This window comes from Streptomyces sp. NRRL F-5135 (genome assembly GCF_000719775.1).
Lineage (GTDB): Bacteria > Actinomycetota > Actinomycetes > Streptomycetales > Streptomycetaceae > Streptomyces > Streptomyces hebeiensis.
Genome location: NZ_JOHR01000001.1, coordinates 340,310 through 397,980, shown reverse-complemented (window position 1 = coordinate 397,980; position 57,671 = coordinate 340,310). Strand labels below are relative to the sequence as shown.

Below are 57,671 nucleotides of genomic sequence, written 5' to 3'. Positions count from 1 at the left end.
GCGCCGCCGGCCCCGCCGCCTCGGGCCCCGGGCCCGGGACCGCGTCCGGCGAACTCAGCACCACCGACCAGTCGGACACCTCCGGCCGGGCCGCGGCGATCTCCGCGAAGGCCGTGCGGACCCGGCGCGCCGTGGGGCTGTCGTCACGGGCGGCCAGCACGATACGGCGGTGGCCGAGCGCGATCAGATGGTCGACCGCGAGGTGGATGCCGTACCAGTGGTCGGAGGAGACCGAGTCCAGCGCGTGCAGCCCGCTCCCGGCCGGCGGCCGGCGCTCCATCAGCACGGTCGGCACGCCGACCTCGGCCAGCCAGCCGTAGTCCGCCTCCTCGGTGAGCGCGCTGCGCCAGCGCGGCGCGATCAGCAGCCCCCGCGCCCCGGCCGTCAGCGCGGCCTCCACCAGGGGCCGTTCGGCCCCGGCGGTCTGCGGCGCGATGTGCAGGGCGATCCGCGTCCCGGACTCCTCCAGCACGGTCCGGGCGCCGTGCAGCGTCTCGTACAGGTACGAGTGCCGTTCCGGCACCACCACCGCGACCGTGGCGCCCTCCGGCGACCGCTGTCCGGACCCCGCCGCGGACCGGGCCCCCGACCGGTCCGCGGCGGGGTCCGGGACCTCGACGGGCCGCACCGGCCGGGCCACGCCGTGCCCGCGCCGCAGTCTCCCGGCCCGGGCCAGCTCCTCGACGTCCCGCCTGATGGTGACCACCGAGACCTCCAGCTCGGCGGCCAGCGCGCTCACCTTGACCGCGCCGCGCGACTCCACCACCGCGAGGATCCGCTGACGCCTCAGTTCGACCGGCTCCCGCATGCCCAGCCCCCTTGCCCGCCCGGTCGCCGTGCCGGGACCGGACCGCTCCGTCACCGCACCCGCGGTGTGTTGTTTCGTTTGACTGTTTGATTGAGCGTTTCGGTCGGCAGCATAGCGATCGTTCGCCGGACGGCGGCCCTCCCAGGTCTCGCTCCACGAGACCGCGTTGACTCCGAGTGATGTTCCTCGGGATGGTTGGCTGCATGATCCATGTATCTCCACCGCGGCCGGGGGCCGTTCCGTCGAGTGATCCGAGCGACCGGGACGTGCGGTGCGGGGAGTTCTGACCGGGTTCGCGGTCATCGCGGTCGTCATCGGCGTCGGCTATGTGATCGGCCGGCGCAAGTACCTCGGCGACAACGGGCGCGAGGTCCTCACCAAACTCGCCTTCCACGTCGCCTCGCCCGCCCTGCTGTTCACCACTCTGGCGCGGGCCGATCTGTCGGTGATCCTCTCCAGCCGGCTGCTGATCACGGCGATCACCACGGTCCTCGCCGCCGGGGCCTTCGTGGCCGTCGCCGCGATCCGCCGCTGGGGGGTGGGCGCCGGCACCATCGGCGCGCTGTGCTCCAGCTACGTCAACTCGGGCAACCTGGGCATTCCGATCGCCGTGTACGTGCTCGGCGACGCCTCGCTGGTGGCACCGGTCCTGCTGTTCCAGCAGATCGTGGTCACGCCGATCGCGCTGACGGTGCTCGACCTCACCGGCCCGGACGAGCGGAAACGACCGATGTGGCAGATGCTCCTCACACCGCTGCGCAACCCGGTGGCGGTCGGATCCCTGAGCGGGGTCGCCGTGGCGGCGACGGGCTGGACGGTACCGGGGCCGGTCATGGACCCGCTCATCCTCATCGGCAACATGTCCGTGCCCGCCGTACTGCTGGCCTTCGGCATATCCCTGCGCGGCAGCGCCCTGCCGGGCCGGGGCGCCGACCGGTATCCGGTCCTGCTGTCCGCGGGGATCAAGGCGGCGGGCCAGCCCGCGGCGGCGTGGCTGCTGGGCGCCTGGGTCTTCGGCCTGCACGGCGCGGCGCTGCTGGACGTCGTGGTGACCTCCGCCCTGCCCGCCGCGCAGAACCTCTACACCTACGCCTCGCGCTACCGCGTCGCCGAACGGCTGGCCCGGGAGTCGATCCTGCTGTCCACCCTGCTGTCGGTGCCCGCCCTCGTGGTGATCGCGGTGCTGCTCGGCTGAGGGTCCTCGCCCTGTGCCCGTCCGGGCGCGTCCTGGCACCGCGCCTCGCCGGCGGGGCTCAGAGGGGTGCGCCCGGCGGGATCCGGGGCCCGGGGCCGGTCCGTGGCGCGTCGTCTCCCGCGAGGAAGCCGTCGATCGCCCGCGCCGCCGCGCGCTCCGCCTCGCCGCCGCCGCGCAGGTCCTCGGCCAGCCTGCCGAGCCGATCACCGACCCGGGCCCGTACCGTCGCGTGCGGGCCGTCCCCGCGCAGCAGGCCGAACATGGCGCGCAGCACCACCCAGCCCGCCGTCTCCTGCACCGCGGCGCCGGCCGGCAGGTGCGCGGGTACGGGATCGGGCCTGCGCCAGGTGGCGGTCAGCAGCGCCTCCACCACGTCCGCCGGGCCCGGCACGGCGGGGTCGGTGGCGTGCTGCCAGGCCAGCCGGTTGAGCAGGGCCGGCTCCAGCAGCTCCTCGGTGACCAGGGCGGCCGTCGCCTCCACCGCGGCGAACGGGTCGAAGACCCGCCCCGCCCGCGTGTCGAAGTACTCGGTGCTCCGGCCGTACCGGATACCCGGCGGAGTGAGCACGGCCAGGACGTTCTCCGGCAGCGCGAGGTGTTCCGCGCGCAGCAGCCCGGCCAGCCGCGCCAGCGCCCGGGCCTGCGTCCGGGCCGCGACGGGAACGGTCCCCGTGCCCTCCTCGCCCGCGAGGCCGTACCCGTACCGGACACCGCCGACCAGCCGGGCGACGGCCGAGAGCTGGGAGCGGTGGTAGAGCTGGAGCAGTGCCGCGCGCTCCTCCAGCTCCCCGGTCTGCCGGTCCGGCGGGAGCACGGCGCGCGAGAAACCCGCCAGCGCCACCCGCCGTACGGCCAGCGCCTCGTCCAGCGCGGCGAAGGCGTCGGGGCCGGGGGCGGTCCAGACGACCGCGTCGGCGTGGGCCGCGCCGGGGCCGCGCGCGTCCTCGTCGCTCACGTAGATCAGTCCCCGCACGGCGGCCCGGTCGCGCAGCCGGGCCAGGGCGGTCTCCTCGTCCTCGCCGGGGAAACGGCCGTACGCGTGCGCGACCAGGAAGTGGTCCCACGGGCCGAGGCCGTGCGCGTACGCCCGGGAGGAGTCGAGCGTGCCGTCGGGAGCGACCGTCACGCGGGGATGCGGGTAGTCCATCACCGAGGGGTGCGGGTGGTGGCTGCCCGCGAAGTTGTGCATGAAGCCGAGCGCGTGGCCGATCTCGTGCGCCGCGAGCTGGCGCATCCGGCTCAGCACCAGCGCCTCGACGGCGGCCAGGCGCTCGCGCTCGTCCTCCTGTCCGTACGGCGCGTACAGCGCCTCGGCGAGCGCGGTCACCTGCTCGACCCGCTGGGAGCCGAGCCGGACGCGGCCGCAGACGATCTCCCCGGTGCGCGGGTCCGTCAGTCCCTGCCCGTGCGACCAGCCACGGCCGTCCCGGTGCACCCAGCGCACGGAATTGACGCCGAGGTCGTTGTCGTCGAGCCCTTCCGGGGCCACCTCGACCCGGTAGGCGTCGTGGAACCCGGCCCGCTCGAAGGCGTCCGCCCACCAGTTGCCGCCCTCCACGACGGCGGTCCGTATCGGCTCCGGGATCGCGGGGTCGACATGGAAGACGACCGGCCGGCGGACGGGCCCGGCCGGGGCGGCCGGATCGACGGGCTCCAGCCGGAAGCGCGGCTGGAGCCCGACCCGGCGGCCGGACCGCGCGTCGTTGCCGTGGTCGTCGTGGCCGATGCCGTATCCACCGGACGCGGGGTGGTAGCGGCGGGCCGGCAGGGGCGGGTCCGGCAGCGGGACGAGGTGCAGCTGCTGGACCACGGTGAGGGAGTGCGGCGCGGGCGTCACGGTCTCGACCGCGGCGCCCGGCGAGCCCTCGCGCGGGAGCCGGAAGGTGAGCAGGGCGGGCAGCCGGGTCCCGCCGGGGCCGGTCCGCGCCTCGTCGGCGAGCGGGAAGGAGGCGCCGGGGTCGAGCGCGTACGCCCCCTGCCGGTGCTCGCGGAGCTGGTCGGCGACCCCGTGGAAGTCGGTGAGCGCGAGGCCGGACGCGTCGACGACCACGCCGCCGTCCCGTTCCCCGAGCACCGGCGCGCTCCAGACGACGGACCGGGCGAAGGACTCCTCACCGGCCCGTACGGCGGCGGTGTCCCCGCTCGCCAGGTGGTGCTTGTTGCGCAGGACGAGGACGACGCGCCCGGCGATCCGCCGGAACTCCGCGACCTTCACCTTGCCCGCCTTGCCCCGGTCCAGGCCGAGCGTGCTGGAGCCGGCTCCGTGCGAGAGGGAAGCCATCAGCAGGAACGGTTCTCCGAAGCGCCGGACACCGAGGAGGAGCCGTCCGTCGTCGGTGCCGGGGCCGCCCGGGAGGTCGAGGAATCCGGTGGCCGTCGTCCCGGGAGTCGGGTCCACGGGCAGGTCGTTGACGTCGCTCACACGGGGCTCGTTTCTCTCTCGACGGGCGCGGTCCTCGAAACGGAGAAGCAGATGCTACGTCCGGGGTCATGACGGCGAACAGGCGGGGGGCGCGGGCCCGGGGCACGCGCCGGACCCGGGGCGGGGAGCCGGAGCTCCGGGCCCCGGAGCGGCGGCCCGACCGGACCGTCCGACACCGTCGGACCGGGACCGGGACCGGACCGGCCGAGCACAGCGGCCGTTCCGGGGCCGGGACGCGTCAGGTGGACCCGGGGGAGGCCGGGGCCGCTCCGCCCCGGCCCCGCGGCCTCGCCACCGGGGGCCTGGGCCGGCGCGGGGCCCCGCGGCCTGCGGGCCTGTTTCGCGGTCCGGGCGTCCCCCGCCGCGCAGCCCGCCGCTCGAGGCGCCCGCCGTCTCAGGCGTGGGCGTCCGCCGGCTCCGCCGGGATCTCGTACGCCAGGCGGAACCGCTCGCCCGGCACGACCAGGTCCGCCGTCTCCAGCGGTCGCGTCCCCGCGTAGTACGTGCGCTCGATGGCCGCCACGGGCGCGCCCGGTGCCAGGTCGAGGACGTCCGCCTCCGCCCGGGTGGCGGTGCGCGCGGTCACGGTCTCCGTCGAGCGGGTGATCCGGAATCCGATGTACGACATCCGTGCCACGACGCTGCTGCCGGCCATGGGACCCGCGCCGGGCAGCGAGACCGGGGTGCCGCCGGTGATGCCGAGCGGCTCCCAGCTGACACAGAACATCGCGGGCCTGCCGTCCCGGGTGATCAGGTACTCGCTGCGGATCACCGGCTCCGCGGCGGCCAGCCCCAGTCGCCGGGCGATCTCCTCCGGGGCCTCGCCGGTGGTGGAGCGGGGCGTGCCGCGCACCGTACGGCCGTCGTCCACCGGGCCGTCGTCGTCCCCGGGGACGACGCTGCCGGTACCCGCGTCGGTGCCCGCGTCGATGTCCGCTCCGCCGCCCGTGACCGCGAGCCGGCCCTGGAGCCGCTCCTGGGTCCACGAGCGGGCCATCGTCCGCGACGAGGACCGTTCCCGTACGAACACCCCGCGCCCCATCCGGCCCTTGACCAGGCCTTCCGCGGCCAGCGCACGGATCGCGGCGGCGGCGACATTGCCGCCGACGCCGTAGGAGCGGGCCAGTTCGGCGCGCGAGGGGAGCGGATCGCCCGGCGTGAACTCGCCGTCCCCGATCCGGCGACGGAGGTCCTCCGCCACCGTCCGATAGGCCGCGACCGCCATAAATGTCTCACTTTCTGGACAGCGTCTTGCTATGTGAGAAATTTTTCGGTGCCCCGGTCATGGGATAAGGGCCCGAAACGGATCTTCCGAGTGGCTCGCCGGGTCACTTGATGCAACAGGCCCGGCCGATTCTCCGCTTTCCCGCGCAGTCTGCCACGTCCGCGGTCGCGCCTGTTGCATCAGGTGGTGGTCCGCGCCAGCGCCTCACGGCCCCACGGAAAGGCCGTGAGCAGCGTTTATTCCCACTCCGGAGCCTTTGCGCCAAGCCCTTCGCCGCAGTTAGCTTTCACCTCCGGACAGCACGGCACGCCGCCGGGGAACAAGCCGTCTTACCAGGCGGACACCGGATGGACACACGTGGCGGCACGGAGCCGCAGGGGAGGAGGACCGGGCATGGCGGACAGCACTGGGCGGCGCGCCGGATTGAGCGAGCACACGGCCGAGGCGCGCCGGGTCCTGCTCACGCCCGAGGACCCCGGCACGCTCCCGGCCGAGCTCCGGATCGCGGCCGCCGCGCGCGCCGCCGAGCGGACCGGCCAGCCCCGCCTCGCCGCACGGTACCGGGCCCTGATACCCGGGGCCGTCGCGCCCGAGGCCGTCTCGGGGCCGCACCTGACGGCCGCGGTGCTCCACTTCACCGACAGCGTCACGGTCGCGCCCGCCGATGTGCGTCCCGACGCTCTGCGCGATCTGACCGCGCGCGGTCTGGACGTTCCCGCCGTCGTCGCCCTCGCGCAGATCTGCGCGTTCGTCTCCTACGAGGCCCGGGTCGTCTCCGGGCTCTCCCTGCTGGCGGGCGGCCCCGCGGTCGAGCCCACCGCCATCCCCGGCCCCGCGCCCACCGCCCCGAAGGCGCCGGACGGCGACCGGTTCACCCTGGCGCGGCTGACCTGGCGGCCCCGCGTCCCGGCGGTCGCCGCCGACGCGCTGACGCCCGGTCAGCAGGCCGTCGTCGACGCGCACGCCACGCTGTCCACGACGTCCCCGTACTACCGGACGCTGCTGCACGACCCGGCCGCACTCGACCACCGCACCCACGTCTACAACGCGATCATGTACGGGCGCGGCGGCCTGCCCCGCGCCGAGCGCGAACTGGCGACGCTGCTCGTCTCCCGTGCGAACGGTTGCGTCTACTGCGCCTCCGTGCACGGCCGGAAATACGGTCAGCTCTCCCGCGACGAGGCCGCCGCCCGGCGGGTCCTGCGGGCGGGCGGCGACGCGCTCGCCCCGGACGCCCGCGGCCTGGCCATCGCCCGGTTCACGGCGGCCCAGACTCACACCCCGCCCCGGGGCGGCGCTGCGGACGTGGCCGCCCTGCGCGCGGCCGGACTGTCCGACGCCGAGCTCACCGACCTGGTGCACGCCGTCGCCCTCTTCGGCTGGGCCAACCGCCTGATGCTGGTCCTCGGCGACGCGCACCCCGCCGAAGCCGCGCGGGCCGACGCGGCGGCGCGTCCCGCCGTCGTGCCGGCCGCCACGGGCACGGCCTCGTCCGCCGGTGCGGCGGAACCCGCCGCCCCGTCGGCTCCCGGGACCCCGCGCGACGGCGCACGGGAGTCCTGTAGCAGGACGTCGGACCGGTCCCGCCCGGCCGACGGGCGGTAACCCTCCCGTCCCGCCGGGGCCCGCGGTCCGACGTCGCCCCGCGCCCTTCCCTCCCCGCCCTTCCCCGTCATCCCGCCCGACCGGAGACCGCGATGCCTTCCCTCCGTCCTGCCCTCACCTCCGCCGCCGTACTGTCGGCCACCGCGCTGCTGGCGACCGCCTGCTCCTCCACCGCCACCTCGCCGTCCGGCTCATCCGGCGGCGGAGGGAAGCAGACCGTCACCTTCATGGGCTTCTACGGCACCTTCCAGGACACCTTCACCAAGACGGTGATCGAGCCGTTCGAGAAGGCCAACCCCGACATCGAGGTCACGTACGTACCGATCCAGAACTCCTCCGAGGTGCTGGCCAAGCTGCGCGCGAGCAAGAGCCGACCGGTCGCCGACGTCGCCCTGATGGACAGCTCCGTGGCGCCCACGGCCAACAAGGAGAAGCTGTTCGCCCAACTCGACGCGGAGAAGGTGCCCAACCTCGACCGCCTCGTCGACACCGCCAGGAGCAAGACCGGCCACGGGCCCGCGCTCACCTTCGACAGCCTGTCGATCCTCTACAACTCCGAGAAGGTCAAGAAGGCGCCCACCAGCTGGAACGACCTCTGGGACGCGCGGTACAAGGGCAAGCTCGCGATGCCCATCGCGGACACGCGCGGCGTCGCGCTCATCGTCGCCCTGGAGAAGATCCTGGGTGCCGACTACAAGCAGGACATCGACCCGGCGATCGACAAGCTCAAGCAGCTCTCGCCCGCCGTCCAGACCTGGCAGCCCTCGCCCGACGTCTACACCGCGATCCAGTCCGGTGACGCCGACATCGCCGTCGGATGGAACGCCCGGGGGCAGTACTACAAGAACACCTCCGACGGTGTCGTGCAGCCGGTCCTCCCCAAGGAGGGCACGGTCACCCAGGTCAACACCATCAACCTGGTCAACAACTCGCGGCACACGGCCGCCGCGGAGAAGTTCATCGACTACGCCATCGGCGCGAAGGCGCAGAAGGCGTTCGACGACGAGGCGTACTACGCGCCCGTCAACAAGGACGTCACGCTCAGCGCGGACGCGAAGGAGCGCACCACGGCCTCCGCCGAGCAGCAGAAGAACCAGATCCCGGTGGACTGGAACTGGCTGACCACCCGCTACACCGCCTGGGTCGACCGCATCAAGCAGGAGGTCATCGGTGGCTGACGCCCCGGCCCGCACCCCGTCGGCGCCCGCCGCGCCGGCGGGGGACACCCCGTCCCCCGAGGGCTCCGCCGCGCACCTGGTGCTGGACGGACTGGTCAAGACCTACCCGGGCAAGGACGGCGCCGCGGTGCGCGGGGTCGACCTCGCCGTGGAGCGCGGCCGGATGCTCGCCGTCCTCGGCCCCTCCGGCTGCGGCAAGTCCACCACGCTGCGCATGATCGCCGGCCTGGTGGAGCCCACGGCGGGCCGCGTCCGGGTCGGCGGCCGCGACATCACCGACGCACCCGTGCACCGCCGTGACATGGGCGTGGTCTTCCAGTCGTACGCGCTCTTCCCGCACCTGGACGTGGCGCGCAACGTGGCCTTCGGGCTCGAGATGCGCAAGACCCCCAAGGCGGACCTCAAGCGCAAGGTGGCCGAGGCGCTGGAGCTCGTCCGGCTCGGCCACCTCGCCGGCCGCCGGATCGCCCAGCTCTCCGGCGGCCAGCAGCAGCGTGTCGCGCTGGCCCGCGCGCTGGTCGTGGAGCCCGCCGTGCTCCTGCTCGACGAACCACTGTCCAACCTGGACGCACAGCTGCGCGCCGCGATGCGCGACGAGATCTGCCGGATCCAGCGCGAGACCGGTGTGACCACCGTGTTCGTCACGCACGACCAGCAGGAGGCGCTGTCCATGGCCGACCGCGTCGCCGTGATGAACCACGGCCGGATCGAGCAGACCGGCTCGCCCGAGGACATCTACGAGCGGCCCGCCCGCTCCTTCGTCGCCCGCTTCGTGGGCCGGGCCAACCTGCTCCCCGGCACGGCCGAGGGCCAGGACGGCGACCACACCCTGGTCGCGCTGGACGGCCTCGGCCGGGTCCCGGCGGCCGGTGAGCCGGTGGCGCGCGGCGGCACGGCCACGGTCATGCTGCGCCCGCACCGGATCGCGCTGTCCCCCGCGGCCGGCGGCACGGGAGCGGTGCGCGGCACGGTGCTCTCCGCGGGGTACGCGGGCGAGACCGTGGCGTACCGGGTGCGCGTCGGTGACGACGGTCCGCTCCTGGACGTCGAGCGGCCCACCGGCACCCAGGAGCCCTTCGGCCCGGGCGCCGAGGTGGAGCTGACCTGGGACCACGCGGCGCCCCGGCTGGTGTCGGACGAGGACGGCGACTCGGAGGGAAGCCGCTGATGACGGCAGACTCCCCGGACCCGGCCCACGCGCGGACCCCACCGGACCCTCCCGCGTCCGCCGGCACGCCGGAATCCCCCGGGCCCGCGGCGACACCCGGAAGCGGTGGCGCCCCGCACCCCTCCGCGGCCGGGCCCGCCCCGGCCGCCACCCGGCGCCGCTCGCCCGGCCGCGTCGCGTTCGCGCTGCTCCTGCCCGGGCTGCTCGCCCTGCTGCTGACCTACGCGCTGCCCCTGGTCTGGGTCCTGCGCATGTCGCTCAACGAGGCCGAGGACGGCGGTGTCATCCGGCAGACACTCTCCGTCGCCACCTTCACCCACGTCCTCGGCAGTTCCCACTACTGGAACGTCATCGGACAGACCCTCGAGCTCGGGGTCCTCGTCACCCTCTGCACGCTCGTCGTCTCCTACCCCGTGGCCCTGTTCCTGGCCCGTACGACCAGCCGGTGGCGCAGCCTGCTCGTCGCGCTCGCCGTCGCGCCGCTGCTGATCTCCTCCGTCGCCCGCACCTTCGGCTGGATGGCGATCCTCGGCACCCAGGGCGTGGTCAACAAGACCCTGGACGGCCTGGGGCTGACAGACACCCCGCTGCACCTCGCCAACAACCTCACCGGTGTCGTCATCGCCTCGACGGAGATCTACATGCCGTTCGCCATCCTCGCGATGATCAGCGGGTTCGGCCGGCTCGACCCGGCGCTGGAACACGCCGCCGCCGCCCTGGGCGCACCCCGGCGCACGGTGTTCCGGCGGATCGTGCTGCCGCTCACCCTGCCGGGTGTCCTCACCGCCGCGCTGCTGGTGTTCGTACTCAGCCTCAGCGGCTACGTCACCCCCCGGCTCATCGGCGGCGGACGGGTCTTCGTGCTCGCCACCGAGATCTACGACGAGGCCATCACCGCACTCAACTGGCCGGTGGCCGCCGTCCTCTCCGTCCTGCTGCTCGCCGTCTTCGGCGTGGTCATCTCGCTCTACCTGTGGGCCCAGAAAGCCCTCGAAGCGCGTTTCACCGGACCGGGGGAGGCACGGTCATGAACGTCAGCCGCCTGTCCCGGGCCGCCCGGTCCGTCGTCCTGACGGTCCTGTACCTGTTCCTTCTCGCGCCGATCATCATCGTGCTCGTGGAGTCCTTCGACAACGCGACGTACCTGCGCTTCCCGCCCGAGGGATTCACCCTCGACGCCTACCGGCAGGTCTTCGCGAACGAGGCCTTCCGCGAGGGCTTCCAGGTCAGCGGCGTCACCGCCGCGGCGACCGCGCTGCTGGCGGTCCTCACGGGCGTACCGGCCGCGCTCGCGCTGACCCGGCTGCGCTTCCGCGGCCGGAGCGCCGTCGAGGCGGCCTTCCTCTCGCCGCTGCTCGTGCCGCACATCGTGCTCGGCCTGGCGCTGCTGCTGATCCTCGCCCCGATCCCGCTCACCGACACCTACTGGGGGCTGATCCTGGCCCACCTGGGCGTGACCGTGCCGTACGTCGTACGGACCGTCTCCGCGTCCCTGGTGTCCGCCGACCCGCGCGCCGAGGAGGCGGCACGCACCCTCGGCGCGGGCGGCTTCACCACCTTCTGGCGGATCACCCTGCCGGCCATCAGACCCGGACTCTTCTCGGGCGGCGTCATCGCCTTCCTGCTGTCCTTCGACGAGACCGTCATCTCCCTGTTCGTCTCCGGCCAGAACACCGTGCCGCTGCCGGTGGCGGTCCTGCAGTACGTCGAGTACCGCAGCGACCCGTCCGTGGCCTCCCTCTCCGTCCTGCTCGTGCTCCTGTCCGTCGTGGTCGTCGTCCTCGTCGAACGCGGCCTCGGCCTGCGCCGCACCCTGCGGTCCGGCTGAGCGACCCCGCCCGCGCCCCGGCCGGTCCCGGGCCGCTCGGCCGCTCGGCCGGATCGAGGCGCTGTCCGGCCGCCCCCGCTTTCCCGCCCCACCCGTTCCAAGGAGATCCACCGTGTCCGTCACCTCGGCACAGCCCCTCGACGCCGCCCGGCTGCACCGCGACAACATCGTCTTCAACGCGCTCGACTGCACCCCGCTGGCCTGGTCGGACGAGACGTACCTGGGCAAGCTCGCCGCCTCCGGGGTCACGGCGATCAACCACGCGGTGTCCATCTCGCAGGACTTCGACGCCGCCGCGGCGGGCATCGTCGGCTGGCAGCGCCGGCTGCGGGAGACCGGCGGCCGGATCTTCCAGGCGTACGGTCTGGACGACGTCGACCGCGCCAAGGCCGAGGGCCGGGTCGCCTGGTTCGCCGGGTTCGAGGACAGCAAGCCGGTGGGCGAGGACCTGTGGCGGCTGGAGGCCCTGCACCGGATGGGCCTGCGCTTCATGGGGCTCACGTACCAGAACCGCAACTACGCCGGTGACGGCAGTGGCGAGGTCGCCAACGGCGGACTCAGCCGCTTCGGCCGCGCCCTGATCAAGGAGAGCAACCGGCTCGGGGTCGCCCTCGACCTGTCGCACACCGGCGAGCGCTCCACCCTGGAGACGATCGAGGTCTCCGAGAAGCCCGTGCTCGTCACCCACGCCGGCCTGACCCACTTCGTGGACAGTCCGCGCAACAAGAGCGATGTCGTCGTCCGCGAACTCGCCGCGCGAGGCGGGGTGTTCGGGCTCGCCGCCAAGTCCGGCTTCCTCAGCCCCGAGGGCCTGACCCGGCGCCCGGGCGCCGAGGTGTTCGCCGACAACATCGACCACCTGGTCGAGCTCGTCGGCATCGACCACGTCATCGTGGGCACGGACGTCGGCGACGAGCGCAAGTACACCCGCGAGGGCATGGCCCGGGTCCGCCGCCTCTACCCCGAGATCCCCATGGCGGGCGAGGACCTGGACCTGGAGCGGATGCACCCGGTCGGCATGGGCACCCCCGCGGACCTCCCGCGCATCACCGAACTGCTGGTCGGCCGCGGTTACACCGCCGACGACATCGCCAAGGTCCTCAGCGGCAACCTCCGGCGCGTCCTGGCGGAGATCTGGGACACCGAGCGTTGAGGCCGGGACCGGTGAGCGTCGCGGTCGTCGGGGCGGGGCCGCGCGGCAGCGCCGTACTGGAACGCCTCACGGCGAACCTCGGCCCCGGCGGCCCCTGGGCCGCCCTCCCCGCCGACCTGCACGTGGTGGACGAGCACCCGCCCGGCGCCGGCCGGGTCTGGTCCCCGGGGCAGCCGGAACACCTGCTGATGAACACGCTCGCCGGGCACGCCACCGCCTTCCCCGACGACACCGTGACCATGGCCGGTCCCGCGACCACCGGGCCCACTTTCCTCCAGTGGGTCCGCGCGCACGAGCCCGGTGTTCCCGGCGCCCCGGCGTTGGAGGAATGGCAGCACGCGAGCCGTGCGCTGATGGGCCGTTACCTGACGTGGGCCCATCAGGAGGTCGTACGCTCCGCGCCGCCGTCCGTCCGCGTCGTCCACCACGCGACACGGGCCGTCGCCCTGGAGGAGGTGCCCGGGCGGCGACTGCGGCTGCGTCTGGCGGACGGCCGCTCACTGGTCGTCGACGCGGTCGTGCTCGCCACCGGACACACCGACCGGGAACCCGGGCCCGAGCAACGCGACCTCACCGCGGCGGCGGAGCGCCACGGGCTCGTCCACGTCCCGCCCGGCCACCCGCACGAAGCCGCGCTCGACCTGCTGCCGCCCGGGGAACCCGTACTCGTCCGCGGCCTGGCGCTCAACTTCTTCGACCAGCTGGCGCTGCTCACCGCCGGGCGCGGCGGTCGCTTCGAACCGCTGGGACCCGCGGGAGCCTCCGGCGCCCTGCGCTACCTGCCCTCGGGCCGCGAGCCCAGGATCCTCGCCGGATCGGGCCGGGGCGTGCCGTACCTGGCCAAGCCCGAGGAGCCGGGACGGCTGCCGGCCGGCCACACTCCGCGCTTCTTCGACGCCACGGCGACCGCGAAACTGATGGCCCGTGAGCCGGGCTCGGTCGGCTTCCTGACCGACGTCTGGCCACTGATCGCCAAGGAGGCGGGCGCCGCCTGGTACCGGCTCCTGCTCCAGCTGCGTCCCGAGGTCTGCCGGCTGCCGGCCGGTGACTTCCTGGACCGGTACGCGGCCGTGGACCACGGCTCCGAGGCATGGGCGGAGCTGCTGGCCGAGGCGTTCGAGGACCCCGCCGACCGCTTCGACCTCATCGACCTGGACCGGCCGCTGGCAGGCCGGACGTTCCCCGGCCGCGAGGCCTTCGGCGACTGGCTGCGCGAGCGGCTGCGCGCGGACCTGCGCGAGGCCCGCGCGCCCGGGACCAGCCCGCTCAAGGCCGCCGCGGCGGCGGTCGCCGCGGTGAAGGGGCAGGTGCGGCGGGTCGTCGCCGCGGGCGTGCTGACCGGCGGCTCCGTCCCCGAACTGGCCTGGTTCCGGGCCTTCGGCGCCCATGTCTCCAGTGGGCCGCCCGCGAGCCGCGTCGCCGAGCTGATCGCCCTGTACGACGCGGGCGTGGTCGAGTTCACCGGCGCGCGCCCCGCCCTCACCGTCGACGCCCGGTCCCGCCGGTTCTCCGTCACCTCCCCGACGGTGGACGGCCCCCCGGCCACGGCCCGCGCCCTGCTGGACGCCTGGCTGCCGGGTGCCGACCTGGCCCGCACCGCCGATCCGCTGCTGCGCGGCCTGCTCGCCTCGGGCCTGGCCCGTCCGCACCTGGCGGGCACGGGGGACGGGAGGCGGGCGTCGGGCGCGCTGGACGTGGACCCGGCGGAGCTGACCGTGCGGGACGCCACGGGCCGGCCGCATCCGCACCTCTTCGCGGTCGGCATCCCGATCGAGGGCGTGCAGTGGAACACGGCGATCGGAGCGCGGGCCCGTGCGAACGCCGAGCTGTTCCGCCAGGCGGACACGGTCGCCCGCGGGGCCCTGACGGCGGCGGCCCCGGGCGCGCGGGTGGACGCCTGACCACGGGCGGGGGCCGGCCGGCCTGACCGTCCGGCCCGGGCCCACGACGCTCACGGCCTCGGGGGCACGACGCCCACGGCCTCGGGGCGCGGCGCGCTTCGCGCCCCGCGCCACGACGCGCGCCGTGCCCCACGCCCGGACACCGGCTCAGTCCAGCAGGCTGCCCAGACGTCCTTCCAGCAGGACCAGCAACTCGCCCAGGGACTCCGCGAGCCGCTCCTCGTTCCGGGCGCCGAGCCCCTCCAGCAGCGCCGCCTCGTAACCCAACTGCTCAGGCAGCAGCCGGTCGAGCAGCGCCACTCCCTCGTCGGTCAGGGACAGATGGGACACCCGCCGGTCGCGGCCGTCCGGCCGCCGCGCGATCAGCCCCCGGCTCTCCAACTGCCGCAGCCGCTTGGTCACGGCCGCCCCGGACGCGAACGTCTCGCGGGCGATCCGACCCGGCGTCAGCTCCCGGTCCGTCCTGCGCAGCGTGCCCAGGATGTCGAACTCGGGGCGGGTCAGTCCCGCGCGGCGCAGCGGGGCGTCTGCGGCCTGCTGGAGCAGGGCGGAACAGCGGTTGAGCCGCCCGATCAGCGCCATGGGCGCCGTGTCCAGCTCGGGCAGCACCCGCTGCCACTGCCGGATCACCCCGGCGACGATGTCCTCGGCCACGCCTGCCCTCCTTCGTCGGTCCGGCCGATTCTGCCCGCCGCGGTCATCGGCGGGCACACGGGGGCCGGTGCGGCCGTGGAGTGCCGGACGAGGAGAGCCAGGGCGTGGTGCCCGGAACGCTCGGCCTCGGTCACCCGCTCCGTCGGCAGGGCGCGTTGCCACCACTCGCCCGAGGCCACATCCAAGGCCTCCCGCAGCTCGGTCAGGGCCGACGCCAGCCGGGCCCGGGCCGCGCCCGTACCGTCCGGCTCCTCGTCGAGCGCGCGTCGCGCGGCGTGTTCCGCCGCCGCCACCCGTGCCAGCGCGTCCTCGATCCGGTCCGCGGCTCGCCGGTTGGTGACCACCACACAGCACGCCAGACCCGCCGCCGCGCCCACGAGCGTGTCGATCAGCCGGTCGGAGATCAGGGTACGGGCCGGGAGCGCGCCGCCGAACTCCGTCAGCAGCAGCGCCATGGGGGTGACGCACACCGATCCCAGCCAGTAGTTGCGGGTGATGAGCGCCTCCGCCCCGATCTGGAGGGCCAGCGCGAGCAGCACCATGGCCAGGTGGCCGGTGCGGATCAGCGGCAGCAGCGCGAAGAACAGGCCCAGGCCGAGGACGTTGCCGAGGGTGCGCTGGACGGCCCGCTGCCAGGAGAGCGTGGTGTTGGCCTGGTAGACGGAGGCGGCGGTGACCACGGCCCAGTAGGGGTGCCCGACCCCGGCGGCCAGGGACACCCAGCCCGCCAGCGCGCAGCCGGCCGCGACACGGGCACCGGCCGGCAGCAGTGGTGAGCCGGGACGCAGCCGGGCCAGGACGGCCCGCGGCCCCCGCTGTCCGCCCGGCGCGGGGCGGCGCGACCGCCGGAGGAGGGCGGTGCGACGGTCCGGGGCGCTGTCCGCCCCGGCGCCGGGCGCCGGTGTGTTCCGCTCGGCGGCGATCCCGGCGAGTTCGCGGTCCTCGGCGGCCGTGAGGCCGACGACCGGCAGCGGCCCGCCGCCCCGGAGCGCACGGGCCAGTTCCGCGCACCGGTCCGCTTCCCCGGCGGGCCCAGGGGTACGGTACGTCCCCGGTACCGCGAACGGGCCCGGCCCCGGCGCGGTGAGCGACGACTCCGCGTGCACGAGGAGCCGTTCGAGCCCGGTGCGGACCGGGCCGGGCGGTGTCCGGGAGCCGGCGCCGTCCGCCCGAGGGGCGGGCCCGGCGGCGTCCGGCGCGTGCCCGGGGTCCGGCACCAGGCGCAGTGTGTGCCAGGCGGCGCTCACCGCCGCGGCCACCGCCCGGCGCGCCGCGGGCACACCCGCTTCGTCGTCCCCGGCCCCCGGGGGCCGCGGCGCCCGCGCCCGCCACAGCGCGGCCGCCGCCTCCAACGCCCGGGCGACCGCCGTGCGTTCGGGGTCGTGCGGCCGGACCAGACCGGGCGCCATGCAGATCAGCCACGCGACCGCCCCGCCGCCGAGGGCGAGCGCGACATGGAACGGCACGTCCGCCGTGCGCTGCGGCACGAAGAACGCCGAGGACGCGATGAAGGTGAGGATCAGATTCCCCGGCGGGCCGATCCGGGTCGCGTCGCACGCCATCTTGTGGATGGCCGCCAGCAGCGCGGCGAGCGGGACGAGCAGGGCGGGCGAGCCGATGAGCGAACCCGCCGTGAGCGCGGCGCCGAGGCTCACGGTCATTCCCAGGACCACCCCCGCCAGCGTCCGGGCGCGGGCCGCGTAGGGCAGGCCGTGCGCGTACAGGGCGCACATCGCGCCGGCCGAGGTGTACAGGATCAGGTCCAGCCGCCCGAGGGCCAGCAGGGTCAGGTCGGGCACGGCCAGTGCCGCCGCCGCGCTCAGGGCGGTCTTGCGCCAGATGTCGACGGGCCGCCGTAGCCGAACGGTGCTCCGGACGGGGAGCGGCCGCGTCCGTACCGGCCGGGCGGCCCCCGCCGACGCGCCGGCCGCCTCCGTGCGCGCTCGAACGGCGCTTCCGCTGTGCTTGCCCATACATGAACGTTAGCATGTGTTTTACAAGTAAAAGACATAGCGGAATCCTCCCTCGGCTCGGCTACACAAAAACGGGTAAAGCGCGCAAACTGGTCTTGGCGTGGCTCGATGCCGCGCAGCACGGCTCAGACTTGCGGAGATGTAAGGAGGCGAGTCGCATGGCCGACGTCTCACACTCGAGGGGGGACCTGTCCGGTCATCCCGATGTCCAGGAGATGCGGGTGCGCTACGCCCGTGTGCTCGGAGGACGCGACGTGGCACTCGTGGACGGGCCGGTGTTCCTCGTCGGCCTGTACTGTGCGGTGTCGCCCTGGATCCTCCACTTCACCCTCAATCAGCCGGCCCTCGCGGTGCACAACCTGATCATGGGCGTCGCGATCGTCGTCATGGCCCTCGGCTTCACCGCCAATCCCTCCCGGATGTACGGGCTGAGCTGGGCCATGTGCGCTATGGGCATCTGGCTGATCATCGCTCCGTGGATCGTCGGCACCAGCCCCGACGCGGGAGTGATCGTCAACAACGCCGTCATCGGCGGACTGACCTGTCTGCTCGGTCTGGTGTGTGCGGCGGCGGCGATGAGAAGCGGCCGGAAGGACCGCAGGGAGGGGATGGCCGGGCGGATGTGACCGGGCGGAGGCGGGCCCACGGCGTCGCGGGCCCGCCTCCCCTGGAGCCGGGTCCGGCCGCTCAGAACGGCCGGTCGCCCGCGATGGCCACGCGCTCCGCCACCCGGCGGTGCGGCGCGTAGTCGTTCACCGCGTAGTGCTGGGTCGCTCGGTTGTCCCAGAACGCGATGTCCCCCGCCTGCCAGCGGAACCGCACCTGGAACTCGGGCACGTGCGCCTGCTGGAACAGCAGCCGCAGCAGCCGGTCGCTCTCCTCGCGTCCGATTCCCACGATCCGGGTGGTGAACGAGGTGTTCACGAACAGCATCCGCCGGCCCGTCTCCGGGTGACGCCGCACCACCGGGTGTTCGACCGGCGGGAACCGCTCCTGGAACTCGGCCAGCCGGGCCGCGTCCATGAACCGGGCGAAGCCCGGGAGGAAGTCGTGGACCGCGCGGGCGCCGTCGATACGGTCCTTCACCTCGGGCGCCAGATTGTCGTACGCGGCGGCCATGTCGGCCCACATGGTGTCGCCACCGACCGGCGGCACCTCGCGCAGTTGCAGAACGGCACCCAGCGCCGGCCGCTCCCGGAACGTGACGTCGGTGTGCCAGACATTTTCGAACGTCGGTACCACCGTACGGTCGAATCGGACCACATCCGGTGAGTCGCCGCTGGTCAGCAGTGGATTCGTCTCCAGTTCGCCCCAGTTGCCGGCGAAGGCGCGCTGGGCGTCGGAGGACAGGTGCTGCCCCCGGAAGAAGAGCACCTTCCACTCCAGCAGGGCGCGGTTCAGTTCCTCGCGCACGGCGGGGTCGAGCGGCCCGGACAGATCCAGGCCACGGATCTCCGCACCGATGAGCCGCCCCTGCGGGACCACCTCGAATCGCTCGTACGGCCGTTCCTCCCAGCCCTCGGGCACCCGGCGCAGCTCCCGGGGGCCCTCGTACAGGCCGTCGGCGGGGATGCGGTGCTCTCGCAGGACGGGCGCCTGAGCGGCGACGGTGGTGGGTTCGGCGGCGATGGTCACGAGGATCTCCTCAGGGTACGAACCGGCGGGGAGCGGTGGTTCGCCCGGCGACCTGGAGGGGAACCACCCTGGGGGCCGCCTGCGGGAAGCGCGGGAGGGGCCGAGCGCCGGGATGCGGAACCGGTCGGGAGGACTCCTCGCCACGTCAGCGGCGGCGCTGGTCAGCGACAGGAAGGTGCCGGGGGAGAACCCACCCGGCCGCGGCGGCGCAGAGCGCTCACGCCACGAGGCACGCACGCGCCGCGGGCGCCGCTGTGGCGCGGCTCCTCTGTGCGGCGGTTCGAGTACGGACCCATGGCGCGCACCGTACCCGAAAAGCGCCGGTGCGCGCGCCCCCTGCCCGGATGGCGAGACCGCCCGGGCGCGGTGACGACGCCGAAGACCGGTTTCCCGGTCCCCTCGTCACGGCCGGCCCGCCCCGCGTGGACGGGGCGCACCGGCCGCCCGGTCAGGCCTGCTGCAGACCGGGTCGTCCCGCCTCCGTCACGTACGAGGTGCGCGTCGAGACGGGCGCGCCCGGGGTCGTGACGTACGGCAGCACCCGGAAGTCGGCGCGGCAGGTCTGCGGGGTGAGGGAGCAGCGCACGTAACCGCGCTGGTAGTTGGTGAACTTGATGTGGTCGTTGGCGGCGAGCAGGCTCGCCCCGGACGGGTCGAGGTCCATGCCGTCCATCTTGGTGGAGATCGAGGTGCCGACGAACTCGACGCCGATGGTCGCCGAGTCGGGGTCGTCGAAGTCCCGCTTGAGGTTGGCGGCGAGGTGGCGGTGCATGTCGCCGGTCAGGACCACCGGGTTGCTGACGTCCCGGTCGACGATCTCCTTGAACAGCCGTTCGCGGGAGGCCGTGTAGCCGTCCCAGAAGTCCATGACGAACGACTGTCCCGGGCCGGTGTCGGTGTCGACCTGGGTCACGGGGATCTGCTGGGGGATCAGGTTCCAGGTGGCGTCCGAGCGCCCGAGGCCCTTGTAGAGCCACCGCTCCTGCTCCGCGCCGAGGATCGTGCGCTGCGGCTCCAGCCGTTCCTCGCAGCCGGCCTTCGTACCGTCGCCGCAGGGCTGGTCGTCGCGGAAGAGCCGGGTGTCGAGGATGTGGAAGCTGGCCATCCGGCCGTAGCGCAGCCGGCGGTACATCCGGGCGTTGAAGCCCCTCGGCTTGTTCGGCAGCCGCAGCGGCAGGTGCTCGTAGTACGCCTGGAACCCGGCCGCGGCGCGCTCCCGGAAGACGAGGGGGTCCTGGTCGGGCTCGTTGTCGAGCTTGGAGTGGTCCCGCGCCCAGTTGTCCTCCACCTCGTGGTCGTCCCAGACGACGGCGAACGGGTGGGCCTGGTGGGCGGCGATGAGGTCCTGGTCGAAGCGGTGGAGGGCGTGCCGGTTGCGGTACTGCGTGAGGTTCATCGGCTCGGGACGCAGCTCCGCCGCCACGGGTACCTTGCGCACGCCGCCCATCGCGTCGATCGGGTTCTCGTAGATGTAGTCGCCCAGATGCAGGACGAGGTCGACGTCCTCCTGCGCGAGATGGCGGTACGCGGTGTAGAAGCCCTCGAACCACGCCTGGCACGAGACGAAGCCGAAGTTGAGGGACGAGGGCTTGCTGTGCGCCGCGGGTGCCGTGCGGGTGCGGCCGACGGGGCTGATCACGCCGCCGGCGCGGAAGCGGTAGTAGTACTGCCGTCCGGGGTGGAGTCCGGAGACCTCGACGTGGACCGAGTGGGCGAGTTCGGCCACCGCCCGGGTGGTGCCCCGGCGCACGACGCGCCGGAAGCGCTCGTCGGTGGCGACTTCCCAGCCGACGGGGACCGGTGCGGTCGGCATGCCGCCGGTGCCGTCGGGGGAGAGGGGGTGCGGTGCGAGGCGCGTCCAGAGGACGACGCCGTCCGGCCAGGGGTCGCCGGACGCCACGCCCAGCGTGAAGGGGTCGTCGGTGAAGCGCTGCACGGCTCCGGCTCTGGAGGCCGTCAGTCCGCCGGCGGCGAGGGCCAGGGCGACCGTTCCCGAGGCGCCGAGCACCGCGCGTCTTCCCAGCCGTCTGCCGCCGTCATTACCACTGTTCATGCTCATGAATGCAGGTCCGTTCGTCGTGCGGGACCCCTCCGGGCCCGGAGGAGGCCACCGCGTGATTTAACGTCCGTTCATGTGGTAATCACACGGTGGAATATCACGAAGAGTCAGGTGCCACAAGAGCCCCTGCCACCGGGTGACAAAGCCTTGTCGGGGCGACTGTATGGCTCTTGTATGAGCAGACAGGTGACGCCACGAGGCCGACGAATGACCACCTCGGTAACACTCTTGACACTCCTCGCGAACGGCTCATAGTCTCCACGCCACAGAATTCACGTTGGATTTCACACTCAGAACACCCGTCTTCACGCACGAGGCTGACGACGGCTCAGCGACGGTGTGAGCGCCCTGGTCGGCGAGAAGGAGGACGTGCCTGTGTCCGGTCCCCCGGCAGCGGATGTGCCCGACCACCGATCCGTCGCACCCGCCGAGGGAGAGCAGGGGAATCCGGGCGACACGGCGACAGGCGCGTCCGCGCGGTCCCCGCGGCCCTACGCCCTGCGCTGCGACCACCGCGTCACGCCGCTGGGCATCGACGAACGCGCGCCGCTGCTGTCCTGGCGCCTCGCCGCCGACCACCGGGGCGACGACCCCGCCGCCCACCGCGTCCGGGTCGCGGAACGCCCCGACGACCTGACCGGCGACTCCGCGCTCGTGTGGGACACCGGGCGCGTGAGCGACCCGGCCGCGATCGGCGCCGTCTACGCCGGCTCCCCGCTCCTGCCCCGTACGCGCTACCACTGGCGCGTCGACGTCTGGCCGCGTACGGCGGCGGGGGAGGATCCGGCCCCGCCCGCCCACGCGACGTCATGGTTCGAGACCGGACTGTCCCCGGCCACCGACCCGCCCGGCAGCGCCGAGGACTCCTGGCGGGCTTCCTGGATCGGCCACCGCCCCGGCCCCGCCGCCGTGATGGACGCGCCGACCGAGGGCGAGCGCGCCCTGGACGACCACGGCCTCGCCCCCTGCCCCGTGCTGCGCCGCTCCTTCACCGCCCGCACCGCCCCGGCCGCCGCGGAAGGCTCCGGAGGCGGCGACGAGCCCGTCGTACGCGCCCGGCTGTACGTGACGGCGCGCGGTCTGTACGAGGTCACCCTCAACGGCACCCGGGTCGGCGACGCGGAACTCGCACCCGGCTGGACCGACTACACCCACCGCGTCCAGTACCAGACCTACGACGTGACCGGCCTGCTGCGCGACGGCGAGAACGTCCTCGCCGCGACCCTCGCCGACGGCTGGTGGAGCGGCTTCGTCGGCTTCGAGCCGCGCCGCGCGGGCGCCCACTACGGCACCTCCCCCCAACTCCTGGCCGAACTGCGCCTCACCGGCGCGGACGGCGCCACCACCACCGTCGTCACCGACGACACCTGGCGCACGCACACGGAAACGATCAGACACGCCGACCTCCTCATGGGCGAGTGCCACGATCTGCGCCACACCGCCGACGGCTGGCGGCTGCCCGGATTCGACGACTCCCACTGGACGCCCGCCCTCGTCACGGGCACCGACCACCACCTCCTCGAGGCGTCCGTGGACGAGCCCGTGCGCGCCACCGCCGAGATCCGCCCGCGCGCCATCACCCGCGTCGGCGACGGCGTGCACATCGTGGACTTCGGACAGAACCTCGCTGGGCGGGTACGGCTGCGGGTGCGCGGACTCGCCCACGGAGCGCGGGTCGTCGTACGCCACGCCGAGGTGCTCGATCCGGCCGGCCGGCTCTACACGGCGAACCTGCGGACGGCCGCCGCCACCGACACCCTGATCGGCGACGGCCGCGCCGAGGCCGTCCTCGCACCGCGCTTCACCTACCACGGGTTCCGCTACGCGGAGATCAGCGGCGTCCCCGCCCTGTCCGAGCGCGACATCGTCGCCGTCGCCCTGCACAGCGACACCCCGTGGGCCGGCTCCTTCGACTGCTCCGACCCCGACATCCGGCGACTGCACGCCTGCGTCGAGTGGGGACAGCGCTCCAACTTCGTCAGCGTCCCCACGGACTGCCCGCAGCGCGACGAACGGCTCGGCTGGCTCGCCGACGCCCAGGTCTTCCTGCCCACGGCCGCCCTCAACGCCGATGTCGCCGCGTTCTTCACCAAGTGGCTGCGCGACGTGGCCGACGCCCGCACCCCCGACGGCGGATTCGGCAACGTCGCCCCGCGCCTCGTCGGCGTCGCCGACGAGGGAGCCCCCGGCTGGGGGGACGCCGGGGTGATCATCCCGTGGCATCTCCACCGCACCTACGACGACCCCCGCTTCCTCGCCAGGGCGCTGCCAGGCATGCGCGCATGGGTCGACCTGATCCACCGTCACAACCCCGGCCTCGTCTGGCGCCACCGGGTGGGACCGCACTTCTCCGACTGGCTCGCCCCCGGCACACCGACCCCGCGCGAGGTCGTCGCCACCGCCTACTTCGCGCACAGCGCCCACCTCACCGCGCGCGCCGCCGACGTACTCGGCCACACCGGTACCGCCCGTGCGTACCACCGGCTGGCGGCCGCCGTCCGGACCGCCTTCACCCAGCACTTCGTCACCGAGCGCTTCGTCACCGACGACGGACGCCCGGGCGGCGGGCGGGAGGTGCGCGTCGAGGGTGACACGCAGACCGGCTACCTCCTCGCGCTCGCCTTCGGCCTGCTGCCCGAGGACCGCAGGGACGCCGCCGCCCGCCGGCTCGCCGAACTGGTCGAGGCGGCCGGGCCCGCGCTCACCACCGGCTTTCTCGGCGTCGCGCTCGCGGCGCCCGTCCTCGACGACCACGGCCGCGCCGACCTCGCGCACGCCCTCCTGCGTCGCACGGACCCGCCCTCCTGGCTGTTCCCGCTGCGGCACGGCGCCACCACCATCTGGGAACGCTGGGACGGCTGGACACCCGACACCGGGTTCCGCGCCCCGTCGATGAACTCCTTCAACCACTACGCGCTGGGCTCGATCGGGGAGTGGCTTTACCGCGGCGTCGCCGGCCTCGACCAGCGCCCGGACTCCACCGGCTACCGCCACCTGCTCATCAGACCCCGGCCCGGCGACCTCGCGCACGCGAGCGCCCGCTACGAATCCGTGCGCGGCACCGTCGCCGTCCGCTGGGAACGCCACGGCGACGCCCTGACGCTCCGGGTGCGGGTGCCACCCGGAGCCGACGCGGAGGTCCACGTACCCACCACCGACCCCCGCACGGTCCGGGAATCCGGTCTGGTCCCCGAGGACGTCCCGCACCTCACGCCCCTCGCGGCCACCCCCGGACACGCCGCCTACCGCGTGGCCTCCGGGGTCTACCGCTTCACCGCGACGTACGCGCCGGCCCCGGCACCCCGGCCGCCGACGGCCCCGTCCCGTCCGCCGCGCACCACGAGCCTGCGCACATCCCGTACGGCGGCACCTTCGTTCGTCGGCTCCCCCGAGGAGGATCCACCATGACCACGGGTTTCCCCAGGTTCAGTCACGCGAGGACCGACGGGCCGGGGGCCGGCCTGCCCGTCCCGCCCGGCCGCGCGACCGTCAGCCGTCGCGGACTGCTGCGGATCGGGGGCACCGCCGCGGCCGCCGCCGCGCTCCCCGCCGCCCTCACCGCGTGCTCCGGGTCGGGCGGCGGCACGGGGCAGGTACGCGTCGTCGGCGTCGCCGACCAGCAGAAGCCCCTCGAAGAACTCATCGCCGCCTACCGCGCGGACCACCCCGACGACCGGTTCAGCACCTCCTTCGCACCCACCGACCAGGTGCAGACCGTCGTCCGCACCCAGCTCGCCGGGGGCAACGCGCCCGACGTGCACGTGCTGTACCCCGGCAGCGGCAGCGCGATGTCCATGGCCGAACTCGCCAAGGCCTCACTCCTCACCGACCTGAGCGCCCAGCCCTGGACCAAGGGCATCCCTGCCTCCTTCGACGCGGCGTACCGCAGGGACGGCAAGACCTATCTGTACTCGGCGGGCAGCAGCGTCATCGGCGCCATCTACAACAAGAAGGCGTTCGCCAGGGCCGGTGTCGAACCGCCCGGCACCTGGGCCGAACTCCTCGACGTCTGCGGCACGCTCAAGGCCGCGGGCATCGTGCCGATCGCGCTCGGCGCCCAGACCCCTTGGGTCACCCAGCTGATCAGCTACGCCCTGGTGCCCGACGCCGTCTACGCGCGGGAGCCGGACTTCGACGACCGGATGACCGCCGGACGCGCCACGTTCGTGGACTCCGGCTGGGCCGACGCACTGGGCAAATACAAGGAACTCCAGCGCAAGGGCTTCTTCAACGACAACCCCAACGGCACCACGTTCGAGCAGCAGACCTCCCTCGTCGCCGGCGGGAAGGCCGCCATGGCCGTCCAGGTGTCCGCCGTCCTGTCCACCTTCCGCCAGGCCACCAGGACCCCCGACGACCTGGGCATGTTCCCCTTCCCCGCGGGCGACGACGCGAAGAAGCAGTGGATCCCGGCGGGCATCGTCGTCGGCCTGGGCGTCGCCGCGCACGCCAAGAACCCGGACAGGGCGAAGGCGTTCGTGGAATTCCTCGGCCGGCAGGAGAACATCGACCGCTGGGCGAAGGCCGTCTCCGCGATCCCGTTCAAACGCGGCGCCGCCACCCGGCTCGACCCCGTCCTCGACCCGTTCCTGCCCGTCATCGACGCCGGCCGGGCCGTCCCCTTCATGGACCAGCGCTGGCCCAACGCCGAGGTCCAGCCCGCGCACTTCGCCGCCGTACAGGACCTGCTGGCCGGGAAGAAGGACGTCAAGGGCGCGCTGGCGCAGATGGACGCGGCCTACAGGAAGAAAGCGTGAACTCCGCCCCCCGCACGGCCACCTCCGGCGCCCCCCGCGCCACCCCGCCCGGGTCCGCGTCCGCCAAGGGCCCCGGCGGGCCGGGCGGGGGCGGACGCGCCCGGTGGTCCCCGTTCCGGACCGACCCGGCCGTCCCGCCCTGGATCTTCGTCGTCCCCGCGCTCGCCGTGTACGCCGTCGTCGTCCTCTACCCCAGCGTCGCGGGGGTCGTCTACGCGTTCACCGACTGGTCCGGCGTCGGCTCGTTCTCCTTCGTCGGCGTGGACAACTTCCGTACGCTGCTGGACGACCGGCGGGCCCTGGAGTCCGTCGGCAACACCCTGCTGCTCACCGTCGCCGTGGTCGTCGTCCAGAACGGCATCGGCCTGCTGCTCGCGCTCGGCGTGCACGCGAACATCCGCTCCCGGGCCCTGCTGCGAGTGATTTTCTTCGCCCCCGCCGTGGTCAGCCCGGTGATGGTCGCGTTCCTGTGGAAGTACGTGTACAACCCCGAGGGCGGCGCCGGGCTCAACGGCGTCCTCGGCGCCCTCGGCCTCGGCGGTCTGCGCCAGGACTGGCTCGGCGACCCCTCGCTCGCACTGTGGTCCGTCGCGGCCATGGTGATCTGGCAGTACGCGGGCTATTCGATGGTCATCTTCCTCGCCGGGCTGCAGGGCGTGCCGGCCGAACTGCACGAGGCCGCCACCATCGACGGCGCCGGGGCGTGGCAGCGCTTCCGCTACGTGACCTGGCCGCTGCTGGCTCCCGCGCTGACCATCAACCTGATGCTGTCGACCATCGGCGGCCTCAAGCTCTTCGACCAGGTCTACGCCGCGACCAACGGCGGGCCCGGCACCGCCAGCGAGACCCTGTCGACCGTCCTGTACAAGGAAGCCTTCGTGTACGGCAAGTTCGGCTACAGCACCGCTGTCGCCCTCGTCCTCGCGCTGTTCGTCGCCGCGGTGTCCCTGGTCCAGCTCCGTTACCTGCGCGCCCGGGAGGTCACCGCGTGAGCGCCGCCACCCCCGTCCGTCCCGGTGCCTCCGAGCCGTCGGCGCGCGGTGCCGGCCGCCGCCGGCGCCTGCCCAGGTCCGGCCGCTACCTCCTCGAACTGGTCATGGCCGCCGCCGCGGTGGCCTTCCTCTTCCCGGTCTACGCCCTGGTCAGCATGGCCATGAAGGATCCGCGGCAGATCGCCGAGTCGCCGCTGGCCCCGCCCGCGCCGCCCACCCTGGCGAACTTCGGCGACGCCTGGTCCTCCGCGTCCCTGGGACCCGCGCTGGTCAACAGCACGGTCATCACGGTCGCCAGCCTGCTGCTGCTGATCGTCCTCGGCTCCACCGGCGCCTACTACCTGGCGCGCCGGGCCCGCGGGCTCGGCTACGGTCTCTACGTCCTGTTCCTGCTGGGGATCGTCCTGCCGTTCCAGCTCGGCATGATTCCGCTGTACAAGCTGGTCGACAGCCTCGGCTGGCTCGGCACGTACCAGGGCATGGTCCTGTTCTACACGGGCATCCAACTGCCCTTCACCGTCTTCCTCTACACCGGCTTCATCCGCGCGCTGCCCCAGGACTACGCCCAGGCCGCGCTGATCGACGGATGCGACCACCGCCAGGCGTTCACCCGGGTCGTCTTCCCCCTGCTGCGGCCGATCACCGGGACCGTGATCATCCTGAACGCCGTGTTCATCTGGAACGACTTCTTCACCCCCCTGCTCTACCTCGGCGGCTCCGACAAGGAGACCGTCCCGGTGGGGATCTTCTCCTTCGTGGGCCAGTACGTCTCCGACTACGGCCTGGTGTTCGCCGGACTGGTGCTCGCGGCGCTGCCCGTGCTGCTGGTGTTCCTCCTGCTCCAGCGCTACGTGATCAAGGGATTCGCCGGCGGCCTCAAGGGCTGATTCTCCGTGCCGGTGCTCCGCGCCGGTTCTCCGCGGAGTGTGCTCGGCCCCCATCACTCGAAAGGGTTGTTCCGCGGAACGACCCCTGTCGCTGCCCGTGCGGTGTGTGCGCCAATTGACTCACCCACCGGGGTCGCCGGAACGGGGCGACATCCAGCAGGACATGTCGAGCCGGTCAGCGGGACGGATGGGACACCACATCACACGAGGCCGTCGGCCGGGCCGCGTATCCATGCCCGGACGGAGAACGACCTGGCACCGGGCGGCGGGCTCCCTTCAGAGAAAGGGACACGCATGGCGAGTTACGACGCGCAGGGCGCCGCACCCCGCGTTCTTGCGGCCGTCGACGACCAGGCGCCGCCGACCGGCGGGCCTGCCACCGCCCTCGTGGCGGTCGCGGCCGTCGACGACATGGCGGCGGACGAGGCCGGTCCCCGTTCCCTCGCGGCCACCGAGGCCCCGAGGGTCCTCGCGGCCATCGACGACCAAGCGGTCTGAGACCGCCGGCACCAGGAGGGAAACCGCATGAGTACCGTCATCCGGCGCGTTGTCGTGGGCTCCGGCCACGGCACGTTCAAACTCCCCGTCAATTCATCGGTCACCAACCGGAACAGCAGCGTCGTCGTGTCGATCAGTGAGATCGACGCGAACGGAAACGCCTTCATCGGCGCCGCACGGCTCGCGGTGTACAACGTCGCCCCCAGGGACGGCGGCTACGACCTCTGGGTCGAGATCAGCTGGAACAGTGACCTGAGATACCGGATCACCGTCCTGGTCAGCAACGACTGACCGAAACGACACAGCGCGGGGATCAGTACGCGTCGGCCGGTCCCCGCCACCGTGCCCGGGCACTCCCGACCCGGAACAGGTAGTCGGCGTAGGCCTGTTCGTAGAACGCGACGCCCGCGGGATCGGGATCCACCACGGCGTCCGGCGCGGTCCACTCGGCCGCGTCCACCGTGTGCCCCAGCTCCGCGCCCCGGGCCGCCACCGCCGCCAGGACGGCGCCCCGCGCGCCCGGCTCCGGCCCCCGGGCCACCCGCAGCGGGCGGCCCAGCACATCGGCGAACATCCGCAGCCACGGCAGGCTGCGCGCACCGCCACCGCACACGGCGAGCTCACCGGTGAGACCCGCGGCCTCGAGGCAGTGCCGTGCCGCGAACGCGATCGCCTCGCACATGCCCCGTACGAGATCGGCGCGCGAGGCCCGCAGGTCCAGCCCCGTGAACTCCGCGCGGGCGGTGGGATCGACGAACGGAACCCGTTCCCCGGAAGGCGACAGATAGGGCAGCGCCGTCACCCCCCGGGCACCGCGCGGGGTGTCCTCCAGCATCCCGGACACCTGCTCGTAGGAGGTGCCGGTCATCCGCAGCACCCAGTCCAGCGCCACGGTGCCGGTCATCGCGGGCAGCGCCCGCAGATGGCGGTCGGACCGGGCCGTGGCCAGGTGGAAGCCGACCGGATCGCCCTCGAACGCCACGCTCTCCACGACGACTTCGCACGCCAGCGTCGTGCCCACGATCAGCAGCCCGTCGCCCGGTTCCGTCACCCCGGCCCCGAGCGCGCACGCGGGCAGGTCGTACGGCCCCGAGCAGACCGGGGTCCCGGCCGGCGGTCCCGGCACCCGGCCGTGGGCCTCGCCGCAGGGGAGGTCCGGCACGATCGGCGGCAGCAGGTCCGCCCGGTGGGCCACCGAGAGGTCCTTCATCGCCTCGGGGGAGTACGCGCGGGTCCGCGGGTCGAGGAAGGGGACGGACGCGTCGGACAACTCGGTGCCGCGCTCGCCCGTCAGCCGCAGCTGGAGGATGTCCTTGCACGCGGCGGCGGTCGTGGCCGCGTCCAGGGACTCCGGTTCCTCGCGGTCGAGCCAGGCCAGCAGGGGCCCGGGGGAGCCGGGGAAGAGCACGTTCCCCGTCCGCCGGTACATCCGCTCGGCCGTGCCGTCCGCCATCCAGTCCGCCACGAGGCCGCCGGCCCGGCCGTCCATCCAGGACAGCGCCGGCCGTACGGCCCTCCCGTCGGGCCCGGCCAGCCACAGCCCGTCCCCCTGTCCGGTGAGGGCGACCAGCGCGGGATCGTGGCCGCGGGTCACCGCCGACAGGACCGTGGAGGCGGCGCGGACCACCTCGTCGACGTCCTGCTCGACGCGTTCGCCCGCGCCGCCGAGCGCGATCGGGGTCGACTCCACCCGTAGCGCCGTGCCGTCCGGCGCGAAAGCCACGGCCTTGGCGATCGAGGTCCCCATGTCCAGTCCGACGAACACCATGTCTCCTCTTTCCCGGGATGACGGTGACGTGCTCCGCGATCTGCTCGGACGTGCTGTTCCCGCTGTTCTGCCCGCTCCCGCCGTACGTCGCGGCGCGCGTGCCGGCCGGTGCCCCGTCAGGCGACGCGGTGCGCCGGCGGCTCTCCCCGCAGGAAACGGCCCACCTCGGCGGCGGCGATCCGAGCCGCGTTGTGCGCCACCGCCCTGTTCGCGCCGGCCAGGTGCGGCGTCATCACCAGCCGGGGCGCCGACCGCAGCCGTGAGTCCGGCGGCGGGGGCTCCACGGCGAACACGTCCAGTCCGGCCGCCGCGAGCCGGCCCGACTCCAGCGCGTCGCACAGCGCGTCCTCGTCCAGCAGCGCACCGCGCGCGCAGTTGACGACCACCGCGCCCTCCGGCAGCAGCGCCAGCTCCCGGGCGCCCAGCAGGCCCCGCGTCTCGGGTGTCAGGCGCGCGTGCAGCGACACCACGTCGGAGCGGCGCAGCAGGTCCGCCAGCTCCCCGACCGGCGTGCCCGCCTCGCGCAGCACCGCCGGATCCGCGTACGGGTCGTACACCAGCACCCGCGCGCCGAGCGCGGTCAGCGCCCGCGCCACCCGACTGCCGACCGCGCCGCAGCCGATCAGCCCGACCGTCGAGCCGTCCACGCCCGGCCCGCAGTTGTCGTACGTGTAGAACTCGCCCGCCCAGCGGCCCTCGGCGAGCGCCGCCGAGGTCTCCGGGATCCGGCGCATCGCCGCGAGCATCAGGCCGAGCGTGTACTCGGCGGTGGCGGCGGCGTTGCGCCCCGGGGTGTTGCACACCTGGACGCCGCGTTCCCTCGCGGCCTCCAGGTTGACGTTCACCGGGCCGCCCCGTCCGACGACCACCAGCCGCAGCTCCGGCGAGCCCTCGAGCACCTTGCGGGTCAGCGGAGCCATCTGCGTGACACACACCTGGACACCGTCGAGCGCGTCGAGGAGCGTCCGCTCGTCGCCGGACGCCTCGGTCACCTCGCCGACCGGTCCGAACGGTGTCAGCGGCCAGGGCAGGTGCAGGCGGGTGATCGTATGGCCGGAGCCGATCTCGGCGTCGAGCTCCCGGGCGAACAACTCGGGGGCGACGAAGTGGTCACCGGCGGCGAGGATGGTCGTCAACGCGGTCTCCTTGACGGGGGATCGGGGATCGGTGCGACGTCGTAGCGCACTCCGCGCTCGTCCAGGGACCGCAGGTCGTCCGGCGGGGTGCGGCCGTCGACCAGAACCAGGTCGAAGGCGGACAGCGGGGTCAGCCGGTGCAGCGCGGTACGGCCGAGCTTGGAGTGGTCGATCAGGAGGACGGAGCGGCCGGCGGCGGCGAGCATCGCGCGCTTGACCGCCACTATGCGCTGTTCCTGGTGGAACGCGTGATCACCGTACACGGACGATACGGACACGAAGCACAGGTCGACCCGGAGCGCCTCGACGGCCTCCACGCAGGGGACCCCGAGGAAGGAGTCGTGCAGGGGGTCGTAGTCGCCGCCGAGGGCCATCAGCTGGATCCCGCGCTCCTCGGCGAGCAGGTTGATCGCCTCACGGAAGTTGGTGACGACGGTCAGCGGTTCGAACCGGGGGAGCAGCCGGGCCAGTTCCAGCACGGTGGTCGAATCGTCGATCAGCACGGACATGCCCGGTTCGATGAGCGTCGCGGCCCTGGCCGCGAGCGCTTCCTTCTCCGCACGCATGGTCTTCTTGCGGAAGGCGACGTTGCTCTCGAAGACCCCGGAGGGCTGGGCGGTCACGCCGCCGCGGAACTTGCGCAGGATGCCTTCGCGTTCGAGCTCGTCGATGTCCCGGTAGATCGTCATGGGGCTCACGCCGAACCGTTCCGCCAGGTCCGCCGCCGAGGCCGACCCCTCGCTCAGCACGTGGTCGGAGATCTCCCGGCGCCGCTGTACGGGGCCTCGGTGGCTTCGGTCCTGTGACATTCCCGGTCCTCATCCCGCTGACGTCGGCCGCGGGCAGGTGAGGACGTCTGCGCTCCTCCGCCCGGGACACCTCATCAATAACATGAAAGTGTGAGGATATAACAGAGATGTTGTTGTACCGTTCGGGCAGTGTTTCCCACAGTGGTGACCGGGTCAACCCGGGAGCGGCCACGGTCCGGCGGACGACGCCCAGGTGGGGCATGGGGGAGCGGCCGTAAGGGAAGCATGTTCCCGGGCCCGGCGAGGGCCGTGACCAGCATGTGAAAAGTGTGGTGGGATCACCGGAAAACACCCGGCGGCCACGACGACCGGAAAGCGGGAGCCTGTGACGGACACACGCCACCAGGACATGTGGATGGGCGTCGATCTGGGGACCCAGGGCGTGCGGGTCCTGGTGGTCACCGACGACGGGAAGGTGGTCGGCCGGGGCTCCGCCCCGCTGACCGGCCACCGCGACGACGGGCGGCACGAACAACTGCCCGCACATTGGTGGGACGGTGTCGGAGCCGCCGCCCGGCAGGCACTGCGCACGCTCCCCGCCGAGCGCGTCCGGGGCCTCGCGGTGTGCGGCACGTCGGGCACGGTCCTGCTGACCGACTCACGCGGCGAACCGGTCACTCCGGCGCTGATGTACGACGACGCCAGGGCGGGCGCCGAGGCGCGGGACGCGCAGGAGGCCGGCGCGGACGTCTGGCGCGCGCTCGGCCACCGTATCCAGCCCACCTGGGCGCTGGCGAAACTGCTGTGGCTCCACCGCGCGGGGCGCGGCGACGGGAGCGAAGGGCCGGACGCCCGGGGCGGCGGGGGCCGCCGGGCCGGCGGCGACGGGGGTGGCGGGGGCGCCCGCGTCTGCCACCAGGCCGACTTCATCACCCGCCGGCTCGTCGGCCACCCGGTACCCGCCGACTCCAGCCACGCCCTGAAGACCGGATACGACGTGCTCCACCGCGCCTGGCCCACCGAAGTCCTCGACCGGCTCGGCCTGTCCGGGCTCGACTTCCCCGCCGTGACCGCGCCCGGCACCCGGCTCGGTACGGTCTGCCGCGCGGCGGCGGAGGCCACGGGCCTGGCCGAGGGCACCCCGGTCATCGCGGGCATGACCGACGGCTGCGCGGCCCAACTCGGCTCCGGCGCCTGGGGAGTCGGCCGGTGGAACACCGTCCTGGGCACCACCCTCGTGCTCAAGGGCGTCACGGCCGACCCGCTGCACGACCCCGCGGGCGTGCTCTACAACCACCTCTCCCCGGACGGGAACTGGCTGCCCGGCGGGGCCTCCAGCGTCGGCGCGGGCGTGCTGAGCAGTGCCTTCCCCGGAGCCGACCTGCACCGCCTGGACCGGCTGGCCGCGGGAAGGGAACCGGCGAGCGTCCTCGCGTACCCCCTGGTCTCACGCGGCGAGCGGTTCCCGTTCCTGGCCGCCGAGGCGGAGGCCTTCCTCACCGGCCCGCCCGCCGACGACGCCGACCACCACGCCGCCCTGCTCCAGGGCGTCGCCCTCGCCGAACGGCTCTGCCTCGCCTACGTACGGCTCCTCGGCGCGCCCGTCGAGGAGCCGGTCACCTTCACCGGCGGTGCCACCCGCAGCCCGTACTGGAACCAACTGCGCGCGGACGTGCTCGGGCTGCCGGCCCGGATTCCGGAACACACCGACTCGGCCCTCGGGATGGCGGTGCTCGCCGCGTACGGCGTACGGCGGGCGTCGGGCGGCGGCGGGACCCGGGCCGGTGCTCCGGCCGCGGCGCTCGCGGACCTCGCCGGTATGGTGCGCGTCCGTACGGTCCTCGATCCCCGGCCGGAGGTACGCCGCCGATTCGACCAGCCGTTCGCCGAGCTGGTCGGCGAACTGGAACGACGTGGCTGGCTGCCCTCGGAAACCGCCGCCTACGCACGGGAGCACGGATGACCATCCCCGAACCCACCACCCTGTTCCTCACGCGACACGGGGAGACCGTCTGGCACGCGGAGAACCGCTACGCCGGCGTCAGCGACATCGAGCTGACCCCGCGCGGCGTCGAACAGGCCGAGGCGCTCGGCGCCTGGGCCGCGGGCGCCGCGCTGGACGCGGTCGTGACCTCGCCCCTCTCCCGCGCCCGGCGCACGGCGGCACCCGCGGTGCGGACCACGGGCCTCGACCCCGTCGTGGAACCGGAGCTGACGGAGCTGGACTTCGGGATCGTCGAGGGCCGTACCCTCGCCGAGCTGGAGCGGTCCCATCCGCGTGAGGTCGAGGCGTTCCGCGCCGATCCGGCCGCCCACCCGCTGCCGGGCGGGGAGGACCCCCTGGCAGCGGCGGGCCGCGGCGCCGGCGCGCTGCTGCGGCTGGCCGAGGCGTACCCGGCCCGTCGCGTCCTCGTCGTCGCGCACAACTCCCTGCTGCGGCTGGTGCTGTGCCGCCTGCTCACGATCCCGGAGAGCGAGTACCGGAGGGTGTTCCCCGGCCTGCGCAACTGCGCGATCACCGAACTGCGGGTGGCGGACGGACAGGTCTCCCTGATGTCGTACAACGTGCCCACGTCGTAGACGCCGCGCGGCCCCGCGTCGACTCGCGGGGCTCATTCACCGGAGCCGGCGAGACGTCAGGCCGAGGTCGCGAGGGCCTGGCGACGGAAGTCCCGGGGCGGGATGTCGTACGCGGCGCGGAAGGCGCGGGTGAAGGTGGCGTGATCGCTGAATCCGCAGTCGGCCGCGATCCGGTGGACGGGGACCGTACGCAGCGCGGGGTCGGCGAGGTCGCGGCGGGCGCGTTCCAGTCGCTGGTGGCGGATCCACGCCGAAACCGTGAGGTCGTGAGCCTGGAAGAGACGGTGCAGGTAGCTGACGGAGATGTGGTGGGCGGCGGCGATGTCGCTCGGCGAGAGCCGGGGCTCGTGCAGGTGCTGCCGGATGAACGCCTTGACGCGCAGCACCAGGGTGCGGCGGTCGGATTCCCCGGGCACCCGGTCGTCGGCGTCGAGGTGGTGGGCGAGTGTCGCGGTCAGCAGGTCGAGGCCCACCGTGCCGAGCCTGGGTGCGTCCCTCGGGCGGTATCCCGCCGGGTCGACGGTGAGCGAAGTGAAGAACTGGGTGAGCAATCCGCCCACGCCCTGCCGCCCGGACAGCGGCAACGCCAGCAGGCGGGCGACCCGGTCGCGCGACAGTGGCAGCGAGGTCCGGGGCACCTGGGCGCGCACCACCGTGGCCGTGCCCCGGCCGTCGGCCTCGGCCTCCGCGTCGGCCGCGATGCGGATGTGGAAGGGGATCGAGCTGTCGTACAGCGCGAACCGGCCCGGTCCCAGCGCGGCTTCGCGACCGGACTGCGCCACGCCGACCTCCCCGCGCAAGGCGTACACGATCGAGTAGACCTCCGGGTCCGCCTTCCGGATCAACGTCGGCGACCGGTGGAGTTCCGACGGCGAACACGCCAGTTCGGCCACCTTCACGCCGTCGAGGTCCACCGCCCGCACGGTGGCGTGGTAGTCCTCGGGCCGGTCGCTGGTCACCCGCATCGGGTTCCTGGTGATGGTCTGGAACTCCTCGAAATGGTTCAGCCGGACAGCCGGCGGTAAGTCGTCGCTCCGGAACAACGTCTTGATCATTCCGTCCCCCTCGATCGTCCGGTCCTGCCGTCAACGGCCCCCGGGTAAACGGATTGTCAAGTAACGTGCCGTGGACGGTCAAGGAAAGCCGACGTCGGTCCCGCGTCCGGACGTCGCGGGGCCTCTGGGAAACGGCACTCTTGTGTCAGACGTTGCGCCACAGGCGCTCGCCGACACTCGGACTGGTGGAGACCCCGCTACCGCGAGCCTTCCAGCTCGGCATTGGCGCGGCCCGCAGCCCGCCGCCCGCGGCGCCCCGCCTCATCCGTCCGTCGTCGTCAGCCGTACCAGCACACAGGCCGGGGCCGTGGGCAGAGCGACCGTCAGTTCCGCACGGTCCGCGCGCCACCGTGCCGTCCCGAGCGGCGCCGACGGGTGCAGGATCTCGGCCCGCGCCGCCCGGCCCGCCAGGTGCGGCAGGGGCAGCGCCCGGTCGCTCGGCCCGCCCCTGCGCCACACCGACACATAGGTCGTCCCGCCCGCCCGCAGGCCCAGGGCGACCCACGGATCCGTCCAGCCCGGCAGCCCCAGCGGCCAGCAGGGTACGGCCACGCGCAGGTCGTGCCGTATCGCCTTGTACGTGGCCAGCGCGTCCTGGACGAGCCGCAGCCGGTCCGGCGCCATACGGTCCAGGTGGCCCGACAGATGGACCCGGCCCAGCAGCGCCGAGCCGAGGGTGAAGGAGGTCTCCGCCGCGCTGAACTCGGGCTGCGGATACGCCCAGACGGCGCCCTGCTCCGGCGGAACGGCCGTCGGCGCCGAAGCCGCGATCGGCGGGTAGTACAGCGGATCCTGCTGGTCACTGGTGGACTGGAGCTGGGCGACGGCGAGCGAGGCGCCGTCCATCCGCATGCCGCCGGACGCGCAGTTCTCCACCACCAGTGCCGGATGGCGGTCGAGGACGGCGGACAGCCAGTCCAGGTAGGCGCGGGCATGACCGAGCAGACCACCGCCCGGGGAGGTGTCGTCCGGCCCCTGAGGCCCCGGCGACACGGTGATGTTGTAGTCGAGCTTGAGATAGCCCACGCCCCACTCGCCCACGATCCGGTCGACCGTCGTGTCGAGGTGTGCCCGTGCGGCCGGGTGGCGCAGATCGAGCTGGTGGCGGCCGTGTTCGGTGATCCGGACACCGTCGCGCGTGAAGAACGCCCCGTCGGGCAGGGTTGCGGCGACCGGGCTGCGTACGCCGACGACCTCCGGTTCCAGCCACAGCCCGGGCACCATCCCGCGCGCCCGGATGTGCGCGAGGACGGCCTCGATGCCGCCGTCCGGGAAGCGCCGGGCCGAGGGCTGCCACGCTCCGACGCTGTCCCACCACCCGCGCGTGTCGTCGTCGTACCAGCCGGAGTCGATGCAGAAGTACTCCGCGCCCGCCTCGGCGGCGGCGTCGATCAGTGGCAGCAGGCGCTCCGTGGTGGGGTCGCCCATCAGGGTGTTCATGTAGTCGTTGAAGACCACGGGCAGGGCCGTGTGGTCCGGATGCGGCCGGCGCAGGACCCGCCGGTACGCGGTGAGCTGGGCGAACGCGTCGTCCAGGCTCGCGCCGAGGGCGAGGGCGGCGGGCACGGTCGTGAACTCCTCGCCGGGCGCGAGGCGTTCGCGCCACTGGTGCTCGGCGTCGGTGGGACCGTTCAGCGCGAGATACGCCGCGCCGGCGCGCTCGCCGGTGTCCCAGCGCCAGCCGACGGGCGACTCGATCTGCCAGAGCCAGGCGCGCCCGGTGCCGCCGCCGACCCCGTTCCCGACCCCGTTCCCGGCCTCGTGCCCGCCCCCGTGCCCGTTCGCGCCGCCCGCCCCGCACCTGCCTCCGGGCCCGTTCCGGTCCCCTTTCCGGTACCCGTCTCCTTCGCCGCCGCGTCCGAGGCGTTCGGTCAGGGCGCCCATGGGGAGGTGGCCCGCGCTGGGCCAACTGCCCTGTCCCGCGAGAAAACGACAGGCACGGCTGTCGTGCTCGTGTGCCGCGCGGTTGAGCCCGGGGACCGAGGCGCGCAGCGGCTCCCGGTGCCAACGGCATTCCGCGAGCCAGTCGTTGCGGGCCTCGTGGACGTCGAGGGCGTCGGGGGAGGGGAGCGCGCCGATCAGCAGACTGCTGACCGACTGGACGACCAGGGGCCGCGCCCCGTCGTTGCGCAGCCGAACCTCCCCGCGCAGTACGGACATTCCCTCGGGGGAGGAGAGCCGCACCTCGGCGCTGAGGCCGCTGCCCGGGTCGTGCAGGTCGATCCGCAGCCGGTGCCAGGCGCCGTCGCGCTCCGCCGTGTGGGAGCGGTACCGCAGCCGGGAGCCCAGGGCGGCGTCGGTGAAGCGCTGGCCGGACCAGCCGGCGCCATGGCCCAGGGCCGTGATCTCGACCAGGGGAAGCGGTGCCCCGGGCGGGGGCGGCGGGGCCGTGGTGCCGGCCGGTGCCAGGCGGGTCATCCTCGGCGTTCCGGCCGGGTCGGTGGCGAACTCCGCGGTGAGTGCCGCATGGCCCCAGGTGAACGCCGTGTACGCCGTACGGCTGCCGTGCGCGGCCTGATCGGTCAACGTGCCCTCCCGACTCCGCCGTTACGGCGGGACGCGTCCGCGTGACGACGAGCGATCGTGTGATGAGCGGTCGTGTTGATGAGCGATGGCGGGTCTATTGACGTGTTCATTGTGACCGGTCACAATCCTGGCATGAATGTGACCGGTCACACAAGAAAGGCCGTGAGCATCAGGGACGTCGCCGCCGCGGCGGACGTCTCTTACCAGACCGTCTCCCGCGTGATCAACGGCCACCCCAGCGTGCGGACGGCGACCCGTGAACGCGTGCTCGCCACCATCGAGGAGCTGGGGTTCCGGCGCAGCGTCACCGCGCACGCGCTGGCCAGCGGGAGATCCCGGTCGGTCACCGTGCTCACCGCCAACACCACGCACTACGGCTACGCGACCATCCTCCAGGGCATCGAGGAGGCCGCGCGCGGTGCCTCGTACGCGCTGGGGATCGGGGTGCTGGAGACGGCCGACGAGCGGTCCGTGCGGGCGGAGATCCGGCGCGCGGCCGACACCGGCGGCGGGCTGATCGTGATCGCGTACGACCCCGCCGGGGTGCGGGCTTTGCGCGCCGTACCCGCCGGGCTGCCCGTCGTGGGCGTGGTGGAGACCCCCGCGAGCCCGCCGGGCGCGGACCGGCCCTGGGTGTGGACGGACGACCGGGCCGCCGCCCACGAGGCCACCCGCCATCTGCTGGCCCTCGGGCACGAGACCGTGCACTACGTGGCGATCCCGTCGAGCACGCGCGGCACCGCGCCCCGTACGGCCGGCTGGCGCGCCGCGCTGCGCTCCGCGGGAGCGCCGGAGCCACGGCGCGTCCAGGGCGGCTGGGGCCCGGCCGCGGGACACGCGGCGGGCCGCCGGCTCGCCGCCGACCCCGCGGTGACCGCGATCCTGTGCGGCAACGACGACCTCGCGCTCGGTGTGATCCGGGCGCTGCACGAAGCCGGCCGGGCGGTCCCCGGCGAGGTGAGCGTCGCCGGTTTCGACGACGCGCCCGGCTCCGCGTACCTCACCCCGTCCCTCACCTCCGTACGGCTGGACTTCGCGGGCCTCGGGCGCGCGGCCTTCGCGCTGCTGCACGGGGTCGTGGAACAGTCCGCGCCCATCACCCCGCACCCCGTGTCCGTGCCGGAACTGGTCGTCCGGGAGAGCTCGGGCCCGCCGCGGGCCGCGCCGTGACGGTCCGCCCGCCGCCCCGTGCGGTGAGCGTCCACCCGCGGCCGGCGGGCCGAAGCGGCCACCCCGATGCGCGCGGCCGTACGGCATCTCCCGCCCCGACCCTCCACGCAGTCCCGACCCTCCACGCAGTCCCGACCCTCTACGCAGTCCTGGCCCTCTACACAGTGAGGCAGACCCCGCGATGAAGAGAGTCCTCCCCGCTCTCGTCCTGATGTGCGCCCTCGCCCTGACCGCCACCGCGTGCAGTGATCCGACCGTGGACGGCGGCGGCGAGAACTCCCGCGCCGCCCCGGCCGTCGACCCCACGGCGCGCCTCGACGGGGTGAGACTGACCATGTGGACCGCGCAGAACACCGTCACCGCGCCCCGCCAGGTCATCGACGCGTTCGAGAAGGCCACCGGCGCCACGGTCGACGCCCAGGCCGTCCCCGACCTGTACGAGCAGAACGTGCCCACCAAGCTGGCCTCCGGCGACCGGCCTGACCTGATGTTCTGGCAGCCCTCCGTGTCCACCCTGCCCTTCGTCCAGCCCCGGCAGAACCTCCTTCCGCTCGACGACGAGCCCTGGGTGAACAAGCTCGGCGACACCGAGAAGTCCCTCGGTGTGGTCGACGGCACCCGCTACGCGGCCGTCGTCACCAGCCCGGCCATGCTCGGCGTCTACTACAACAAGGACGTCCTCCGGCGGGCGGGCATCTCCGTCCCCGGTCAACTGCCACGCGATTACGGCGAGTTGCTGAAGCTCGGGCACACGATCAAGGACAGGACGGACGCCGACGCCTTCTACGAGGCGGGCGGCGACAAGTGGCCGTTGCAGTGGCAGACGCAGGTGCAGCTGACGGACCTGGACCGGCAGTGGTGGGCGGGCCTCAACAAGAACGAGCGGAAGTGGACCGACCCGGTCGTCGTCAAGGCCATCACCACCTACAAGGAGAAGCTGCTCGACGCGGGTCTCGCGCAGCGCGGCCACCGCACCGGCACCTTCACCGGTTCCGCCGACGCGCTCTGGAAGGGGGAGGTGGGGATGGTCCTCAACGTCACCTCCTTCCAGTCGCAGCTCCAGGCGCTCCACAGCACGGCGGAGATCGACCGCAGGCTCGGCTGGTTCCCGATCTCCAACTCGGACACCACCGGTCTGTACTCGCCCGACCAGACCAACGGCGTCGTCGCCTTCAGGACCGGTGACACCAAGCGGCAGAACGCCGCCCGCCAGTTCCTCGCCTTCTGGCTCGGTCCCGACTACGCGGACTACGTCAAGGCGATGCGGATCCCGTCCGTACAGCCCGCGGTGCCCAGTCCCGACGGGCTCCCGGAGACCGCCAAGGCTCAACTGAAGGCGCTGCCGACGGCGAACGGCGTCTTCCAGGCGAGGGCCGTCGTCGCCCCGGACACCCATCTGTACCTCGCCGAGATGATCTACGGCAAGAAGACCCCGAGGCAGGTGGCGCAGGCCATCCAGGACCAGTTCGCCCAGGTGGCCAAGGCACAGGGCGCGCCCGGCTTCTGACGGCGACGTCAACGCGCGCCGTCCACAAGGACCAGGACCGACGACACGACGACGCTCGGCACGAGCGGGAAGGAGGGCCACCGGCCGTGGCCGACACAGCGACACGTACCCCGGACGCGGCACCGCCCGTCCCCGGGCGGACGGGCGGGAAGAAGCCCGGAGGGCTGCCGCGCGCGGCCGTGCACCACCCGTGGTGGTTCGCGCTGCCGGCCGTCGCCGTCTTCACCGCCTTCTTCCTGGTGCCGAACCTGCTCAACTTCTACTACCCGTTCACCGACTGGTCCTCCTACCACCCCGACATCGCCTTCACCGGCCTGGACAACTTCGCGACGATCATGGACGACGGCTCGCTGCCGCGCTCCCTGCGGACCACCCTCGTCTACGCGGCCCTCGCCGCCCTCTTCCAGAACGGGTTCGGTCTCGTCCTGGCCCTGCTGCTGGAACAGGACACCCGCTTCAACCGGTTCTTCCGCGCCGTCTTCTTCCTGCCCGTGCTCATCTCGGCCCTCGCCGTCGGCTACGTCTTCCAGGCCCTCCTCGACCAGGACGGCGCCGTCAACGCGGCCCTGGGCACGGACATACCCTGGCTCGGGTCCACCACCTGGACGCCGGTCCTGGTCTCCGCCGTGCACGGCTGGAAGTGGATGGGACTGGCGATGCTGATCTACCTCGCCGGGCTCAAGGGCATCCCCGGCGAGCTGCTGGAGGCCGCGAAGGTCGACGGGGCGGGCCCCTGGCGGACCTTCCGGTCCGTGCGCTGGCCGATGCTGGCGCCCGCCCTCACCTTCAACGTGACCACCGCGCTCATCGGCTCGATGAACACCTTCGACATCGTGCAGGCCACCACGGGCGGCGGCCCGGCCGCCGCCACCGAGGTCTTCAACATCTCCATGTTCCGGATCTTCGGACAGGGCCTGTACGCGCAGGCGTCCGCGATGAGCCTCGTCCTCTTCCTGGCCGTGGCCGCACTCGCGGTCCCCCTCGTCATCGGGCTGCGCCGACGGGAGCGGGCGCTGTGAGGGCGGCGACGGGTCCCTCCCCGCTCCGGCGGGCCGCCCGCCCGGTCCTCGTGATCCTGCTGGCCGCTCTCGCCGTCGGCGTGCCGCTGTGGCTGGTCCTGGCCACCTCCGCCAAACCGCAGGGCGAAGCCGTCAGGCCCGATCTCGACCCGCCGCGCCACTGGCAGCCCGCGGCCAACTACGCCGACGCGGTCAGCCAGGGCGAGATGCTGCGCGGCTTCGCCAACTCCCTGCTGGTCGTGGTGCCTTCGGTGGCGCTCGTCCTGATCCTCGGCGCGGGCGCGGCCTGGGTCTTCGCCCGCCGCTCGTCCCGGCTGGTGACGGCCGTGTACGCACTCGTCATCAGCGGTCTGCTGCTGCCGCCCGCCGTGATCACCATCGTGATGGAGCTGCGCCAGCTCGGACTCGCCGGCACGCGGCCCGGCATGGTCGCCGTCTACACGGGGATGTACCTGTCCACCTCCGTCTTCTTCATGACCGGTTTCATCCGCACCATCCCGGTGGAACTGGAGGAGGCGGCCCGGATCGACGGCGCGAGCCCGGTGCGGATATTCCTGCGCGTCGTCCTGCCGCTGCTGCGCCCCGTCGTCGCCACCGCGACGGTCATGGTGATGCTCTACGCCTGGAGCGACGTCTTCTACGCCTTCTTCGTGCTCGGTGGCGGGGACGGGGCGACCCTGCCGATCAACCTCTACCAGGTGGCGAGCGCACAGCTCTACCTCAACAACTGGCACCTCGTCTTCGCCTACGTGGTCGTGATGAGCCTGCCGATGATCGCCGTGTTCCTGGTGGCACAGCGAAAGATCGTGTCCGGAATCACCAGTGGAGCCGTCAAATAGCCGAAAGGTCCCCCATGAGCCTCATGCGCAGGTCCCGTACGGCCCGGACAGGCCGGTCCCGCGCGGCCCGAACAGCCGGGCCGCGCCCCGCCCGGACACGTGGACACCGCCGCCCGGGCACCCTTCTGACCGTCACCCTGCTCGGCGTGGCGCTCGCTGCCGGATTCCTCCCCTCCGCCCAGGCGCGGCCGGCGCACCCCGCGCCACCGGAGGACCGGACGGAACGAGCCGGCGCGGCCCAGCGGCTCACCGTCGACCTCGCCGCCCCCGAGGGACCGGTGCTGCGGGGCGCGAACGGCGCGCTCTACGGGCTGAGCGACGACGGCGTACCCAGCGACGCCGCCCTCGCCCCGCTCAAGCTCACCTCCGTCTCGCAGAAGCCGCAGGGCGGGGCGCAGCACCCCAACGGTGACGCCGTGACCGTCTCGAAGTCCTACCTGCGCAACGGCGGCGGCGACATCCTCGTGCTGATGCAGGACATGTACGCCAAGTGGCCCTACGAGGACCTGGGCATCGACGACTACCTCGCCAAGGTCGACACCGTCGCCCGGGACATCGCGAACGCGCCGAACAGCGACCGCTTCGTCTACGTGCCGTTCAACGAGCCCGACCAGATCTGGTACGACCTGGGCGTCGCGGACCAGGCCGCCTACGAGGCCAACCGCGACCGCTTCCTGAGGGACTGGAAGACCGTCCACCGGCGCATCCGCGCGATCGACCCGGACGCCAGGATCGCCGGGCCCAACGAGTCCGCGTTCCACGCCAGACTGCTGACGGACTTCCTCGCCTTCGCCAAGAAGGAGAACGTCCTGCCGGAGGTCACCACCTGGCACGAACTCGGCCCGGACTCCCTGCGCGACTTCCAGGGCCACCACGACACCTACCGCGCCATCGAGAAGAGCCTCGGCATCCCGCCCCGCGCCGTCAACATCGACGAGTTCGCCAACCGACGCGACCTGTCCGTCCCGGGCCAACTGGTCCAGTGGGTGGGCATGTTCGAGCGCAACAAGGTGTACGCGAACCAGGCGTACTGGGACGCCGCCGGCAATCTCTCCGGCAACGTGGTCCGCACCAACATCCCCAACGGCGGCTGGTGGTTCTTCCGCTGGTACGCGGGGCTGACCGGGCAGACCGTCAAGGTCACACCGCCCCGGCCGGACACGGTGGACACCCTCCAGGGGCTCGCCTCGCTCGACACCGCGCGCCGGCAGGCCCAGGTGCTCCTCGGCGGCTCCGACGGCGACACCGACGTGGTCGTACGCCGGGTCGACCCGGCCGTCTTCGGCACCGCCGTCGCCGCGACCGTCGCCGAGGCCGCCTGGTCCGGTTACGAAGGGCAGCACGCCGCGCCGCGCGTCCTGACCCGGACCAAGCTGCCCGTCGCCGAGGACGGCTCGGTGACCGTACCGCTCAGGGACATGGCGCGGATGTCCGCCTACCGGATCGCCCTCACCCCGGCCGGCGCCGGCACGCCCGCCGCCGCGTCCACGCCCTGGACCGCCTCCCACGAGGCGGAGGACGCGCGGATCACCGGCGGCCAGGTCCGCACGCACGGCACGGTGTCCGACGCCAACGGCTACGCCGCCTCCGGCACCCGGGACGTCGGATCCCTGAACACCGCCGCGAGCAAGGTCGACTTCGAGGTGACCGCGCCGCGGACCGGCCGCTACGACCTCGCGATCCTCTACGGCAACCAGAGCGGCGCCCCCGCCACGCAGCTGCTGTCCGTGGACGGCGGTCCCGCCACACCCGTGAGCTACCCGTCGACCGAGAACGGGACCTACCGGGGGAAGAAGGACACGGGAGTCGACCTCACCGCGGGCCCCCACACCCTCAGCCTGGCCAGGGGAACCGGCGAGGTCACCCTCGACCGGATCGACCTGACCGAGCACACCACGCCGTCGGCGGCGCACGAGGCCACGCTCGCCGAGACCGCCGGCAGTGTGTCGTACGACTACCGGGACGCGTCCGGCACGGGCACCGGCGCGCTGGTGCTGGGCGCCGGATCACGGGCCGTCCTCGACGTGTACGCACCGCGCGACGGGTACTACACGGTGACCCCGCGCGCGTCCGCGGCCGTACGGCTCTCGCTGCACGGCGAGGAGGTGACGGCCGCGCCGGGCCGGGGCCTGCGGCTGTACCTCGTGGCGGGCAACAACCGGGTCACGGTGACGGGCGCCGCGGCCGTGCGCTCCCTCGACGTGACGGGCGAGGGGGACCGGGCCGGCACGCTCGTCCACGAGGGGGAGCGGGCCGCGCTCGCGGGCGGCGCCCGGCTCGTCCCGAACCCCCACGCCTCGGCGGGCAGCCACATCGGGTGGCTCGGCAACAGCGCCGCGTCCACGGCCACGTTCACCGTGGACGCGCCGCGCGCCGGGGCCTACGTCCTGGTCGTCGCGTACGGCCAGAACGACCGGCGCGACGGCCACGCGTACAACACCGACATCATGTCCCGCACGGCGGACATCACCGTCGGCGCCCAGACCCGGCGGGTGACCTTCAAGAACACCTGGAGCTGGGACGACTTCTGGACCCTCGGCGTGCCGGTCACCCTGAAACGGGGCGCCAACACCGTGACGCTCTCCAACGCGGCCGCCTGGGCGCCGAACATCGACCGGATCGAACTCGCCCCGGTCCGGGGCTGACGGCCGCCGCCGTCGGTGGAGGCGGGGGCGGGCCGGTCCGGCACGTCGCTGTCGGACCGGCCCCCGGTGCGCGGACCCGCCGTGGGTCCGCGCACCGCCGACCGGACCCGCTACCGGCGGTCCCCCGCGGCGGACACGGTCCAGCGCTGGTTGCTCCCGGAGTTCGGCGTCCAGAGCCCGACCCGCGCGCCGTCCTGCGTCGCCTGGCCCGCGACTTCCAGCAGGTCACCGGTGGCCTCGCTGACGAACGTGTACGAGCCGTCGCCCGTGCTGGACAGGATCCAGCGGGCCGCCGCCCCGGGCCGGCCCCGGTCCCTCTCCAGGACGGCGGTGCCGTCCCGCACCGCCAGCCTGCGCCCGTCCACGGCGCTGGTCAGCGTGTACCGCTCACGGTTGGTGTCGCCCCCCGTCATCTTCCGCACCCGCCACACCTGCCCGCGGTCGGCCGGGTCCGCGCTCCGGATGACCGTGCCCGTACCGTCGTCCGAGACGTCCAGCGCCTTGCCGCTGCCCGCGCCGGTCAGCCGGTACTCCTGCCCGTCCCGGATCGGCGCGCTGTCCCGCGCGACGCCCGACACACCGGAGACCAGCAGGCTGGTCACGGACCGGGCGGGCACGGTGACGGTGGCCCTGCCCTCGGACACGGCGACGGGCGCCCGCCGGACGAGCGCGCCGGACGCGTCCGTCACCACCGGGGTCACCTTCGCGCCCCGCGCGACCTCGGCGAAACCGGAGAGGTCCACGGTGACCCGCCGGGCGTCGAGCGTGTCGTTGACGTGCACGACGGTCGCGCCCCGGCCGGAGGCCGGGACCGCCGCCGCGCTGGTGGTGTCGTCCACCTTCACCAGCCGGTCGCCGGGCCGGATGAAGTGGGTGAAGTTCCGGGCCGTGTCGAACTTGGTGTTGGTCCTGACCGGGCAGCTCTCCAGGGTGTCCTCGGACGTGCAGCTGAACGGCACCTGGACACTGCCCCAGTTGCCGCCCTTGCCGGACTCACCGCCCGGCTTCATGTTGTCGTAGTCCTCCACGGGCTGCCAGAACAGCCAGGCGGACGGCTCCAGTTCGCGCAGGTCGTCCACGATGTGCCGGGCCAGCCCCAGGCCGGGGCGCATGTCCTCGAAGTCCTGCCCGTCGCCCCAGTCGCCCTCGACCTCGCTCATCCACAGCGGCTTGTCCGCGGCCTTGGCGATGTCACGGACGGTCGTGCGCCCGCCCGTCCCGTACGTGTGGACGTTCAGCTGGTCGACCTGGTCCCGTACCGCCGCCGGATACGCGGACCAGTTGCGGGCGAACGTCGTCGGATTGGTCTCGTCCATCGCGGAGACCGACGCGTCGGTCCTGGACCCGTCGAGCTCCTTCCGCAGCGCGCTGATGACCTTCTGCTGGAGTTCGGGGCCGATGTGCGCCCCTTCCTGCCTGCCGCCGACCGGCTCCCCGTCCGGGCCCAGCGTCGTCCCCCAGTAGGAGGTGTTCGGCTCGTTGAACGGATCGAGGGTGTCCACGTCGATCTTGTGGGCCTTCTCCAGCCGCTCCACCGCGCCCGTCAGATACGCGGCGAAGTCGTCCACCCGGTCGGCGCGCAGCTGGTCGGCCCCGGCGTCGAAGTTCCCGGAGACATAGCCGCTCTCCGTCATGAACCAGGGCGGGGAGTTGCTGAACGCCTCCCAGTGCGTGATGTCCTTCTTGATCCGGTCCACCCACCAGCGCTGCGCCGGGTCCGCGTCCGGGTTCCAGTCGGCCCGGTCGTCGGCCGACCACCAGGTGGTGTCCTCCCGGGTGGTGCCCTCCGGCGCCCGCCACCAGCCGGGCACGGCGCCGCCCGCGCGCAGGTAGTCCTCGACGTCGGGGGCGTTGCCGCCGCCGATGTTGTAGCGGGCGATGTTCAGCGCCAGGCCGTCGTCACCGAAGACCAGCTCCGCGAGGCGTTCGCGGATCTCCTCCGGGTAGTCGCCGGTGGCGTTCGCGAACCAGACGAGGCTGGTGCCCCAGCCCTCGAACCTCTGGCCCTGGTAGGAGGGGTCGGGCCGTACGGTGACGGCCGAGGCCGCCGCGTCCGCCGCGGCCTTCTGTCCGGCGGCGGCCGGCGGCGGGCCCGCGGCGAGCACCCCGCCCGCCGCGAGGACGACGGCGAGCGCCGCCGGGAGAAACCGGGTGGTACGTGGTCGCTTCATCGTGACCTTCCCTTGTCCGTGCGTCCGTTGTCCGTGCCGAATGTGCGGGAAACGAGCGGTGATGAGGGGAATCGGCGGGAATGCGCCTGAACGGTCGCGGACGGCGTCACATCCCGGACGGGCTCTCCCGGCGCACCACCGCCACACCGCGGGGAGCGAGTACGGCCGGGGCGTCGGGGGCGGCGGCCGGGGCGTGGCCGGTGCTCGCGGCTCCCGCGCCGGCGCGGCCGGTGAGCGACCGGCCCGTGACACCGGCCAGGCCGACCTCCTCGTCCGTGCGGTTGACCAGGAACCAGTACGTGGTGCCGCCCTGGTGGCGCACCGCCAGCTCGACCCGGCCGCGCAGTTCCTCCGGCAGCTCCGAGCGCACCCCGGCGCCCGCCAGCAGCCGGGCCAGCACACCGGGCAGCCCCTCGGGGCCCAGGCGTGTCGACACGTAGGAGGCGGAGCCCGGGCCGACCGGCCGGCGGGTGATCGCCGGCCGCCCCGCCTGGGGGCCCGTACGGTAACCGGCCAGCACCTCCACCGACGGGTCGGTGACGGTGATCCGGTCGGTCCACAGCGTGCCGGCGGTGCCGCCCGCGTCGTCCAGGGTGACGCTCTCGCCCGCGAGCAGCGGCCCGAACTCCTCGATCCTGATCCCGAGCAGGTCCCGCAGCGCGCCCGGGTAACCGCCCAGCCAGGCGTGGTCGTTCTCGTCCACCACCCCGGAGAAATAGGTGGTCACCAGATGGCCGCCGCCCTCGGCGTAGTCGGTGAGCTCCTTGGCGAGCGCGCGCGGCACCACATGCAGCACCGGCGCCACCACCAGGTCGTAGGCGTCGAGCGACGCGCCCTGGTGGACGACATCGGCCCGCACCCCGAGGGCCAGGAAGGCCGAGTACCAGTCGAGCGCCTCCCGCCGGTAGCGCAGCAGGGAGGAGGGGTGGGAGTCCTGCTCGCTCGCCCACCACGACTCCCAGTCGAAGAGGATCGCGGCCTTCGCGGGGGTACGGACCGATCCCGCCACCTCCGCCAGGTCGTCGCGCAGGGCGGCCCCGAGGCACGCCACCGAGCGGAACAGCTCGCTCTCCGCCCCCGCGTGCGGGACCATCGCCGAGTGGTACTTCTCGGCGCCCGCCGCCGACTGGCGCCACTGGAAGAAGCAGACGGCGTCGGCGCCGTGCGCCACGTGCAGCAGCGAGTCACGCGCCAGCTCCCCCTCGCGCTTGGCGACATTGACCGGCTGCCAGTTGACCGCGCTGGTGGAGTGTTCCATGAGGAACCACGGGCGGCCGCCCGCGAGCGAGCCGGTGAGGTTCGCGGAGAACGACAGCTCGTCCAGCGCCTGCGGTCCCGGCCGCACGTAGTGGTCGTTGGAGACGAAGTCCACCTCGCTCGCCCAGTCGGCGTAGTGCATGCCCTTCGTCTCGTCCATGACCATGAAGTTGGTGGTCACGGGCACGTCGGGGGTGAGGCGGCGGAGCACGTCGCGCTCGGCCCGCAGGTGCTCCTTCAGCGCGTCGGAGGAGAAGCGCTTGAAGTCGAGCTGCTGGCTGGGATTGGGGTGGGAGGCGGCGAGCCGGGGCGGCAGGATCTGCTCCCACGCCGTGTAGCGCTGGGACCAGAAGTCCGTGCCCCAGGCGGCGTTGAGGGCGTCGAGCGTGCCGTAGCGGATGGTCAGCCAGTCCCGGAAGGCGCGGGCCGCGTCGTCGGAGTAGTCGTAGACGTTGTGGCAGCCCAGCTCGTTGGAGACGTGCCAGGCCGTGAGCGCCGGATGGCCGCCGTACCGCTCGGCCATCGCCGTCGTCAGCCGGAGCGCGTACTCACGGAAGACGGGCGAGGTGGGCCGCCAGTGCTGGCGCGCGCCGGGCCAGACGGTGGCGCCGGACGCGTCGACCGGCAGGATCTCCGGGTGCAGCGTGGTCAGCCAGGGCGGCGGCGACGCGGTGGCGGTGGCCAGGTCGACGGCGATCCCGCCCGCGTGGAGCAGGTTCATGATCTCGTCGAGCCAGCCGAAGTCCCAGGTGTCGGGCGCGGTCTGGATCCGGGCCCAGGAGAAGACGGCGAGCGAGACGATGTTCACGCCCGCCTCGCGCATCAGCCGGATGTCCTCGTGCCACACCTCGCGCGGCCACTGCTCCGGGTTGTAGTCGGCGCCGTACCAGAACCGCGGCGCGGTGTCGTCGGACGGCCGGCGCAGCCAGCGGGGCGACGGGACGCGGGGCATTGTGCTCCTCGGGGGTCGTACGGGGGTGCGGTGGGTTTACCGGTCCGGGGTACGCGGGAGGCGTGCGCCGCCCCCCGCGTACCCCGTGCGCCCGGCCGGTCAGTCGCCGACGGTGAAGCCCTGTTCCTTGCCGTAGGCGATGGACGCCTTCTGCCACTGGGCGAGCCCCTGGGACAGCGTCGTGTTCGAGGCGTACGCCTTGCCCACGTTGTCGTTGAAGATCGAGTTCGCGTAGACCTGGAAGGGCAGGTACGACCAGCCGTCGGGGACCTGGGACGCCGACTCGGAGAAGATCTTGTTGGCCTCCTGGCCGCCGAAGTAGTCGAACTTCTTGGCGAGGAACTCCTTCGACGTCAGCTCGGCCGTGGTCGCCGGGAACGCCCCGTCGTCCACCCGGGACTTCACACCGGCTCCGGCGTTGGCGTACTCCAGGAACGCGTAGGCGAGTTCCTTGTTCTTGCTCGCCGCGGGGATGGCGAGCGAGCTGCCGCCGTTCTCGGCACTGACGGCGGCCCCGGCCTTCCACTGCGGCAGGGGCGCGACGCGCCAGTCACCGGCGGCCGAGGCCGCGCCCGTCTCCAGGTTCGTGGGCATCCAGGCGCCGGTGGCGAGCGTGGCGATGGAACCGTCGGCCAGTCCCTTGAACCACTCGTCGCTCCAGGAGACGACCGGCGCCACCAGCTTGTCGTCGAGCAGCTTCTGCCAGGTGTCGGCATAGGTCCTGCTGCCCGCGTCGGAGAAGTCGACGGAGACCTTGGTGCCGTCCACCTTGTAGGGGCGGCCCCCCGCCTGCCAGATCAGGCTGGTGGCGAACCCGGGCTCACCGGCGTCGTTGGTGATGAAGACCTTCGGGTCGGCCTTGTGCAGTTTCCTGGCCGCGTCGACGTACTCGTCCCAGGTCTTCGGCACCGCGATGCCGTGCTTGTCGAAGACCTTCTTGTTGTAGTAGAGGGCCATCGGACCGGAATCCAGCGGCAGCGCGTAGACCTGGTCGCCGGACGCCACCGCGTTCCAGGGGCCCGGCGAGTAGGAGTCGGCCAGCTCGTCCGCACCGTAGGCGGACAGGTCGGCCAGGGACTTGCTCAGCGAGAACTGACCCAGCGCGTAGTACTCGATCTGCGCCACGTCGGGCACGCCCTTGCCGGCCGAGATCGCGTTCTCGAGCGCGGTGTACTGGTCCTTGTTGGTACCGGCGTTGACCAAGTTGATCTTCACCTTGGGATGCGCGGCCTCGAAGTCCTTCGCCACCTGCTTCATGGTGAGGTCCCAGGTCCAGACGGTGAGGCTGCCGCCCTCGGCGAGCGCCGCGTCGACGTCGGCGGGGCTCGACTCCGAACCGTCGTCGGAGGAACCGCAGGCCGTCAGGGAGAGCGCCAGCGTGAGGGCGGAGGCCAGCACGGTGCCGCCGCGCAGGACGCGCCGCGATGCGTTGTTCATCAGAGTCATCTCACTTCGTTGTCAGAGAACTGCCGAAAGCCCGGGAAAGGGGGTGCGGGCCGGAGGTCCCGCGGGGGTCTCACTCCTTGACGCTGCCGGCGGCGAGCCCCGACTGCCAGTACCGCTGGAGCAGCAGGAACGCGGCGATCAGCGGCACGATGGTGAGCAGTGAGCCGGTGATCACCAGGTTGAAGATGGCCTCGCCGCCGTTGGTGGCGGCCTGGTCGTTCCAGGCGTCGAGTCCCAGCGTGAGCGGGTACCAGTCCGGGTCCTTGAGCATGATCAGCGGGAGGAAGTAGTTGTTCCAGGTCGCGACCATGGTGAACAGCAGGACGGTGACGATGCCCGGGCCGAGCAGCGGCAGGCTCACCGTGAAGAAGGTGCGCATCTCGCCCGCGCCGTCGATGCGCGCGGCCTCCAGCAGTTCGACGGGGATCGCCTCCGAGGCGAAGACCCACATCAGGTAGAGGCCGAAGGGCGAGATCAGCGAGGGGATGATCACCGCCCAGGGGGTGTTGGTCAGCCCCATCTCGCTGAACATCAGGAAGGTGGGGACGGCCAGCGCGGTGGTGGGCACCGCGACCGCCCCGATGACGACGGCGAAGACACCGCGCTTGCCGGGGAAGTCGAACTTGGCCAGCGCGTAGCCGCCGAGCACCGCGAGGAACGTCGCGCCGCCCGCGCCCGCCGCCACGTACAGCAGGGTGTTCAGCAGCCAGCGGACGAAGACGCCGTCGTCGTAGGTGAGGGTGTCGGCGATGTTGCTCCACAGCGCGAAGTCGTCGTCGAACCAGAGGCCGAAGGAGTCGAGCAGGCCCTCCTGGCTCTTGGTGGCGCCCATGGCCAGCCAGATCAGCGGCACCAGCGCGTAGACGAGGACGAGTCCGGTGAGCACGGTGAGCAGCGCGCTGCGGCGGGGGCGGTCGACGCTGTGCCGGCTGCGCGGAGCGCGCAGCCGGGCGGCGGGACGTGGCCGGCGGTCCGTCGGCGGGGCCACGGTGGTGGGGGCGGTGGCTCCCATCGTCACGCTTCCTTTCGCATGCCGCGGAGCTGCACGACATAGGCGATGACCATGGTGAGGACACCCATGACGATCGCCACCGTGGCCGCGTAGTTGTGCTGCTGACCGGCGAAGGCCAGCGAGTACGTGTAGGAGTTGGGGGTGAAGTACGTGGTGATCGCGTTGGGCGCCAGGGGCTTGAGGATGCTCGGCTCGTTGAAGAGCTGGAAGCTCCCGATGATCGAGAAGATGGTGGCGACGGCCAGCGCGCCCCGGATGGCGGGGAGTTTGATCGCGGTGATGATCCGCAGCTGCCCCGCGCCGTCGATCTCCGCGGCCTCGTACAGGGCGTGCGGGATCACCCGCAGCGCGGAGTAGAAGATCAGCATGTTGTAGCCGACGAACTCCCAGGTGACGATGTTGCCGATGGAGGCGAGCACCAGATCCGGGGAGAGCGGGTTGGGCAGTTCGACGCCGAACGCGTCGTTGATGTTGCCGACCAGGCCGAAGCGCGTGCCGTACATGAAGCCCCACATCAGGGAGGCGACCACGGCGGGCACGGCGTAGGGCAGGAAGATCGCGATGCGGAAGAAGCCCTTGCCGTAGAGCCGGCCGCTGTCGATGGCCAGGGCCACGAGGAGCGCGATCCCCAGCATCACCGGCACCTGGACGACCAGGAAGAGGCTCACGCGGCCGAGCGCGGACCAGAACTGGGGATCCTCCATCGCCCGCCGGTAGTTGTCCAGGCCGACGAACGAGGTGCCGCCGACGAGCTGGTTCCGGAAGAGGCTCAGGTAGAGGGAGTAGCCGATCGGCGCGAGGAACACCAGGGCGAAGACCGCCATGAAGGGGCCGACGAAACCCCATCCGACCCAGGCTCGCCTGCGCTGAAGTCCGCCGCGGCGGACCGGGCGGCCCTTCGCGGCGGGGGGTGACAGTGCCGTCATGGGCAGTTCCTCGCTGGTCGTTCTCGGGCACCCCACCGCGAGCGGCAGGGGTGGAAACGCGCTCGGCGTGGCGCGGTACGCACGTGGCCGCCGGTGCGGATGTTTACGTAAACATCGATGGGTGGGATGCTTACATTCGCTCCGGGAGGCGTCAAGATTCCTGACGGGGCCAATTCGGTCACCGGGAGGTCGACGAGCGAGGAAGACGAGGTCGGGGTGGAGGAGACCGTGGATGCCACCGGGGCGGACGCTGCGGAGGCGGACGCTCCGTCGGCGCGCTCCGGCGCGGGGAGTAAGGGGAGCGCGGGGAGTAAGGGGGACGCGGCGGGCGCGGCGCATGAGGTGAGCGCGCGAGGTACGGGGAGCGCGGGCGGCACGTGGCGCGCGTCGGGCGACGGGCCGCCGCGCCGGCGGCGCCGGGTCTCCATGGCCGACGTCGCCCGGCGCGCCGGGGTCTCCTCGCAGACCGTCTCCCGGGTGTCCAACGGCCATCCCGGCGTCGTGGAAGCGACCCGGCAGCAGGTGCTGGACGCGATGAAGGAACTGGGCTACCGGCCCAACAGCGCCGCCCGCGCCCTGAAACGGGGCGAGTTCCGCACCCTCGGCATCATCCTGTTCACCCTCTCCACCACCGGCAACGTCCGCACCCTGGAGGCCATCGCGACCTCGGCGGCACAACAGGGGTACGCCACCACCCTGCTCCCGGTCGCGATCCCGACCCAGGACGAGGTGCGGGGCGCCTTCACCCGGCTGGGCGAACTGGCCGTGGACGCCATCATCGTCATCATGGAAGTGCATCTCCTGGACGCGGCCACGGTCTCGCTGCCGCCCAACGTCGGCGTGGTGGTGGCCGACTCCGACGCGGGCGACCGGTACAGCGTGGTCGACACCGACCAGGCGGGCGGCGCCAGGGAGGCCGTACGGCACCTGCTGGACCTGGGCCACTCGACGGTCTGGCACCTCGCGGGCCCCGAGGACTCCTTCGCCGCGCAGCGCCGGGCCGACGCCTGGCGGGCCACACTGCGGGAGGCGGGCCGCGAGGTGCCGGAGTTGCTGCGCGGCGACTGGTCGGCCGAGTCGGGCTACCGGGCCGGGCTCCGGCTCGCCCGCGAGCCCGGCTGCAGCGCCGTCTTCGCGGCCAACGACCAGATGGCACTGGGGCTGCTGCGCGCCCTGCGCGAAAGCGGGCGCGGGGTACCGGACCAGGTCAGCGTGGTCGGTTTCGACGACATCCCGGACGCCGGCTCGTACATGCCCCCGCTGACGACCGTGCACCAGGACTTCGCGGAGGTCGGGCGCCGCTGCGTGGAGGGCGCCCTGCGCCAGATCGGCACGGGCACGGACGAACGCGGTACGACACTGGTGCCCACGCGCATGGTGATCCGCCGGAGCACGGCCCCGCCGCCGGGCCGGTCCACGCCCTCGGCTCCGCCTCCGCCTCCGGCCTCGCCCACGCCGCGGACACCCCCGAATCCGCCCGCGCCGTAGGCCGCCGATGCTGTTGCGGTGCCGGTGCCGGTGCCGTCGTCGATACCAGTGATCGCCGGCGCCGTGCCCGGCGGATCGTCAGGGGGCCGACCGCCGTACGGCCGTCGTCTCCGGGAGCGCGATCTGACCGGTCACGAACCAGCTCCACAGCCCGATCCGCTGCCGCCGCTCGCCCGGCCGGACGGACGACTCGGCGAAGCTGACCGTCCCGCCGTCCCCCTCCCGCCTCGCCCCCCACTCCAACCGGAAGCGGGCGGTGCCGGCCCGCTCCTGCGGCGGGACGGCGCTCGGAGGCAGGATCTCGTCGAGGGCCCAGCGGTAGCCGCGCCGTTCGTAATACGGAGTGACCCGTTCCCAGGTCAGTTCCAGGAGCGCGCCCGTGGCCGGGATGACCACCAGCGCGCCCCGCGCCCCACTGTCGTAACGGGTGTTGAAGGCCAAAACCTCCGCCGTGCCCTCCGGATACGCGTGGGCCGTGCCGCGGCCGACCTGTGAGCCCTCGGGGCACGCGGTCACGCCCTTCTCCTCGATCAGCGAGCGCGCGCACACCGGGAACGCCTCCGGGCGGAAGGCGAGCGAGCGGTCGAAGAGGAACACGAAGCGCCGCGCGCCCGCCGGGGCGCCGCCCGTCTCCGCCCGGCTCGTACGGTCGAAGGCCACCCGCACGCCTCGGGCCGTACCGCCGTCCGGGACGATCGTGGCGCCGAGCGTGTCGGCATTGCGCGGCCCCGGGACATCGGGCTCGTACGGCCGCACGGGCCCGCCGGGCGCGGGGTCGGGCGGCGGCCCGTGCGCGGCGGCGCCCGTGCCCGGCGCGCCGGCGGTGAGCGCGAGCAGCAGCGCCACCGTCGCACCGGCCGTCGTTCCCACCCGGCCGCGACCGCGCCGCCCGCCGTTCCCGCCCGGGTGGTTCCCGGCTCCGCCACCGCTGCCACCGAGTCCGCTCTCGCGTCTCATACGACGTCCCGTCCTTCCGTTCCCCTGGTGCTCTTCCCCCGCCGCGCGGGCCGGCCCTTCCCATGCTGACGCCTCGACCGGCTCGGTCACGGTGCTCCGTGCTGCCAGGGGTCCGCAGTACCCAGGGACCGCCGGTACCAGGTGCGGTGAGAATGAACTCATGAGGACAAGAGGAGAGTTGGGGGACTTCCTCCGGTCGCGCCGGGCCAGGATCCGTCCCGAGGACGCCGGATTCGCCTCCGGGGCCGGGCTGCGCCGGGTGCCGGGCTTGCGCCGGGAGGAACTGGCACATCTGGCGGGCGTGAGTGTCGACTACTACGTACGGCTGGAGCAGGGCCGCAACCGCGGCGTCTCCGACGCCGTGCTGGGCGCCGTCGCGGACGCGCTCCGGCTCGACCAGGACGAGCGTGACCACCTGTTCCGCCTGGCACGCCCCGAGACGTCGCACGGCGCGGCGGCGGGCGAGGACGCCGTGCGCCCGGAGGTGTGGCGGCTGCTGGACTGGATCAGCGCGCCGGCCCTGGTCATGGGGCGGCGCATGGACGTACTCGCCTGGAACGGCCCGGTGTGCGCGCTGATCACCGACTTCGGCCGCCTCCCGCCGCGCGAGCGCAACCTGGTCCGGCTCCACCTGCTCGACCCGGAGATCGGCCGCCGCTACCCGGACGTCGACACGATCGCCCGCGAGGCGGTCGGGCACCTGCGGATCGCGGCCGGCACCCACCCCGACGATCCCGAACTGTGGGAACTGGTCGAGGAGGTGAGCGCGCGGAGCGAGGAGTTCCGGCGGCACTGGGCACGGCACACGGTCAGGACCAAGGCGTACGGTGTCAAACGCGTCGAACACCCGGAGGCCGGACCGCTCACCCTGACCTACGAGGTCACCCGTTTCCCGCAGGACGCGGAGCTGAGCCTGCTCGTCTACACGGCGGAGCGGGGGAGCGCGGAGGAGGCGGCGCTCAGGGACTTCGCGAAGGGATGACCGGCGGGCGCCGCGGGGACGGGCGCGGCGGGTGGCCTGGCCCGGCGACCTGCCCCGCGGTGAGCCCGGCGACCTGCCCCGGGGCGGTTGGATCGCTCCCCGTACCGCTGGAGGTCCCCGCTCTCGCCTTCACGATCGGCGCCGTTACGCGAAGAAGGCGGTGAGTTCCCGCACGATGTCGTCGGGGCGTTCCTCGGCGAGATAGTGGCCCGCCCCCTTCAACTCGATGTAGCGCGCCTCCGCCGCCAATCCCTCCATCTGCGCGAGAAGGAGCTCGTAGTACTTGCCACCGATTCCGAGCAGGGGCATGGTCAGTACCGGGTAGTCCTTAGCTCGGGCCGGACCTTGACGCGGGTGCCGATCTGCTCGGAGAAGACCTTGTGGCACTCCGCGCGGCGGAGGTCTTCGAGCTGGCTCGCCGGCCCCTTTCGCGAGTATCCCGGCGGGCTCCCAGATGCTCGGTCCGGGAACACCTGCGTCGCCAACAACGACTTTGGAATATCAGCTGAGTTCTTGAATCTCGGTCGTCGGCCCATCCTGGCTGGCCGCCCACGACACCAATAGGGCTAGACCGTCCGCGGTCGCCGTGCCGGCGGGCGCGGTGTAGACGTTCAGGAGCAGGCCGGGTTCGGCAGGCAGCTCCATCGACTCGACGTCCAAGTCGAGCTGGCCCACTACCGGATGGTGCACACGCTTGCGTCCGGACCGGTGGAGCCGAACGTCCTGGGATGCCCACCGCTGCCGAAATAGTTCACTGCGTGTCGATAATTCACCGACTAGGGCGATCAGCTCCTCGTCGTGCGGATTGCGGCCGGCTTCCATGCGTAGCTTCGCGGCCACATCGCAGGCGAGTCGGTCATAGTCGACGAAGAACGTTCTTGCCGCTTCGGGATCCAGATACACGAACCGCGCGGTGTTCGCCGGCCGTCGCGTGTCGGCCAGCACCGGTGAATACAGCGCGCGGGCAAGTTGATTCATGGCCAGCACGTCATAACGGCCGTTGCAAATCCAAGCCGGCGCATCGGTGATGGCGTCGAGCACCTGCTGAAGCGCCGGACGCACCGTCACGGCGGGTCGCCGGCGGCGTGGACCGCCGGACGCCCTGGACCGCCGCGCAAGGTGGAATAGGTGATCGTGCTCGGCCTCGTCAAGTTGCAAGGCGGAGGCCAACGCGTCGAGCACCCCGTCGGAGGCGCCGGTGAGGCTGCCGCGCTCCATACGCACGTAGTAGTCGACCGATACCCCTGCTAGTAGAGCCACCTCTTCGCGACGCAGACCTTTGACCCGGCGGTTGCCGCCGTAGGCGGGCAGTCCGGCCCGCTCGGGCGCGATCCGCGCGCGACGCGAGCTCAGGAACTCCTTGATCTCGGTGCGCAGATCGATCGTGGCCACCCCTTCACCATAGGCCCGGTCCGCAGGCGAAGGGAGGTACTGCTGGTACCCCGACGGCTACGCACCCCCTCACACGCGGCATGCGCCCAGCGCCGCGGCGGGAGAAGGGCCGCGTCGACACGCGTGGTGTTCGCCGAGGCCGTCTGCGGGGCGACC

At 73.0% G+C, this 57,671-nt stretch carries 44 protein-coding genes and 1 pseudogene (1 of these 45 cut by a window edge); 25 read left to right on the top strand and 20 right to left on the bottom strand.

Annotation, left to right across the window (positions count from 1 at the left end; all coding sequences use genetic code 11):
- Positions 1-808, bottom strand: the 5' portion of a protein-coding gene (locus IG02_RS0101795) for a substrate-binding domain-containing protein (protein ID WP_078854167.1). 488 nt of this gene lie to the left of the window's left edge; 808 of the gene's 1,296 nt are visible here — the first part of the coding sequence; its start codon is at positions 806-808; the stop codon falls past the left edge of the window.
- 271 nt (positions 809-1,079) lie between these two features.
- Between IG02_RS0101795 and IG02_RS0101790 the strand changes: the two genes are divergently transcribed.
- Complete coding sequence (locus IG02_RS0101790) at positions 1,080-2,003, top strand: AEC family transporter (protein WP_030740769.1); 924 nt, start codon at positions 1,080-1,082, stop codon at positions 2,001-2,003.
- 58 nt (positions 2,004-2,061) lie between these two features.
- On the opposite strand, the gene IG02_RS0101785 is transcribed toward IG02_RS0101790, so the two are convergent.
- Both IG02_RS0101785 and IG02_RS0101780 read right to left on the bottom strand, forming a co-directional pair.
- Positions 2,062-4,425 carry a zinc-dependent metalloprotease gene (locus tag IG02_RS0101785; RefSeq protein ID WP_234314567.1) on the bottom strand — a complete coding sequence of 788 codons (2,364 nt, stop codon included), beginning with the start codon at positions 4,423-4,425 and terminating at the stop codon, positions 2,062-2,064.
- 394 nt (positions 4,426-4,819) lie between these two features.
- Positions 4,820-5,650, bottom strand: a complete 831-nt coding sequence (locus IG02_RS0101780; RefSeq protein ID WP_030740763.1) for a GntR family transcriptional regulator — start codon at positions 5,648-5,650, stop codon at positions 4,820-4,822.
- Positions 5,651-6,043: 393 nt separating this feature from the next.
- Here IG02_RS0101780 and IG02_RS37585 point away from each other — a divergent pair, with 393 nt between their 5' ends.
- From IG02_RS37585 to IG02_RS43375, 8 genes and pseudogenes are all read left to right on the top strand, one after another.
- Positions 6,044-7,255, top strand: a complete 1,212-nt coding sequence (locus IG02_RS37585; protein ID WP_051764300.1) for a peroxidase-related enzyme — start codon at positions 6,044-6,046, stop codon at positions 7,253-7,255.
- A 92-nt stretch (positions 7,256-7,347) separates the two neighbouring features.
- The gene (locus IG02_RS0101770) at positions 7,348-8,433 is read left to right on the top strand and encodes an ABC transporter substrate-binding protein (RefSeq protein ID WP_030740754.1); all 1,086 of its coding nucleotides are present in this window, start codon (positions 7,348-7,350) and stop codon (positions 8,431-8,433) included.
- A pseudogene (locus tag IG02_RS43780) lies at positions 8,426-8,977 on the top strand (ABC transporter ATP-binding protein); the annotation flags it as partial. The gene IG02_RS0101770 and the pseudogene IG02_RS43780, both read left to right, overlap by 8 nt.
- Positions 8,978-9,019: 42 nt before the next feature.
- Positions 9,020-9,601 carry an ABC transporter ATP-binding protein gene (locus IG02_RS43775; RefSeq protein ID WP_420707712.1) on the top strand — a complete coding sequence of 194 codons (582 nt, stop codon included), beginning with the start codon at positions 9,020-9,022 and terminating at the stop codon, positions 9,599-9,601.
- Entirely contained in the window at positions 9,601-10,632 is a 1,032-nt protein-coding gene (locus tag IG02_RS0101760) for an ABC transporter permease (protein WP_078854097.1), read from the top strand. Before IG02_RS43775 ends, IG02_RS0101760 begins: the two co-directional genes overlap by 1 nt.
- Positions 10,629-11,429: an ABC transporter permease gene (locus IG02_RS0101755; protein ID WP_051764296.1), complete on the top strand. Its 801-nt coding sequence runs from the start codon at positions 10,629-10,631 to the stop codon at positions 11,427-11,429. The genes IG02_RS0101760 and IG02_RS0101755 overlap by 4 nt, the downstream gene beginning before the upstream one ends.
- A 112-nt stretch (positions 11,430-11,541) precedes the next feature.
- Positions 11,542-12,582 (top strand): dipeptidase, encoded by a 1,041-nt coding sequence (locus tag IG02_RS0101750; RefSeq protein ID WP_030740741.1) that lies wholly within the window; start codon positions 11,542-11,544, stop codon positions 12,580-12,582.
- An 11-nt stretch (positions 12,583-12,593) separates the two neighbouring features.
- A complete protein-coding gene (locus IG02_RS43375; RefSeq protein ID WP_051764294.1) occupies positions 12,594-14,483 on the top strand; it encodes an FAD/NAD(P)-binding protein in 1,890 nt (629 codons plus the stop codon).
- A gap of 147 nt (positions 14,484-14,630) precedes the next feature.
- Here IG02_RS43375 and IG02_RS0101740 read toward each other — a convergent pair whose 3' ends face one another.
- Positions 14,631-15,137, bottom strand: a complete 507-nt coding sequence (locus IG02_RS0101740) for a MarR family winged helix-turn-helix transcriptional regulator (RefSeq protein WP_030740735.1) — start codon at positions 15,135-15,137, stop codon at positions 14,631-14,633.
- Positions 15,110-17,110, bottom strand: coding sequence for an FUSC family protein (locus IG02_RS0101735; protein WP_063756707.1), 2,001 nt, complete (start codon positions 17,108-17,110; stop codon positions 15,110-15,112). The genes IG02_RS0101740 and IG02_RS0101735 overlap by 28 nt, the downstream gene beginning before the upstream one ends.
- A gap of 158 nt (positions 17,111-17,268) precedes the next feature.
- Between IG02_RS0101735 and IG02_RS0101730 the strand changes: the two genes are divergently transcribed.
- Positions 17,269-17,736 (top strand): SPW repeat protein, encoded by a 468-nt coding sequence (locus IG02_RS0101730; protein ID WP_030740729.1) that lies wholly within the window; start codon positions 17,269-17,271, stop codon positions 17,734-17,736.
- 61 nt (positions 17,737-17,797) lie between these two features.
- On the opposite strand, the gene IG02_RS0101725 is transcribed toward IG02_RS0101730, so the two are convergent.
- Both IG02_RS0101725 and IG02_RS0101720 read right to left on the bottom strand, forming a co-directional pair.
- Positions 17,798-18,745, bottom strand: a complete 948-nt coding sequence (locus IG02_RS0101725) for a TauD/TfdA dioxygenase family protein (RefSeq protein WP_030740727.1) — start codon at positions 18,743-18,745, stop codon at positions 17,798-17,800.
- Positions 18,746-19,193: 448 nt separating this feature from the next.
- Positions 19,194-20,798, bottom strand: a complete 1,605-nt coding sequence (locus IG02_RS0101720; RefSeq protein WP_030740723.1) for an alkaline phosphatase D family protein — start codon at positions 20,796-20,798, stop codon at positions 19,194-19,196.
- A 381-nt stretch (positions 20,799-21,179) separates the two neighbouring features.
- Here IG02_RS0101720 and IG02_RS0101715 point away from each other — a divergent pair, with 381 nt between their 5' ends.
- The 6 genes from IG02_RS0101715 (at position 21,180) to IG02_RS0101690 (ending at position 28,229) form a co-directional block, all read left to right on the top strand.
- Complete coding sequence (locus tag IG02_RS0101715; RefSeq protein WP_158712221.1) at positions 21,180-24,212, top strand: alpha-L-rhamnosidase; 3,033 nt, start codon at positions 21,180-21,182, stop codon at positions 24,210-24,212.
- Positions 24,209-25,561, top strand: a complete 1,353-nt coding sequence (locus tag IG02_RS0101710) for an extracellular solute-binding protein (protein WP_078854094.1) — start codon at positions 24,209-24,211, stop codon at positions 25,559-25,561. Before IG02_RS0101715 ends, IG02_RS0101710 begins: the two co-directional genes overlap by 4 nt.
- A complete protein-coding gene (locus IG02_RS0101705; protein ID WP_037801800.1) occupies positions 25,558-26,553 on the top strand; it encodes a carbohydrate ABC transporter permease in 996 nt (331 codons plus the stop codon). Before IG02_RS0101710 ends, IG02_RS0101705 begins: the two co-directional genes overlap by 4 nt.
- Positions 26,550-27,440 carry a carbohydrate ABC transporter permease gene (locus tag IG02_RS0101700; RefSeq protein WP_234314566.1) on the top strand — a complete coding sequence of 297 codons (891 nt, stop codon included), beginning with the start codon at positions 26,550-26,552 and terminating at the stop codon, positions 27,438-27,440. The genes IG02_RS0101705 and IG02_RS0101700 overlap by 4 nt, the downstream gene beginning before the upstream one ends.
- A gap of 294 nt (positions 27,441-27,734) precedes the next feature.
- Complete coding sequence (locus IG02_RS0101695) at positions 27,735-27,938, top strand: hypothetical protein (RefSeq protein ID WP_030740710.1); 204 nt, start codon at positions 27,735-27,737, stop codon at positions 27,936-27,938.
- Positions 27,939-27,965: 27 nt separating this feature from the next.
- Positions 27,966-28,229 (top strand): hypothetical protein, encoded by a 264-nt coding sequence (locus IG02_RS0101690; RefSeq protein WP_051764291.1) that lies wholly within the window; start codon positions 27,966-27,968, stop codon positions 28,227-28,229.
- 22 nt (positions 28,230-28,251) lie between these two features.
- On the opposite strand, the gene IG02_RS0101685 is transcribed toward IG02_RS0101690, so the two are convergent.
- The 3 genes from IG02_RS0101685 to IG02_RS0101675 all read right to left on the bottom strand — a co-directional run bounded on the left by IG02_RS0101685 (position 28,252) and on the right by IG02_RS0101675 (position 31,651).
- On the bottom strand, positions 28,252-29,706 hold the full coding sequence (locus IG02_RS0101685; protein WP_324604711.1) for an FGGY family carbohydrate kinase: 1,455 nt from the start codon (positions 29,704-29,706) through the stop codon (positions 28,252-28,254).
- A 116-nt stretch (positions 29,707-29,822) separates the two neighbouring features.
- Positions 29,823-30,842, bottom strand: a complete 1,020-nt coding sequence (locus IG02_RS0101680) for a 2-hydroxyacid dehydrogenase (RefSeq protein WP_030740698.1) — start codon at positions 30,840-30,842, stop codon at positions 29,823-29,825.
- Positions 30,839-31,651: a DeoR/GlpR family DNA-binding transcription regulator gene (locus tag IG02_RS0101675; RefSeq protein ID WP_030740695.1), complete on the bottom strand. Its 813-nt coding sequence runs from the start codon at positions 31,649-31,651 to the stop codon at positions 30,839-30,841. Before IG02_RS0101675 ends, IG02_RS0101680 begins: the two co-directional genes overlap by 4 nt.
- Before the next feature lie 349 nt (positions 31,652-32,000).
- Between IG02_RS0101675 and IG02_RS0101670 the strand changes: the two genes are divergently transcribed.
- The gene (locus IG02_RS0101670; protein WP_030740692.1) at positions 32,001-33,554 is read left to right on the top strand and encodes an FGGY-family carbohydrate kinase; all 1,554 of its coding nucleotides are present in this window, start codon (positions 32,001-32,003) and stop codon (positions 33,552-33,554) included.
- Positions 33,551-34,171, top strand: a complete 621-nt coding sequence (locus IG02_RS0101665; RefSeq protein ID WP_030740689.1) for a histidine phosphatase family protein — start codon at positions 33,551-33,553, stop codon at positions 34,169-34,171. Before IG02_RS0101670 ends, IG02_RS0101665 begins: the two co-directional genes overlap by 4 nt.
- A gap of 56 nt (positions 34,172-34,227) precedes the next feature.
- On the opposite strand, the gene IG02_RS0101660 is transcribed toward IG02_RS0101665, so the two are convergent.
- A complete protein-coding gene (locus tag IG02_RS0101660) occupies positions 34,228-35,226 on the bottom strand; it encodes a helix-turn-helix domain-containing protein (RefSeq protein ID WP_030740686.1) in 999 nt (332 codons plus the stop codon).
- A 261-nt stretch (positions 35,227-35,487) separates the two neighbouring features.
- A complete protein-coding gene (locus tag IG02_RS35805; RefSeq protein ID WP_037801797.1) occupies positions 35,488-37,752 on the bottom strand; it encodes an alpha-galactosidase in 2,265 nt (754 codons plus the stop codon).
- Positions 37,753-37,863: 111 nt separating this feature from the next.
- Between IG02_RS35805 and IG02_RS0101650 the strand changes: the two genes are divergently transcribed.
- From IG02_RS0101650 to IG02_RS0101630, 5 genes are all read left to right on the top strand, one after another.
- The gene (locus IG02_RS0101650; RefSeq protein WP_030740673.1) at positions 37,864-38,922 is read left to right on the top strand and encodes a LacI family DNA-binding transcriptional regulator; all 1,059 of its coding nucleotides are present in this window, start codon (positions 37,864-37,866) and stop codon (positions 38,920-38,922) included.
- Positions 38,923-39,103: 181 nt separating this feature from the next.
- Positions 39,104-40,429 (top strand): ABC transporter substrate-binding protein, encoded by a 1,326-nt coding sequence (locus IG02_RS0101645; protein WP_030740671.1) that lies wholly within the window; start codon positions 39,104-39,106, stop codon positions 40,427-40,429.
- A gap of 86 nt (positions 40,430-40,515) precedes the next feature.
- Entirely contained in the window at positions 40,516-41,448 is a 933-nt protein-coding gene (locus tag IG02_RS0101640) for a carbohydrate ABC transporter permease (protein WP_030740669.1), read from the top strand.
- A complete protein-coding gene (locus tag IG02_RS0101635) occupies positions 41,445-42,287 on the top strand; it encodes a carbohydrate ABC transporter permease (protein ID WP_030740667.1) in 843 nt (280 codons plus the stop codon). Before IG02_RS0101640 ends, IG02_RS0101635 begins: the two co-directional genes overlap by 4 nt.
- A gap of 146 nt (positions 42,288-42,433) precedes the next feature.
- Positions 42,434-44,932, top strand: a complete 2,499-nt coding sequence (locus IG02_RS0101630) for a CBM35 domain-containing protein (RefSeq protein WP_420707698.1) — start codon at positions 42,434-42,436, stop codon at positions 44,930-44,932.
- 110 nt (positions 44,933-45,042) lie between these two features.
- On the opposite strand, the gene IG02_RS0101625 is transcribed toward IG02_RS0101630, so the two are convergent.
- The 5 genes from IG02_RS0101625 to IG02_RS0101605 form a co-directional block, all read right to left on the bottom strand.
- Positions 45,043-47,103, bottom strand: a complete 2,061-nt coding sequence (locus IG02_RS0101625) for an RICIN domain-containing protein (protein WP_030740663.1) — start codon at positions 47,101-47,103, stop codon at positions 45,043-45,045.
- Positions 47,104-47,209: 106 nt separating this feature from the next.
- Positions 47,210-49,312, bottom strand: a complete 2,103-nt coding sequence (locus IG02_RS0101620) for a beta-galactosidase (RefSeq protein WP_030740660.1) — start codon at positions 49,310-49,312, stop codon at positions 47,210-47,212.
- 99 nt (positions 49,313-49,411) lie between these two features.
- Complete coding sequence (locus tag IG02_RS0101615; RefSeq protein WP_030740658.1) at positions 49,412-50,749, bottom strand: ABC transporter substrate-binding protein; 1,338 nt, start codon at positions 50,747-50,749, stop codon at positions 49,412-49,414.
- A gap of 79 nt (positions 50,750-50,828) precedes the next feature.
- Entirely contained in the window at positions 50,829-51,770 is a 942-nt protein-coding gene (locus IG02_RS0101610) for a carbohydrate ABC transporter permease (protein WP_030740655.1), read from the bottom strand.
- A 2-nt stretch (positions 51,771-51,772) separates the two neighbouring features.
- Entirely contained in the window at positions 51,773-52,696 is a 924-nt protein-coding gene (locus IG02_RS0101605; protein ID WP_030740652.1) for a carbohydrate ABC transporter permease, read from the bottom strand.
- A gap of 426 nt (positions 52,697-53,122) precedes the next feature.
- On the opposite strand from IG02_RS0101605, the gene IG02_RS0101600 reads away from it, so the two are divergent.
- Positions 53,123-54,184: a LacI family DNA-binding transcriptional regulator gene (locus IG02_RS0101600; RefSeq protein WP_078854163.1), complete on the top strand. Its 1,062-nt coding sequence runs from the start codon at positions 53,123-53,125 to the stop codon at positions 54,182-54,184.
- A gap of 78 nt (positions 54,185-54,262) precedes the next feature.
- On the opposite strand, the gene IG02_RS0101595 is transcribed toward IG02_RS0101600, so the two are convergent.
- Positions 54,263-55,141, bottom strand: coding sequence for a hypothetical protein (locus IG02_RS0101595; RefSeq protein WP_199813935.1), 879 nt, complete (start codon positions 55,139-55,141; stop codon positions 54,263-54,265).
- Positions 55,142-55,301: 160 nt separating this feature from the next.
- Here IG02_RS0101595 and IG02_RS0101590 point away from each other — a divergent pair, with 160 nt between their 5' ends.
- Positions 55,302-56,123 (top strand): helix-turn-helix domain-containing protein, encoded by an 822-nt coding sequence (locus IG02_RS0101590; protein WP_030740643.1) that lies wholly within the window; start codon positions 55,302-55,304, stop codon positions 56,121-56,123.
- A 144-nt stretch (positions 56,124-56,267) separates the two neighbouring features.
- Here IG02_RS0101590 and IG02_RS41315 read toward each other — a convergent pair whose 3' ends face one another.
- Both IG02_RS41315 and IG02_RS0101575 read right to left on the bottom strand, forming a co-directional pair.
- A complete protein-coding gene (locus IG02_RS41315; protein ID WP_158712220.1) occupies positions 56,268-56,432 on the bottom strand; it encodes an alpha/beta fold hydrolase in 165 nt (54 codons plus the stop codon).
- A 192-nt stretch (positions 56,433-56,624) separates the two neighbouring features.
- On the bottom strand, positions 56,625-57,515 hold the full coding sequence (locus tag IG02_RS0101575; protein ID WP_030740640.1) for a helix-turn-helix transcriptional regulator: 891 nt from the start codon (positions 57,513-57,515) through the stop codon (positions 56,625-56,627).
- Positions 57,516-57,671: the final 156 nt, after the last annotated feature.

Bases quoted from the DNA above. Each gene is read 5' to 3' on its own strand.
- IG02_RS0101780 (WP_030740763.1), bottom strand. From the start codon at position 5,650: ATGGCGGTCGCGGCCTATCGGACGGTGGCGGAGGACCTCCGTCGCCGG.
- IG02_RS37585 (WP_051764300.1), top strand. From the start codon at position 6,044: ATGGCGGACAGCACTGGGCGGCGCGCCGGATTGAGCGAGCACACGGCC.
- IG02_RS0101770 (WP_030740754.1), top strand. From the start codon at position 7,348: ATGCCTTCCCTCCGTCCTGCCCTCACCTCCGCCGCCGTACTGTCGGCC.
- IG02_RS43775 (WP_420707712.1), top strand. From the start codon at position 9,020: ATGCGCGACGAGATCTGCCGGATCCAGCGCGAGACCGGTGTGACCACC.
- IG02_RS0101760 (WP_078854097.1), top strand. From the start codon at position 9,601: ATGACGGCAGACTCCCCGGACCCGGCCCACGCGCGGACCCCACCGGAC.
- IG02_RS0101755 (WP_051764296.1), top strand. From the start codon at position 10,629: ATGAACGTCAGCCGCCTGTCCCGGGCCGCCCGGTCCGTCGTCCTGACG.
- IG02_RS0101735 (WP_063756707.1), bottom strand. From the start codon at position 17,110: ATGGGCAAGCACAGCGGAAGCGCCGTTCGAGCGCGCACGGAGGCGGCC.
- IG02_RS0101730 (WP_030740729.1), top strand. From the start codon at position 17,269: ATGGCCGACGTCTCACACTCGAGGGGGGACCTGTCCGGTCATCCCGAT.
- IG02_RS0101720 (WP_030740723.1), bottom strand. From the start codon at position 20,798: ATGAACAGTGGTAATGACGGCGGCAGACGGCTGGGAAGACGCGCGGTG.
- IG02_RS0101710 (WP_078854094.1), top strand. From the start codon at position 24,209: ATGACCACGGGTTTCCCCAGGTTCAGTCACGCGAGGACCGACGGGCCG.
- IG02_RS0101695 (WP_030740710.1), top strand. From the start codon at position 27,735: ATGGCGAGTTACGACGCGCAGGGCGCCGCACCCCGCGTTCTTGCGGCC.
- IG02_RS0101690 (WP_051764291.1), top strand. From the start codon at position 27,966: ATGAGTACCGTCATCCGGCGCGTTGTCGTGGGCTCCGGCCACGGCACG.
- IG02_RS0101685 (WP_324604711.1), bottom strand. From the start codon at position 29,706: ATGGTGTTCGTCGGACTGGACATGGGGACCTCGATCGCCAAGGCCGTG.
- IG02_RS0101675 (WP_030740695.1), bottom strand. From the start codon at position 31,651: ATGTCACAGGACCGAAGCCACCGAGGCCCCGTACAGCGGCGCCGGGAG.
- IG02_RS0101670 (WP_030740692.1), top strand. From the start codon at position 32,001: ATGTGGATGGGCGTCGATCTGGGGACCCAGGGCGTGCGGGTCCTGGTG.
- IG02_RS0101665 (WP_030740689.1), top strand. From the start codon at position 33,551: ATGACCATCCCCGAACCCACCACCCTGTTCCTCACGCGACACGGGGAG.
- IG02_RS0101660 (WP_030740686.1), bottom strand. From the start codon at position 35,226: ATGATCAAGACGTTGTTCCGGAGCGACGACTTACCGCCGGCTGTCCGG.
- IG02_RS0101645 (WP_030740671.1), top strand. From the start codon at position 39,104: ATGAAGAGAGTCCTCCCCGCTCTCGTCCTGATGTGCGCCCTCGCCCTG.
- IG02_RS0101625 (WP_030740663.1), bottom strand. From the start codon at position 47,103: ATGAAGCGACCACGTACCACCCGGTTTCTCCCGGCGGCGCTCGCCGTC.
- IG02_RS0101620 (WP_030740660.1), bottom strand. From the start codon at position 49,312: ATGCCCCGCGTCCCGTCGCCCCGCTGGCTGCGCCGGCCGTCCGACGAC.
- IG02_RS0101615 (WP_030740658.1), bottom strand. From the start codon at position 50,749: ATGAACAACGCATCGCGGCGCGTCCTGCGCGGCGGCACCGTGCTGGCC.
- IG02_RS0101610 (WP_030740655.1), bottom strand. From the start codon at position 51,770: ATGGGAGCCACCGCCCCCACCACCGTGGCCCCGCCGACGGACCGCCGG.
- IG02_RS0101605 (WP_030740652.1), bottom strand. From the start codon at position 52,696: ATGACGGCACTGTCACCCCCCGCCGCGAAGGGCCGCCCGGTCCGCCGC.
- IG02_RS0101600 (WP_078854163.1), top strand. From the start codon at position 53,123: ATGGCCGACGTCGCCCGGCGCGCCGGGGTCTCCTCGCAGACCGTCTCC.
- IG02_RS0101595 (WP_199813935.1), bottom strand. From the start codon at position 55,141: ATGAGACGCGAGAGCGGACTCGGTGGCAGCGGTGGCGGAGCCGGGAAC.
- IG02_RS0101590 (WP_030740643.1), top strand. From the start codon at position 55,302: ATGAGGACAAGAGGAGAGTTGGGGGACTTCCTCCGGTCGCGCCGGGCC.
- IG02_RS41315 (WP_158712220.1), bottom strand. From the start codon at position 56,432: ATGCCCCTGCTCGGAATCGGTGGCAAGTACTACGAGCTCCTTCTCGCG.